Here is a 57,671-nt window from a genome sequence, read left to right as displayed (position 1 = left end):
AAGCAATCTATCTTGCAAGCGATTGGTGATGAGATGATCGCGCGCTGTGACGAATTAGGCACGCTGCTATCGCTAGAAGAAGGTAAGCCGTTTGCGGAAGGTCGCGGCGAGATTTATCGCGCTGGTCAATTTTTTCATTATTACGCGGCCGAAGTCTTACGTCAAATGGGCGATTTAGCAGACTCAGTACGTCCAGGGGTAAAAGTCGAAGTCACCCGTGAAGCGGTCGGCGTCGTCGCTATTATCTCCCCTTGGAACTTCCCAACGGCTACGGCGGTATGGAAAATTGCGCCGGCTCTAGCTTTTGGTAATAGCGTGATTTGGAAGCCTGCGAACTTAACCCCAGCCAGCGCCGTTGCTATGGCGGAGATTATCCACCGTCAAGGTCTACCAGAAGGCACCTTTAACTTGCTATTAGGCGGTGGCTCCTCTGTGGGCAACGCGCTGATTAACTCGACCGACATCGATGCGGTGAGCTTTACTGGCTCCGTACCGACCGGCCGAAAAGTCGCTGCCGCTACCGCGCCTAACTTCGTGCGTTGCCAGTTAGAGATGGGCAGCAAGAACGCCTTGGTCATCGCTGATGATGCCGATATGCAAATCGCGGTTGATGCGGCGATTGGCGGCGCGTTTGGCGGCTCAGGACAGAAATGTACTGCTTCCTCACGCCTCATCGTGATGGATAGTGTCCATGACGCCTTTGTCGAAGCTATGGTCGAACGCATGAAAACTCTAAAAGTTGGTCACGCATTAGATGACGGTATCTTCATGGGACCCGTTGTCGATGACAAGCAGCTGGCATCGAACATGGAGTGGGTTGAAAAAGCCAAACAAGCAGGCGCCAATCTAGCTTATGGTGGCGAGCGTTTAGAGATGCAGCATGACGGTTATTATATGGCGCCAACCTTGTTTACTGAGACCGAAAATAGCTGGGATATCAACCAAGAAGAAGTGTTTGCGCCCTTAGCTTGTGTGATACGCGCTAAGAACTTGGAAGAAGCCATTGCCATGACCAACGATACGCGCTTTGGATTGACCGGCGGCATTATCACTCAAAGCCTACGCAGTAGCGCCATGTTCAAAGAGCAAGTGCAAGCGGGCTGCGTTATGGTCAATCTGGCGACAGCGGGTACTGATTATCATGTACCGTTTGGTGGCCGTAAACAGTCAAGCTTTGGCCCGCGTGAGCAAGGTCAATACGCCAAAGAGTTTTATACCATCGTCAAGACCGCTTACCAAAAGGCGTATTAATTTTTTATAAAAATAAAATCGTAGTTGATATAGAAAAAGTGTGACTGGGATGCATTTTTTGCAGCCTCTGTAAGCGAGACGAGCAGCAAGCCAAAAAATTTATACCAGTTACAAATTAAAATCTATGACATTACGTCATTTAAAATCGTAAATTTTTCCAAAGCATAAAGGAAACGGATATGTACCAAGATCATATCGTCATCGATGGCTTACAGTATAGCCACTGGGATCGCGACTATTTCAAGATGCTACAGGCCAGCGGTATCAACGCGGTACACGCCACTTTGGTCTATCACGAAGACGCGCGTCAAACGATGACCCGCTTCAGCGAGTGGCACACGCGCTTTGAGCAAAATAGCGACTTAATCTTGCCCGTCTACAGCGTAGACGATATCAAAACAGCAAAGGAACAAGGCAAAGTCGGTATTTTCTTTGGTGCGCAAAACTGCTCACCTATCGATGATGAAATTGGCCTAATCAGCGTCATGCGCCGCTTAGGTCTCTTGATAATGCAGCTGACTTACAATAATCAAAGCCTGCTAGCAACCGGCTGCTATGAGTCAAAAGACAGCGGGGTCACGCGTTTCGGTCAGCAAGCGATAGCGGAAATGAACCGCGTCGGCATGATTATCGATATGTCGCACAGTGCTGAGCAGTCTACCCTTGAGGCGATAGAGCACTCTACGCGCCCGATTTGTATCAGCCATGCCAATCCGACTACCGCCCATGATGCGCTGCGTAATAAATCCGATACCGTTATTAGTGCCTTAACCAAAGCAGGCGGCTTGTTAGGGTTTAGCTTATATCCGTTTCATCTGCCCAATGGGAGCGACTGCAGCCTTGATGACTTTTGCACTATGATTGCTAATTGCGCGGATAAGTACGGTGTCGAGCATTTAGCCATCGGTAGTGATTTATGTCTTAATCAGCCAAAATCTGTGCTCGAATGGATGCGTAATGGGCGCTGGTCAAAGGCTATGGATTATGGCGAAGGCAGTGCTAGTAATTCAGGCTGGCCCGATACTCTACCTTGGTTTGCAGGTAAAGACGGTATGGAAAACATCTATAACGGTCTTTTACAGCACGGTTTTAATGACACTGATGCAGGTAAGATTATCGGTCAGAACTGGTTTAACTTCCTAGAGCAAGGTATTCAGCCTTTGGCTTAAAAATTTTGATCGACGTCTTTGATGTTCAGATTTGAATTTAGCAACGTGACGATTTAATCCGCTATAAAACATCAGCTGTTTTCGGCGTTAACCCCTATTTGACATCATATATTTGACTGTCTTATTCGAAGTTTTACGGTTGATCTGATGCAAGCTAATTAACGCATGACGACGTCATGACAACTATAGGAAGCCAAACCATGACTGATTTAAAGGGACTTAAGCAAGACGAGCTCGGACGCTCTCCTCGACCTACTTTAATCGAAGAAAATACTGATACTTTAGGACTAAAAAACCCCGCTTTTTGGTACAGCGGTGGTTTCATCACCCTTTTTGTGATGATGGCCATTTTTGCTGAAGAGCAACTAGCGGTAGTCGTCAATACTGCTTTTACTTGGTCAGCTGATATCTTTGGGCCTTTTTGGCAAATACTACTTCTTGCCACTTTTGTGATTGCTCTAGCCGTTGGCGCCGGTCGTACAGGACGGGTAATTTTGGGTAATCTGCCCAAGCCTGAGATGGATAATTTTAAGTGGATGGCGATTCTCTTTTGTACCCTGCTCGCTGGTGGCGGCGTGTTTTGGGCGGCGGCTGAGCCTATCGCTCATTTTGTCACCGCGCCGCCTGTCTATGGCGAGTCCGCTGATCTACAGCAGCGCGCTTTTAATGCCTTATCGCAATCTTTCATGCATTGGGGGTTTTTGGCGTGGTCGATCGTTGGTAGCTTGACGGCTATCGTCGTGATGCATTTGCATTACGATAAGGGCCTACCGCTCAAACCGCGCACCCTACTCTATCCGGTGTTTGGTGAGCGCGTACTCACTGGTCAGACCGGCGCTATTATTGATGCTTGCTGTATCGTTGCCGTTGCTGCAGGTACGATCGGTCCGATTGGTTTTTTGGGACTGCAGACCAGTTACGCGCTAAACGAATTATTTGGCATTCCTGATACCTTTGTCACTCAGCTGATTATCATTGTGGGCGCTATCGCACTGTATACCATTTCGGCGATTAGTGGTCTGGCGCGCGGTATGCAGTTACTGAGCCGCTTTAACGTTATATTAGCGGTTGCGCTGATGCTATTTATTTTGATCCTTGGGCCGAGTAACTTTATCGTTAACGGCTACATCCAAGGCGTCGGTACGATGGTACAAAACTTCATTCCGATGGCGACGTTTCGCGGTGATGAAGGCTGGCTTGGTGGCTGGACGGTGTTCTTTTGGGGCTGGTTTTTAGGCTACGGTCCGATGATGGCGATCTTTATCGCGCGTATCTCGCGAGGCCGCACCATTCGTCAATTAATCACTACGGTTTGTATCATTGCGCCGCTAGTGACTTGCTTTTGGTTTACCGTAGTTGGTGGCTCAGGCCTTGCGTTTGAAATCGCTAATCCGGGTGTGGTTAGTAGCGCCTTTGAAGGCTTTAATCTGCCAGGTGCCCTGCTAGCCGTTACGCAGTCATTACCTTTCCCTTTGACCATCTCAATACTGTTTCTTATTTTGACTACGGTGTTTATCGTTACTACAGGCGACTCGATGACTTATACTATTAGTGTGGTAATCAGCGGCGAGCGTGAGCCTAACGCTATGATTCGTACCTTTTGGGGGGTGATGATGGGTATCACTGCTATCGTTTTAATCTCTTTAGGATCAGGCGGCGTCAGCGCCTTGCAGTCTTTTATCGTGATTACCGCGGTGCCCGTCTCTTTTATCTTGCTACCGTCACTTTGGAATGGGCCGCAAATCGCGCAGCAGATGGCACGCGATCAAGACCTTTATCGTCCTAATCGCGTGGAGACTGACTATCTCATTCAAGAGGAGAAGTTAGAAAAACAAACGGTTGTTAAAAAACCTGATTAACCTCAAAACCTTAAGCGACAAAGCTCAACATAATCGGTCATTTCGTCAGACAATACTATACTAAATGACCGGCTCGATACACGACTCACTATGGAGGCATTATGAATTTCAATCATGCAAATGATAATAGTATGACAGGCATTGAGCTGGCAAAACGTTCTTTACGTGCCCCTAATGTGGTCATGGACGCACAAAGACTTGGCGCTATGCATCAGACGCGCATTAGCTTTGTGCGTACCTTGCTGCGTAAAATCGATAGAGAGCAATGGACACTGACGACCTATCTTTGGGATTTAGATGATAACGGTTATGGCCAAGCGATCTACCGTTTGCAGACCGCTGAACATATTTATCATCTAGTGGTGTTCTGCAATGAGCTGGCAGATGATGAGCGTAACGATAGAGTTATTGCACAAAAATGGGATGTGACATTCGGCTTAGTTTATGGTGAGATTGGGCAAGAACTGCTAGATAAGCTTAAGGCTAACGTACCGCTGCAAGAAGCAGGCCGCAACTCCAACATGGTGATGGTGCTGGCGCGCGCTAACAAGAGCATGCGCGTGTTTGAGCACACAGTCTCACGCTTAGCAGAGGGACAGCAGCCGGATCTCGATATCTTAGCGCAAGTCGGTTATATCCTGCGCACCACTGCCGTTTATGGTAATGGTAAATTTGGTATTTATGACTTTGAGCCACTGGATCATAGCGAAGACTTCAATCAATCCTTTCGCGCGCAGATGTGCGCCGTGTATTTGCTACGTGAATTTAGTCTCGATTGGGTCGACTATTTGGCACATATTCGCGGCGGTGACAAGGCCACCACGCTACACCCTGATATCAAGCGCTATTTAGGTATTGGTAATGCCACAGGTCTAGGGATGGCGCCGTATTTGATTAATCATCCTTGCATCGTCGATCAATGGCTGACCACGCGAGAAGATGCGCTACAAGCGACGCTAGTCAATGAGATCAATTCAAAAAAAGCCGCTTATTTTTCTAGTTTGCTTAGCCGCGCTATTCAGCATTTTACCGAAATCGTCACTATTAATGAGACACAAGCTTCGTTAAACCATAGCGCAGTAAAAGAGTTGACGCTATTACGAAATAATTTATTGACGAGTATAAAGACATATCAGACTTGGGGCGACTTTTTGCACGCGCATAAGGACTTAAGTTATGAAGCCCAAGAGGTCATTATCTCCTGCTTGATGGAGCTGTATCCTGAGCAAGTAGACGCCTTTCAAGAAAAGGTCAACGCCGATGAGACCTTATCGCTACCGAAAGGTAAAATGGTTGCAGACTTGCTAGAAGTGTTACAGAGGCGTTATCAGTGGGCGATCAACATCGACTTTAATGAGCCGGATAACAGCTATTGGTTTTGGTATCGCTCAGTCGATAAAGAAGAGCCGCGTATGGGCGTGCGCGGAGAGGAGCCTGGTGATGATCGCGAGCTGTCTTTAGATATTGCACGGCAAGTGAACCGCTTATATGTAGCGCTCAAACAAGTCGATCCTGAGCAGCTACTCTCGGAGTTTGTATTAAAACAGCCCAAGTATCGCTCTACCGCGCGCCGAGTTTGGACGATGGGTCATAAAGCGATGGGCGATATTCAGATGAACGTGCTACAAAAAGACACTTTGCCGATTCATCTGCTACGCTGCAAGCTATCGATGTTTGGCGCGACCAAATTCGATCCGCGCTCCGATCGCTGGGTACGAGTCACTTTATTTCAGGGTGCGCCGCTGTTCGATGAAGTCCATAGCGATGAGTGGCTGTTTCCGCTCCTGCCAAGCTTACCCTTAAGTAAGATGTCTATAGCGGAGCAGACAACGCTGCTAGCTACCGATGCACCTAATGGACCGCTGCCAACTATGCAAATAGAGCTATGAAGGAGATAGAGCTATGATCGTCTCACGTAATGAAATTATAAGCACCGTGTATAAAGCCTTTACGGGTATGCACCGCGAAGTCGGCGAAGCGGATCTAGTCGCCACTATGGTCGCCGAATTGCAAATGGCAGGGCTTGATGGCGTTGAGCAATTCAATAATGCCACGCCCTATATTTTGACTGAGCAAGATACGCCTATCGATATCATCTCCCAAAGCGCTAATGAGATTCGTTTTAATTTGCATAGCAGCAGCTTAGCCTGTCATTTGCCTGTCATAATGGACTACGCGCTAGAAAAAATGGGCGATCTTGATCATTACAAAATCTATATCGAGAACTGTCATAACCGGTGGCTGGCTTATAGCGAACTGGTCAACCTATCGGCCAAAGGTATCGCTTGTCTTGCCAAATGGGATAACGGTAGCGCTCCGAAGCACACTTTATTTACCCTAAATCAAGGCTTTACTTATCCTGATATTTACTTCTTTAATGAGATTCAAGCTAATTACAACACCGATGATATGGTGATTGAGCTCGCTACTACCAACTTCGATATTGATAACGAAAGCCGAGATTTCGATCATAAAATATCAACCGATGAGCTGTATGAGACGCATAAGCGTGCTTGGAAAGAAGGAATTTATGTCGATGATGAGCAATGGAGTACGCTCAAAAAAACCGCAGCGGCTATCTTAGTCGAGAACAGCGAAGCTTCTAGTAAAGGTGCAGGCGGCGTATAAAGCAGCTATTAAAACCTTAATCTTAAAAATTAAAACAATATAACTTTTATGGCCCTCAAAGCTAACCACTTTGAGGTTTTTTTTGTCGTTAAGATAGCGGTCAAAAATAAATATGTAAAAAAATGAATATAATGATAAACGCCAAGGTTTTTTTTGCTATGATGATATTTACTAGATATAAGTTCAATCGTATTTGTCTTTAATTCTATCTAACATCGTAGGCTTGAGTTTGATTATGCCAGCATGTCAGATATCAGCGCGTTTTGGCGTCATGAGGTCGCATATGCTCCGAGTCAGCTATTCTATCAAATGTTGGTTATTGAGCTTTAGCTTTTATATGATGTTTTACTTCATAATATTTGCTAAAGGTTACGCTTCTATCGAGCTCCTTTATTTATTGGGGGTTAGCACCTTATTGTTCCCTGTATCGAAGCGCATTACGGATATTTTATGCGACACCTTTATACCCAATACCTCTATCTTTGATGGTCTGCTACTCCCCCTAATTATCAATAGCATCATATGGCTGCTAACCCCTTTTATCCTCTCATTAACGCTGATTGTTTATCTATTCTGCGCTGTTAGTCATTCTATAAGTACAATGGGTAGCCATAAACCTGAACGTCTGCATCAAAAAATCAATCGCCGTAGCAAACGTAGATAAAAGCATTAATCAGCACATAAGGTTTTGTAAGGCACAACCGATAATGCCATGCCTGTTACTTTTATAATCTAAGTGATCCAATGATTCAGTTGCAAAAGTAAACAGTATCCCAAAGGATCCTATCCTCACCTATCGATAAAACCTATCGTACTTTTATTGAGTTATCACTAAGCTCTGTGCTTAGCGCTAAGCCCTTACCTCGCCGCTCATCTCTACTTTTATTCACTCCTGTAGAGTAACATTTACTACACAGACTCACTGGCCGGCTGCCTCTACTATTTTATGACGACTTATTAATTATTCTCATTTTAGCTATTACCCTCTGCCAGCGAGAAGCCAGCATGTCTACTTTGACTTTGAATATCAATAACCAAGATTATTCTTTCGATGATCTCGATTCGCGTACGACTCTACTCGATGTCTGCCGTCAGCATCTACAAATTACCGGTCCCAAAAAAGGCTGTGACCACGGTCAGTGTGGTGCTTGTACGATGCTCATCAATGGTGAGCGCATCAATTCCTGTTTGACCTTAGCCGTGATGCACGACGGTGATAAAATCACGACAATCGAAGGCATCGGTATGCCCGAATCGTTATCAGCCTTACAACAAGCCTTTAAAGATCACGATGCTTTTCAGTGTGGGTATTGCACCCCAGGGCAAATTTGTTCAGCCACTGCTTTAATAGAAGAAGTGAAACAAAACTGGCCAAGCTATGTGACAGCAGATCTCAAAAACCCTAATGGGTTATTAGTCCAAGAAATCGCTGAGCGCATGAGTGGCAATATTTGTCGCTGTTCTGCTTATCCCAATATCGTTGATGCCATCTCACAAGTGCTTGAGAGCGAAGTGTCAGCTAAGCGTACTTCTTCTAATGAAGAGTCGACTACAAGTTCGCTGCAAGACTCGGCAGTAACAGGTATTTGGTCGCCGCCCCCTAGTCAGTCGCAGCTTGGTAACCCATCAGTAAACCATAATAAAACTGCCAGTAGCACAGTAGGAGGCCGCTCATGAAACGCTTTGAATATATTCGTGCCCTCGAACCGCAGCAAGCGGTAATGTTTGCTACTCCTAAAGAAGCCTCATTTATTGCAGGCGGTACCAATTTGCTCGATCTGATGAAGTTTGAGATTGAAACGCCAACCAAACTGGTTGATGTGACACGCTTAGAGCTTGAGCAAGTAGAGACCACCGAAGATGGCGGTTTACGTATCGGAACCTTAGTGAGCAATAGCGATTTGGCCGCGCATCCTAGCGTGATTGCCAATTATCCGGTATTGTCGCGCGCGATTTTGGCAGGCGCGACTGGTCAGCTGCGTAACAAAGCGACGACTGGCGGCAACTTCTTGCAGCGTACGCGCTGCTACTACTTTTATCATACCGATAGCCCTTGTAATAAGCGTGAACCTGGCAGTGGCTGCCCTGCAATTGATGGTGAGAACCGTCCCCTTGCAATTTTAGGCACCAGCGAGTCATGTATTGCTCAGCACCCATCCGATATGGCGGTCGCTATGCGTTTGCTTGATGCTACGATTGAGACTGCCAAAACCGATGGCTCGACTCGGCAGATTCCGGTAAAAGACTTTTATTGTCTGCCAAAAGACACGCCGCATATCGAAAACGTTTTAGAGTCGGGCGAGCTTATCACGCATGTCGTGCTGCCAGCGCCTATTAAAGGTATGCACACTTATGACAAAGTGCGCGACCGAGCCTCTTACGCGTTTGCGCTGGTATCGTGTGCGGCGGTGATAGACGCTGATGATAATGGTAATTTGGCAACAGTACGCTTAGCATTTGGCGGAATTGGTACTCAGCCATGGCGCAATGAGGATGTGGAATCATTATTGACTGATACCGATGGTAATGATGAGATTGTTACGCAGGCAGCAGATTTGTTGCTAAAAGATGCCAAAGGCAGTGGTCAAAACGATTTTAAAATACCATTAACACGCCGTTTGCTAAAACAAGTCATCACGCGTGCACTAGCTGGCGAGGGAGCATAATCATGTCATTATTAGATTCAGTATTACCGTCAGAGCCTACCAATAAAGAAAAAATGAATGAACCTGTTGAAACATTATTCGACAAAACAGCGAGTAACTTGGTGGGTAAGCCTATTAATCGCGTCGAAGGCTCCCTAAAAGTTAGCGGCCAAGCCCATTACTCGGCAGAGATTCAATTAGACAATAAAGTATATGGCGTCTTGGTTAGCTCAACCATCGCAAAAGGGCAAGTGGAAAAGATCGATAACGACTCGGTTGTGCATATTCCAGGTATTATCAAAGTCGTCACCGACCCTAAGCGCTTCTTACGTAACTCACAGCAAGGCGGTGAAACCGAAGCACCGACTCAGGGTGTGAGCGAGGTTTTTTATCATGGCGAGCCCATCGCTGTTGTCGTCGCTGAAACTTTCGAAGCAGCGACAGAAGGTGCCAAGGCGCTTAAAGTCACTTATAAAGATGAGACTGATCAAGCGGCTTTAGACTTTACTCAAGAGCTGCCTAATGCTCATGATGTTGATGAGAAAAAAGGCTCGGATAAGAATGCCAAGCACGGTGATCCAGAACAAGGCCTTGCTGATTCGGCTGTGACCCTTGATAGGGTGTACCATACCCCGAGTCAGAGCAACTCACCGATGGAACCGCACGTTACTTTGGCACATTGGGAAGATGATAAGCTCGTTTTGTATACTTCAAACCAGATGATCGCCTCTTGTAAGCAGCAAGTGATGGATGCATTAGACTTGAATAAAGATCAAGTCGAGCTGATCTCATACTATGTGGGCGGCGGTTTTGGCAGTAAGCTAGGTATTGCACCAGAATCTATTGCTGCCGCTATTGCTTCTAAAGAAGTCGGTCGTCCGGTGCTGATTACTATGACGCGTCCGCAAGTGATGGAGGCGACGATAAGACGCTCAAACACTCGCCAGCGCATTGCTATCGGTTGTGACAAAGAAGGCATTATCAATACCTTTATTCACGATACCACGACCAGCAATTTGCCGGGTGAGGCTTTCTTTGAACCAACAGCGTTATCCACTCACTTCTTGTATCGTGGAGAGAATCGCCGCGTCAGCTATCAGATGGTGGATATGAATCACGTATTATCAGGCTCTATGCGTGCCCCTGGTGAAGCGGTGGGTATGATCGCTGTTGAATGTGCGATGGATGAGCTGGCGAACAAGCTTGAGATGGATCCTATTGAGCTGCGCCGCCGTAACGAACCGGAAGAAGACCCTAGCGAAGAGATTCCATTCTCCACCCGTCAGCTGGTCGCTTGTATGGAAAAAGGCGCTGAACAGTTTGGTTGGGATCAGCATAATCCCAAGCCTGCCAGTCGACTAGAAGGCGACTGGTGGATAGGGACCGGTATGTCTGGCACCTCTCGCGGTAACACGTTACAACCTTCTGAAGCGCGGGCAATACTACAAGTAGATGGCTCAAAAGAGCTTGGCGTCAAAGCCATTATCGAAACTGATATGACTGATATTGGGACAGGCTCTTACACCGTATTTACTCAAGTTGCAGCTGATCTACTGGGTCTACCTATCGATCATATCGAGATGAAACTTGGCGACAGTGATCTGCCACCCGCCTCAGGTTCCGGCGGTAGTTTTGGTGCAGCCAGCGCCGGTAGTGGTGTCTATTTGGCTTGCGAGCAGCTACGCGCCATATTAGCCAAAAAAGTAGGTCTATATGCCGATACCATTCGTATAGATAACGGTCAAATTAAAAAATCAGGTGAGCACGAGCCTAGTAAAGTAGAAGTAGCCATTGATGCAGGTAAAGAAAAAGTCACAGAACTGGTTGATGAAAAATTGGCTAATAAAGCCTCAGGCTTGATCGATAAAGCCGTAGATTTAGCAGAAAAAGCGTCCGAGACAACGGGTATACCACTGCCAGAATCGGCATCAAAGCTGACATCAGCAACCGAGCAATATGACTTCAGTAGTGATCAGTCTTATGCGTTAGCCGATATCATCGCTAAGTTTGACGAGCAAGAAATCAGCGCCAAAGGTCAGATCAAACCAGGCAAAAACGGCAAAAACCTTCGCCAAGCTTCGTTTGGTGCCAACTTCGCTGAAGTCGCGGTACATAAAGTTACCGGTGAGATTCGCGTCAAACGTATGACTGGCGCGTATGCTGCAGGACGTATTCTCAACCATAAGTTGGCAACTTCACAGTGTTATGGCGGTATGGTATTTGGTATAGGTTCTGCTTTGATGGAAGAGGTCATTCATGACAAGCGTGATGGCCGCTTATGTAACCATGACCTTGCCGAGTACCATGTGCCGGTCAACGCTGACGTACCGCAGTTGGAGGTGATTTTGTTAGAAGAAGATGACCCCTATACCAACCCGATGCATATTAAAGGGATTGGGGAAACCTCCATTTCAGGATCGGCGGCCGCTATTGCTAACGCGATCTATAATGCGGTCGGTGTACGTGTTTATGATTTTCCAATCACGCTTGATAAGCTGCTTGCTGAGATGCCAGAGTAATCTTAAATACGAGTACCGTTTTTAATAGAAACTGCTTTATTAAAGAAACCCGCTTAAGTAGCGGGTTTTTATACCCTAATTATCTTTGATATGAGCATTCCTTAATTTAGCAAGTATTGTATATAAGTAATAAAAAAGAGGCGTTATGAATCAAATCGCTGACATTCTTAAACTAGCAAACGACGCTCAAAAGCAGGCCATTGATGCTGTACTGGCAACGGTCGTCCGTACCGAAGGCTCAGCTTATCGCAAACCTGGCGCGATGATGCTTATTTGCGAAGATGGACGTTCAGTCGGCATGATTAGTGGCGGCTGCCTTGAGCCACATATTATCAAGCGCGCTTTTTGGCTGACTCGCAGCGGCGCTAGCGTGCAAGTGTATCAGACCGGTGATGAGCACAATAACGAACAGGTTGATGCACTAAATACTCATGGTGCTGTTGATACTGATACAGACTTAGAAGACGAGCTAAATTTTGGTTTAGGCTGTAACGGTAAAGTACATGTCTTATTTGAACGCCTGACTACTGCTGCCTCTTATCTAGATTTGATTCACAAAGTTCGTCAAAGTGGGCAATCTGCTACTGTGGCTACCCTAATTCGCACTAATAGTGCTGAGATGACCGTTGGCACTAGGGTTAATTTAAGCGCTAGTTTTTCAGGTGAAAGCGCGGATTCACAAGCAATATCGCAGCCGATAGTTGATGAGTTGGCCACTTATGAAATTAGTAAAAAAAATGCTGACTATCTCGTTCTAAAAAACACAATGGCAAATAAGGATAGCGCAAGCGTGCAAACCGAATGGTTAGTGCAGCGCGTGCAACCACAAATTCGGCTATTGGTTTGCGGGGCAGGCAATGATGTCATGCCGCTAGTGACGATGGCAAAATTGCAAGATTGGCACGTCACAGTCATCGATAGCAGGCCACAATATGCGACTCGCTTACGTTTCCCGCAAGCGGATGCTACTTTATGCTTATCTTTGGACGATAGCGAAACTTTGCTTGAGCTTAGCCAAAATGCATCGGTAGCTCTAATGTCGCATAGCCTGAGCCAAGATCGCGCGCGCTTAGCTATCTTGCTAGAGCATCCTAAGCAATATCATTATATCGGGCAATTAGGCCCGCGCTACCGTACTGAGCGATTGATTCAAGAGATAAGCTCAAACTGCGAAAACCCTGCAGTATTAGCAGACGGTATTAATCAGTTGCACTACCCTATCGGCCATAGATTAGGCGGTGATGGCCCTGAAGCGTTAGCACTTAGTATCATCGCCCAAATCAGTGCTGTCGTTCATGAGCAAGTCGCGGTTAATAGGGAACTAGCACAGCCAAAATCGTCATCGAACTCAAATAAGTTAGTCGATGCAGCCAGTTATGAGTGATAGCTCTTTAGACACTCAAAATGCACCCCAAAATCATGCGGTCATTATCTTAGCTAGCGGTCTCAGTCACAGACTAGGCCAGCCCAAACAACTCCTAGAAAAACAGAGTAAGCCGTTAATTGCTTATATGACGACGCTTGCTTTGGCCACTCAGCCACAAACTATCATCGTTGTCGTTCCTCAGCAAAACTTAGCTATCTGTTCTGCTATCGATACTATTATCGATGGACCAACCCTGCAAAAGACAAACATAGAGATAGTGCATAATGCAGCGCCGGAGACAGGCATGGCACAAAGTTTATCTTTAGCCATTGATGCATTAAGAAATAGTCAGTATTTAGGTATTGACCGCGTATTGATTATGGGTGTGGATCAAGTGTTATTAGAGTCAGAGCATTTAAACCAACTTCTAACACAAGATAACTTAGTCGTCGCCAGTCGCTATCCTTATTTAGATAATAGCTTTACTGTTGATAAAAATAAGAGTGATATCGTTGGTCTACCAATAGTTCTCGATTATGAGTTATTAAACACATGGCAGTCTTCGCTGAGCGGTGATAAAGGCTTACGCCACTTTATTAGAGCGTTACCTGCCGAGTTAATAGCTGACGTTAGCAATGCCCAGCTTAGCTTTGATATTGATACTCCTAACCAATTAGCTTATGCTAAAGAGCAAGGCTGGCTTGATTAAGCCGGCTTAATGAGCAAAACGATTTATTATTTTTAGCTGAGTCTTTTTTGTATGTTATGCAAACTCGTAGCGCCACTTTCATCAAAGTCTGAGCATGCCCTAATACCATCTCCTATATTTGCTATAATTTTAATTAAGGCAATAAATACATAACGTTGACGGTAACACCAGCCTTAATCGCTTATACTTTTCTATGACCCCATTATTGGGAGTACCTTTTTGTATTCACCTGTTTCAAAGCCTGATATTTTTGACCCTCAAGCACAGAATAACTCGGTGTTATCCTCTGTAGATTCTACTCGTGCCGATAATTTTATAGCAAATCGCTCAGTGGTTGATAATAAACCACTAACCGATGGCTTTTCGCGGCGACTGACTTACTTGCGCTTATCTATTACAGACTTTTGCAACTTTCGCTGTGAGTATTGTCTGCCAAATGGCTACCAAGGCAAACGACCCTCTGACGAGCTCAGCTTGGCTGAGATTAAAACCTTGATTCAGGGCTTTGCGCAAGTTGGTACGCAAAAGGTACGTATCACCGGTGGCGAGCCGTCTATTAGACGCGATGTGGTCGATATTATCGATACTATTAAAAACACTGCCGGTATCGAGATGGTAGCGATGACTAGCAATGGCTATAAGCTCGGCAAGCATCTAGCCAACTGGCAAGCAGCAGGACTTAATCAGCTCAATATCAGTATGGATAGTTTCGATGCCGATACCTTTCATCAGATGACCGGTTTTAATACTCAGCCGCAGCTGATGCGCGATATGGATACGCTATTAGCGACTACTGATATCAAGCTAAAGATTAATAGTATTTTAATGGCAGAAACTGCTTTTCAAAACCTCATTGATGCGATGGACTACGTCAAAGATCGTCCTGTGACTTACCGATTTATTGAGTTTATGCAGACGAGCGACAACAGCGATCTGTTTTTTGCTCAGCACGCCCAGTCTGATATGATTACTGATTATCTTCTTGATCGCGGTTGGCAGTCGCATGCTCGCGGTAGCGCCGACGGCCCAGCGATAGAATACAGCCACCCTGATTATCTCGGGCGCATCGGTATGATTGCTCCTTATGCTGCGCACTTTTGTGATAACTGTAACCGCTTGCGCGTCAGTAGCCAAGGCAAAGTGCATCTGTGCTTATTTGACGAGGGTAATTACGATATTAGAGCCTATCTGCAGAACAACGATGTACAAGGCCTAGTCAATACTTTGCATAGCTTTATGCCAATCAAGCCTGAGCATCATCACTTGCACGATTCCAATAGCGGCATGATGCATAACTTATCGATTATCGGTGGTTGACGGCCGCTTACAACTACTCATAAAGGCTTATATCTCTATCCTATTATAAGGAATACTATGTCCAAACCGTCCAAACCCGCTGCAGAATTTACCCCGCTTAACATTGCTGTGCTTTGTGTCTCTGACAGTCGCACGCTTGAGGAGGACAGCTCGGGACAGTATTTAGCCGATAGCTTAGTTGAGGCCGGTCACCACTTGGCCGATCGTCAGTTGATTACTGATGATGTCTATCAGATTCGCGCGGTCATTAGCGGCTGGATTGCCGACCCTAACGTGCATGCGGTGATGACCACAGGCGGTACTGGGTTTTTTATCCGTGATAGTATGCCAGAAGCGGTCAGCGTGTTATTCGATAAGTCGATTGACGGCTTCGGTGAGATGTTTCGTTTGCTCTCCAAAGACGAGATCGGTATGTCAACCATTCAGTCACGCGCTATCGCTGGTATGGCCAATAACACAGGTATATTCTGTCTGCCGGGTTCGACTGGCGCTTGCCGGACCGGTTGGAATGATATCTTAAAAGAGCAGTTCGATAACCGCACTCGTCCTTGTAACTTTGTCGCACACTTTATGCGCGCCAATCCAAGCCACGACTAGCGTTTTAAAACTTAAAAAATAGAAGTAAAATTTAACGAATTAAGAAAAATATATGCCTATAAGTTCTGATTATAAAAATGTCGCGGCTAATACTGCAAGCAGTCCGCACGCTACTTTATCGCATCTAGACAGCGAGGGTGATATTCATATGGTCGATGTGGGTAATAAGACCGCTACCACTAGAGAAGCCAATGCTGTCGGTCAAGTGCGTTTTCCAGCGGCTATTTATAGTCAGATTAAAGCCGCTGATGGTATGACCAAAAAAGGAAGCATTACCCAAACCGCGCATATCGCAGGAATTATGGCAGCCAAGCGCACCCACGATTTGATTCCGCTTTGTCATCCACTGCCGTTAGATAAGATTGGTTTAAGCTTCGTTTATGATGATGCTTCAAATAGCATAACGGCCAATGCAGTGGTAAAAGTCACGCACAAAACGGGCGTAGAGATGGAAGCGCTGACGGCGGTGAGCGTGGCTTGTTTAACAATCTACGACATGACCAAGGCACTATCGCATGACATTGTGATTGATGGTGTTAAACTCATTACTAAGACAGGTGGCAAGTCAGATTATAATCATCAGGAAAAATAATCTAAACTTGATGTTTTTATCAAAAATAATTTTAGCGAACAAACCACTTCAACTAATGCCGCATATAGGAGTAGTGATATGACTGATGTTACAAATGCTCATGATTTGATAAATATTAACGTGCTCTATTTTGCTAGTCTCGCGGACGAGGCCAACCGTCAAGAAGAAAAACTCGCGGTTACCCCTTCAACTTCCTTAGCGCAGCTTTATGCGCAGCTTAGCGAAAAACATCGTTTTAGTCGTCCGCAAGCCGATCTACGTGTGGCGGTAAACGATTATTTTGCTAAATGGGATGATCCGATCAATGATGGCGATAGCGTCGTCTTTATTACGCCAGTGGCAGGCGGTTAAAAGTCTTTAACTAATATGAGAATTTATGTCGGTTATAGCTTATCAAATGTTATTTTACAGCTCATTTGGCTTTTGCGTATAAATTCTCACACTAAAGCTAAGCTGACGTCGGTTGTAGCTTTAGCCGAGCGAGTCGTAAAATATTCTAGAATGACCTCGTTAAACTAAATTATATCAAAAACTTGAGTTTATAAATGACCAACAACAATCAAAGCCATGATACAAAAATTGGCGACCAAGAAAATGTGCATAGCCAATCAATGCAGATTAAACGCAGCAGTGATGAAGCTTATGCTATCGCTGAGCGTGATGGTTTTGCTTTACTAGATGAAGCCATTGATGAGACGCGCCTTAGAGCCATGCTCGATGAAGATAGCTGCGGCGCGTTTGCTTGTTTTGAAGGTCGCGTACGTAATCATAATAACGCCAGCTCTGTCGAGCGTTTAACTTACTACGGTTATGAGGATTTGGCGATTAACCAAGGTCGACAAATTATCGCTGATGCCAAAGAAAAATTTGCGATTACGCACGCTGTCGCTATTCACCGTATTGGCGCGTTAGAGATTGGCGATATTGCCGTTTGGATCGGTGTGGTCTCCGCCCATCGCTATCCTGCTTTTGACGCCTGCCGCTGGATACTTGATACCATCAAGGCTGATATTCCCGTCTGGAAACAAGAATATTATGATAATGAGTCGCCCAAATGGCTAAGCAACAATGGTTAAGCGATAGTGGCTAAACAATAGTATCTCCTTAGTACCGTTACTCCCCTTTCGATGTGATAGTAGTAGAGCTATGGCTGACCCTTCCGTCTTATCAGAGATGCTAATGCCATTTTGGGTAAGCCTTAAGCTTGCAGGCGTCACTACTTTATGTCTCTTACTGTTCGCGACCCCGCTCGCTTATTGGCTCGCGCGTCCTAGTCGTCATCGCCTTGTCAGTCGTCTCAAAGTCGTTTTGCTAGGCGTTATAGCGATGCCTTTAGTGCTACCGCCGACAGTTATTGGCTTTTATTTATTGCTGCTGATGAGCCCGAACTCGCTCGTTGGTCATTGGCTTAGTGAGCATAACATTCGCACCTTAGTCTTTACCTTTGAGGGCTTAGTCATAGGTTCCATCATTTATTCTTTACCCTTTTATGTCCAGCCTGTCTACGCGCAGTTTTTGCGTATTCCCAAAAGTGTCACCGAAATGGCTCAGCTGCTAGAAGCTAGTCGCCTCAGACGATTTGTCACTATAGCGCTACCGCAAGCACGTATCGGTATTATTTTAGGCAGCTTGATAAGCTTTGCTCATACCATTGGTGAGTTCGGCGTGGTATTGATGATAGGCGGTAGCATCTCAGGCGAGACTAAGGTCATCTCCATCGCTATTTATGAGCAAGTCGAGGCGCTCAACTATGAGACGGCGCATCTGATGGCGGCGGTGCTGGTGATCACGGGGATGCTGATGGTGACTTTGATAGCGAGCGTCAGTAAGTCCATGCAGCGCTAATAATAGCAAGCTTCGGGTCTGTTACTTTTTCTCTAACAAACCTCTGTATCAAGCCCACAAGATAATTACTGAATAATTCTTTGTTCTATGACAGTATAAATTATCACTCATCGATAGTAAGGATCACTTATGTCATTGACTCATAACACTCATTTAAGCCATTTATCCATTCGTAGCAAAACTTGTAGCTGCTCAAAATGCGGCTGTACTAGCGAAGCCACTTGCAGTAAGTGTGATATGTGCGCTAAATGCTGTAGCTGCGGCTCATGATTATCATATGATGATAAGCAAAAAGCGCTTTAGAGTATTTCTCTAGAGCGCTTTTTTGTGCCCTGTTCACGCGATCTTATAATTTGTTATAGTACAAATCACCGAACAGCAACACCAAAAGCCCATAGCTTCTATATTGAGGAGACTTTATGTCTAGCGAACAGCACATTTTAGCTTGTATTGATGGCTCTACCGTCACTCAGTCCGTTTGTAGTTATGCCGCATGGTACGCCGATCGGCTTAATCTAGCGGTAGCGCTACTCAATGTCGTCGATATTCCGGTTTCCTCTAGACGCGACTTATCAGGAACGATAGGAATCGATAGCCGCCAGATATTACTAGAAGAGTTGACGCAGCTAGATGAGCAAAGAGCTAAGGTAGTCAACAGCTATAGCAATGCGCTTATCGAAGATGCAAAAAGCCATATTAATAGCCACTTTGATGTTGAGATAAAAGCTTATAGACGCCGCGGCAAGCTGCTGCCCGCCATTGAACATTTCAACAGTGAAAACCGCGCGATCGTGCTAGGGCGACGCGGAGAGGACCATCAAAATAACCGCGTCAATATCGGTAGTCAAATTGAAACGGTGACCCGCGCTTCCAATAAACCTATCCTCATCTGCTCAGAATCATTCAAGACGCCAAGCTCGTATTTGATTGCTTTTGATGGTAGTAAAACCGCGATAAAAGCGGCGCAGATGGTCGCGGGTAGCAAGCTGTTAAAAGGGCTGAAAGGTTATATTGTGATGGTCGGTAATGATAATGACACGGCAAAAAACAGCTTAGCGGCCGTGACTGAGCAACTAAGCTCATCAGGCTTTACCGTTACTGCTCATCATCTGCCTTACGACGATGTCGTTGAGGGACTGGTTGAATTTCAAACCAATAATGCTATCGATATAATCGTCATCGGCGCTTATGGGCATACGAAGTTTCAACAGCTCTTTATCGGTAGCACAACCACCAAAATGATCACTAAAACCTTGTCGCCTATTCTCTTATTGCGTTAATAGCGACTATAACAGTTGACTAACGCTGCGCTTGAGCGCTTTGAGTACTTGTTGGTATTCTTGACTTTGAGCTTCGGCAACGCTTAAGCGTCCGTAGCGCAGCTGCCGGTAGTGTTTCTTGATCTCCGCTATCTGCTGTTTGCTTAGCTTATTATGGCTCATCTGGCTATTTTGCAAGCGCTCAAGCCAAGCCAAAGCGCCTTCATTATCATGACGCGCTAAAGCTTTATTAGTTTTAGCTACTTTGCTAGAGAGCCTTATTAGCGGTCTATCTGCTGGATGCCATTGTTTACGCCGGCGATACCAGATCATAAAGACTAGTAGGCTTATCACTGCGATAGCGCTTGCTGCTAGCCAAGCGATTTGCTCAGAGATAGAACGAATATTGAACCACTTGAGCAGTGATCCGGCTTGTTTATCTTGATCATAACCGACGACATCTTTTTGCCAATAGTAGCTGGCTTGATCGGATAGCCGTCTTAATGCTTGTAGCATCTGATATTGCTGGTAGCTGACTTGAGCGGCGGCGCCCTCACCGAACAGGCTAGCGCCTCGCGACTGAGTCAGCCCGTCCATCCCCTGCTCGACCCGCTCAGGGGCAACAAATGCTGTCGGGTCGACGCGTACCCAGCCTTGACCCTCAAGCCATACCTCGCTCCAAGCATGCGCGTCCATTTGCCGCACCTCCCAGACGTTACCGCCGCGGCTCATCTCGCCGCCCTGATAGCCTGCGACCACGCGCGCTGGAATGCCTGCAGCGCGCATCATAAAGGTAAAGCTCGAGGAGTAATGCTCACAAAACCCAGCTTTGGTCTCGAATAAGAAGCTATCAATACGGTTCTCATCCAGTGGCGGCGGCGATAAAGTATAGCGAAACTCGGTCTGATTGATCCAATTTTGAATCGCTTGTATATAACGCTGAGGGTCTGATCCTGATTGAGCAAATAGCTGCTTGGCAAGCTTTTGCGTTTGTAGGTTGCCTGCTGCAGGTAGCGTTAGATTAGCCGCACGGCTGACATCATCAAGGATAGGATCAATCTGCATAGGCGCATAGCGTAGCACCTCATAACGCAGCTGCTCACTAACCGGCTCCTCTTTGATTAAGGTAAAATCTGAGGTTAAGCTAATATTTGGGTTTTGAGTAAAGGGATAATCGAGGCCAAACAGCCATTGCTGCTGAGTGGGCTCTAAGGTAATCTCATAGTACTTAGGATCGAGCTTGACCGCATCGCTAGCCGTCGCTAATGATTGCTCAAACCACTTAGGCGGCTTGCGCTTAGGCTGCCATTGCCATTGCTGCTGTATGCGCCGATTGGGACGCCAAGTGACGCCATCAAAATCGCTAAAGACTAAGCCGCGCCAGTACAGCTCACTTTGTACAGGACGAGCTTGCTTAAAATCAACGCGAAAAGCCAGCTCTGTCGATTGACTTAAATTGGCAAAATCGCCTGGTGACATACTGTCAGAGACGCCGGTAGTCGCTTGACTAGAGGACAGCTGCACTGACCATAAAGGCGGCAAGCGTGGGAAAAACAAAAATAGCACGACTAACAAAGGCAGCGCTGATACACCTAATACGCCAAGGGTGCGCATGCGGCCATCACCGCTAGTGTTACTGTCATCATTGAGCGTTATAAAAGCTAACAACACGATAGTAGTAGCTGCGATAGCCTGCAAAGTGGTGACCAGACCCTGATCTAATAAAAACAGGCCTGCGATAACAAATAGCGATAAATTCAGTACCACATACGCGTCACGGCGTTTATAAAGCTCCCATAGTTTACTGACTAAACACAATACTAAAAACCCAACGCCCATGTCTAAGCCAAAAGCCGTACCATAAGTGAGCGATAAGCCAGCTAAGCCCAATAAAAACCCTAGCATCTGCATGACTTGATAAAGACGCTTTAAGCGAGTGAGTTTGAACTTAGATTTGATGCTTGGCAGTTGGGCAATGATAGTGATAAAGGCAAAGCCTATTAACCATAAGGGTAAATAGGCGGCATGAGGGAGGATGACAAACAGCTGCGCGATGAGCACCCAATAATAAGCGGGCAATGACAATAGACGCTGATACCTGTTGCTTATGCTAGCGGACTTATCATTAAGCGGACCATCAGACAAGCTAGTAGACGCTAATTGACCATAAGCCAGTTTCTCAAAGCTTGCGTAGCTATCCTCAATAGCTGTCATCGAAGTACGCGGCACATCTAACTGTGTGCTTGCCTCTGCTTTAGCTGAGTTTGATAGCTTTGCGTTACGCTTAAATAAACTCATGATGCTTGCGCCAACCTTAGTAAGCAAGCTTGCCCGAAGGCTTCACCTTGGCCTATCTCTGCTGTGCTAGGCGCAGCATTTGGCAGTTGTAGCTGAAACGGTACCTCAAGCTCGCTTAAGGCCAGTACGCCATAAGCCAATTGCGCCAGTTTTTGTTCATGAGTTATCGCTGGCATATCCTCATAAGCCAAGCGCTGCTCGTAGCCGATAGGATCAGCAAAGTGCTTAGTAAACATACCTTGCCCGCGCGCCACATGCGCCCAAGAGACTCGCGCTAAGGACTCGCCGGCGACATAGTTATCGAGGCGCTCAAAATCTTCCTGACCTTGGGTAAACTGTCCTCCTGTAGGCAGATCTGCGCTATTTGCACTCAGATATCGCGCTTGCCACTCAAAAGCTTCCGGCTGCGGATATACCCATGCTGAGCGGGCAAAGTAGATATAAGACCAAGCGCGCATAATCCCTAAAGGGTAGACCGTCTTGATGTGTAAACGCGGTAATTCAAGCTTACCGCGGCGGTGAGTTGCAACGGGCAGTCGTATAATTTGCTCATCTTTGAGACGCGGCAGTAGTACTGAGGTTTGCGCGGAGTCTAACGTGCGGTTTGCCGAGCCGTGTTTGGCAAACCCTTTGTCTTGCCAATCAAAACCGATAGACACTTGCCGCCTAGGTTGACGGCTATTACTCAGCAGCTGCAGGGTTACCCAAACCGGCTCGCCTGCCTCTGCCATCGTCACCTCAAGCAAACGCACTTGCAGTCCTGACACATGAGCAAAAGTGACGTGGAAGCTGATGAGCCAGACGCTAATCAAATAAAAGCACAGCCCTAGTACCAAGTTATTGCCGTAATTGACACCAGCAATAAAAGTGATCATAAGTAGCAGTACAAACAGCAACCCTTCGCGGCTAAAGAAGATATAAACATTACGCAAGTTGAGGGTAGCGTTGTCATTTTTAGGGGCGCGTTTAGCAAACCAGCGACTGAACATCGCGGTCAATGGTTGCTTTATGGCCTGAGGTAAGATGGTCATAGTCGCCCTATCACTTGGTCAGGGGTAGTCAAGCTATCAAACAATTACTGCCACTTCGGCCATAATACGCTGAGCGATAGTCGGCGGCGTTTGGCCACTGACTGCATTGGCAGGCACAAAACGCTGCCCTAGCCGGTGATCAGTGACCGCGGCAAACACCGCTTGGATATCTTCTGGCGTCACTTCTTGCTGACCTGAGACATAAGCATAAGCTTGCGCAGCACTTTGCAGTGATAGCACGCCACGCGGCGATAGCCCGTGATAGTCCTGACTGATACGAGTCTTAGCAACCAAACGCTGTAGATAGTCTAAGGAGGCGTCTGCCACATAGACTTGCTGTACGCCTCGGCGCGCCAGTAACACCTCCTCAGTATCAAGTATAGCCGCTAACTGGCTCAACAACTCACGGCGATCTTGCCCACGTAATAGTGCTCGCTCCGCCTCAAGGGAGGGATAACCAAGCGACAAGCACATTAAAAACCGGTCCAATTGCGACTCAGGCAACGGATAGACCCCTGCTTGCTGCAGAGGATTTTGGGTAGCAATGACGAAGAACGGCTTTGGCAAAGGGTATGACTGCCCGTCTTGGGTGACTTGCCGCTCCTCCATGGCTTCGAGTAGCGCGCTTTGGGTCTTAGGACTTGAGCGGTTGATCTCGTCAGCTAATAATAACTGAGTAAATATCGGCCCGGGTCTAAATTCAAAAGCCATTTTTCCTTGATCATAGAGCGTCATACCTAAGATATCGGCAGGTAGCATATCATTAGTGAATTGCACGCGACTAAAGCTCAAGCCTAACAACTGCGCCAATCCTTGTGCTAGGGTAGTCTTACCCATACCAGGCAGATCTTGTAGCAGCAAATGCCCACCAGCCAGTACGCAGCTAAGTGCTAGTTTGAGTACTTGTGGTTTATCCAGGACCACCTTGTTCAACTGCACGAGCAAATGAGCGATTTGTTGCTGATTGCGCTCATAGTTATCAGCTGTTGCATTTACGGACAAAGGGGCTACTTTTACAGTCATAGGCTTAGCATCATAAGTTTGTATTATAAAAGGCTACTATCTAAAGGTGTCAGTTGGCTAAGAGTAACCGCTAGGCTTAGGGTTGAAAGTCAGCGGCAGGCTGATCCTCGTCTATTATATCAATAGGCTCATTACTCATTTGGTCAGTCTGATTGTCTGTTATGTTTGTATCCGCATCCGTTGATGCTGCAGGAGCGCGTAGCGTCGATAAATAGGCGATAACATCAGCACGTTCGCTGGCATCAGGCATCGGGTCCGCAAGCATTTTTGATTCAGGCATGGCTGTTTCGACATCTGCAATATAAGGATCGAGCGTCTCAGCATCCCATACCCAGCCCGAGGTTTTAAGACCTTCGCTATAATCATAATCAGCTAGCTGGGCTGCCTCAGCTCCGTAAATATTCATGAGCTGTGGGCCTTTTTTATTCAGCCCTGGAGTGAGCTGATGGCATTGCCCACAAGCGTCTTGGTAGATCAGAGCGCCGTTATCTGCATCTCCTTGCTCGTATATCGGCAGAGTCACCGCAGCACGGCTATCGGGCGGGATACGCTCACCACACGCACTGAGTAAAATGACAGCAGTAAAGATAAAACCTATTTGACGCATAACCATAGACATGTTGACAAAAACTTCTTTTAATAAAAAACGACATTATTGGCCCTCTATGCTAACAAAACCACTGTTAGTAAACGGCCTTAGAAAACAATTACACCGCGTTTAGACCACATTTATACTGCGGCTTGGCTCTTCTAAGTAGTAGCCTTGCAGATACCGTGCTCCGACGCTCCAAGACACCGACATAGTAGCGGCATCTTCGATGTAAGGCATTAACACATCGACATTGATCTTATTCACTTCGGTGATTAACGATTTTATGGCGTCCAAGTTATTATCAGTATGAATATCGGTGACGTAGCTTTGCGCGATACGTATCATGTGCGGTTGTACGAATTCAGCGGTATCGAGAGACTTCGTAGTACTACCAAAGTTATTAATACACAGTCGGCAGTTGACTTGGTTTAGTGCCGCAAACTGAGATTTTGCTATCGTTAGATGGTTGCGAATATCTTGCTCATTGAACTGTATGGTTAACGCACCTGCTGGACCCCCTACGGCTTTGATAATTTGGCTGGCTACGCTTGCAAGTTTTTTATCGACCAATGACGCACTGGTTAATTGCACTAAGAGCCGCGCTTCTGGATGCGACTTACGCACCTCGCTTAGCTGTTTAAAGGCATTGATCAGTACCCAGCGGTCTATCCTCTCAAGTAGATTATGTGATTTGGCTACTGATAAAAACTGATTTGGGGTGAGCACGGTATTTTCAGCATCCCCCAGTGGCAAGCGCAAATAAACCTCAAAAAAATCGCTGCGATCAAAAGTGATATCATAGATGGGCTGAAACATCAGCTCAAAGCGATTATTAGTAATCGCATTGACTAGATATTCAGCTAAAGCATTATCATCTTCGCTCACATGTTTACTTAGATCATAGAAATGATAAGCATCGCCCTGATTACTAGTCTCTATACCAATATGATTGATAGCTTCCAGCGCGCGCTCTAGTAACACCTTAGGTGCAGGAGCGTTTTGATCGATTTTTACCACCCCAATACTCGCAGTAGTGCTCATCGTCCGTTTACCTACGTTGATGAGCATCTCACTAATTTTTAAACGTATATGCTCAGCTAGGTCTTTAAGCGCTTGGGTTGAGATATCATTAGCAAGTATAGTAAACGAGGTGTCACTAAAGCGGCTAACCGGATAATCGGTAACGGTTTCATCGAGCAGCGCGGCGACTTGCTTGACGGTAGCATCCACTCCCTCTAACCCCAAACTACTGCTAATCCTACCGGTGTTATCTAGCTGAATATATAACAGCCCCGCGTGGCCCTTGTTATTTAGGACTTGCTGATGCAAGCTCTCAAGCCGCTCCTCAAAACCGCGGCGGTTACTTAATCCAGTCAAGCTATCTAACCGCTCTGCCGCCGCCAACTGTTTATCGATCTCAGCGCTACTTGGGCCACTTTGCTGAATAATAATCTGCGTCACAGGCTCGCCCTCGAAGGTTGCGGTAGCCAGTTGCAGTTTGACTTCAAAGACGTCGCCGTCTTTCGTTTTACTGTTGGAGTTGAATTCGACTTGTTCGCGATTGCCTTTATCAAACTGGCGCAAAAACTGTTTGAAGTCTTTGACATTGTCAGACCCAGCTATCAAGTCGATAACAGGCAAGCCGATAATATCGTTCATCGACTCAAAGTTGAACATCTTGAGATAGGAATCGTTAGCGAAAATATGGATCCCTTGATCGATATAAGCGACCGCGCTTTTGGAGTTCTTTATCAGCAGATTAGCGCGTTGCTCCGACTCAGTCAGCACTTGTTGTAAAGTACCAACCTGTCGGCGGGTACGCAAATTGGCGTGCAACAAGCGAATCGCCATGACCACTTGCGTCTCGCGATCGGCTACTAATGCCTTAATCATGGTACCATCGATAATCACCGGCAACCCATCTTGATTGCGACCATTGTCTGCAAGCTCATCACTCATTAGACCAATGATAGGCAGATCAATATTATGCTCTTGAATAATAGCCACGACATCAGTGAAGCTTAGATCATAAGCGCTACCAAACACTAGCACATCCCAGCTATAGCGTAATGACTTGAGCAGCTCCTCTTTATCATCCAAAAACCCTAAATTTACCTCAGCATAGTAGGATTTTAATAAATTTATCAAACCCTCAGCATATAGCTGATCATCGTCTATGACTAATAAATTCAGAGTAGTATTGGTTCGCATAAAAATCCTCATAAATCTTACAATGGCAATCGAGGTACTTGGTTCTGTGTGACTAGATAAGATCTGACTAGTCGCCATTTATGGCATCAGATGCTAATACTAGCATAACTAAATATGAATAAGCATAAAATCATATTAGCTAAAGCGTTCAAACATATAGCCTTTATCAGGGTTTATAGAGGTCAATCGGCACCTTAAACGCTCTATTGGGCAACTCGCGTACCAGCTTGGGGACTAAATAACCAGGAAGCCGCTCTAATAGTTGCCAATAAAGCGCGATAGCGGCATCTTTATCACTATCGAAATGAGCGCCTCCGGCCACTTTGTCCAATAAATGTAGATAATAAGGCAGCACCCCCGCGGCAAAGAGGCGCTGACTCAGTGCCACTTGCGTGTCTACATCATCGTTGATATCTCGCAGCAGTACGGTCTGATTGAGTAAGGTAATACCCGCTGCGCGCGCCCGTTGTAAGTGCTGTGCGGTGGTTTCATCTATCTCATTGGCATGATTGCAATGGATAACCATGACGATCTGACAACGGCTCTTCGCCAATCTATCTAGCAGATCGGTGTCTAAGCGCTCAGGAATAACTAGCGGTAGACGCGTATGTAGCCTTATCGTCGTTAGCTGCGGTAGCGCCTCTAAAAGATCCAACCAATGAAAGAGTCGACGGTTTGAAACGCTTAATGGATCACCACCACTCAAGATCACCTCATTGATCTCAGGATGCTCATGGATATAGCGGATAATAGCATCTTGCGCCGACGCTTTTGGTAGGTTACTTTGATAATCAAAATGCTGACGAAAACAATAACGACAATGAATAGCGCAGGCTCCGGTCACCGTCAGTAAGACTCGAGACTGGTACTTATGTAGCAGGCCGGTCAGCGGATTTTGTGAATTTTCAGCTAAAGGGTCTGCGACATAGCCCGTCACGGCTATTTGCTCTCTTTGATCCGGTAGTATTTGTCTAAGCAGAGGATCGTTGGCGTCGCCTACGTGCATCTTTGCTACAAAAGCGCGAGGCACTCGTAGCTCAAAATGAGTTGGCACATAAATCTGAGAGCTTAGCGATTCAAGTTTTAATATCGCTAATAACTCATCAATAGAGGTTATGGCCTCGGATAATTGAGTTTGCCAGTTTTTTTGTAGGATTAAATGGTTTATCATAACACCCTAATACTTTATGCCCAAAAGTCGCCATTATACGCTTATCACTGTGGCGCGCTAGTAACCTAGCAAAATATAGCGATCATAATTACTGTATATGGTTACTTATCTATTTGTGCCTATATTATTATCCCTTATCTATTTGCGCCTATATTATCTATTCGTGCCTATATATTGTTACTATAGCCCAATCACTTAAACAAGACAGTGCTACTAGGAGTTTGTTGTTATGGCAAGTTTTTCTACTAATGAATTTAAAGCCGGTCTAAAGGTCATGCTCGATGGCAACCCTTGTGCCATTATGGAAAATGAATTCGTCAAACCCGGTAAAGGACAGGCGTTCAACCGCGTCAAGCTACGTAACCTACGTAGTGGTAAGGTACTTGAGCAAACGTTTAAATCAGGAGATAGCTTAGAAGCCGCTGACGTTATCGATACGGAGATGGATTATCTGTATACTGATGGTGAATTTTGGCACTTTATGGACTCTGAGAGCTTTGAGCAGATCCAAGCGGATAAAGCTGCGATGGGCGACACCCCGCAGTGGTTAAAAGAAAATAGCAACGCCACTTGTGTGATCACGCTGTTCAATGGCGTGCCATTATCTATCACGCCGCCGAACTTTGTAGAACTACAGATCACTGAAACCGATCCGGGCGTTCGTGGCGACACTTCTGGCGGCGGCGGCAAACCTGCAACTTTAGAGACTGGCGCTGTCGTACGCGTACCCTTATTTGTGCAACAAGGTGAAGTGGTACGGGTTGATACTCGTACTGGTGACTATCAGACTCGCGTTAGTTAATTTACTATCGTCTTGATGAGAGTAAAAATAAAAAGTCTTAATCGCCATTTCGATTAAGACTTTTTGGTTTTAGGTTTGCATTTAACTTTATGCATTAACGGACTGTCTGTACATTAGCCAATACTGAACCAAAGCATTTAGCTGCTCTTTTTTGAAAGGCTTACTACAGTAGTCTTGCATACCCACTTGTAGATATTTTTCGCGCTCGCCGTCCATAGCATTGGCAGTTAGGGCAATAATAGGCGGCAAGTCGTCGCTATCGAACATCTCTTGCAGCTTGATCGTCGCCTGCATTCCATCCATGATAGGCATATGATGATCCATCAAAATCACATCGTAACGTTTGGGGTTTGCGATAAACTCGTCAATAGCTTTTTGGCCATCAGTGACGTGCGTGACCTCATGGCCGCTACTGCGCAAAGCTTTTAGAGCTATCATCGCATTGACATTATCATCCTCAACCAACAATACATGTCCATTGTAATGCCATTCAGGCTCGATATCGATATGATTGGCTTGTTGCCAAGCAGCATACTGCGGCTTATCAATCACCTTTAAGGGAAGCAATAACTTAAAGGTGGTACCTTCACCGACGATACTATCTGCCCAAATATGACCGCCCATTAGCGCCACTAGTGATTTACAGACTGACAACCCAAGTCCGGTACCACCATATAACCGATGCGTTGATTTGTCCGCCTGATTGTAGGCGTCAAAGATCGCATTCAGCGACTCCGCTTTTATCCCCACTCCAGTATCTGAGACGGTAATACAAAAATTCATATCGTCATAGTCAATAGGGTTATCAATAGCATCCAATACTTCTCTTTGAGCGTTAAACGCCTCAAAATCGCAATCTTTGGATTGTCTAACATCAAAGACAATGTGCCCGCCCTCGCGAGTGAACTTAATAGCATTACTGATCAGATTAGAAAAAATCTGTTTAAGGCGTACTGGATCGCCTTCTACATAAGAGTTTAGATCATCATCGTAGTGGTATTCTAAAGTCAATCCGCGCTGAGTGGCTTTGGTATTAAATAAAGCTACTACTTCATTGCAGATAGTGGCTAAGCTCATCGGTACCGTATCAATGACCATTTTACCGGCCTCAACTTTCGATAAGTCCAAAATACCGTTGATAATGACCAGTAGGTGATCTGCCGATACTTTTATATTATCGACATAGTTTTTTTGCTCAGGACTCAAAGCTGTCTCATCAAGCATATCGACCATACCGATGATGCCGTTCATAGGGGTGCGGATCTCATGGCTCATATTCGCCAAAAAATCTGACTTCATATCGTTGGCATATTTGGCAAGGCGTTGTTTTTTTTGTAGCTGCAGCGCATCGGCTGCCATCTGAGCAAACTGCGTTAAGTGCTTGGCTTGCTCTTCGCTAAAGTCATAATGTGGCTTGGTATCCATAAGGCACAAGGAGCCTAAACGATAGATATGGTTATCTTCGTGCAAGATAATAGGCGCGCCCGCATAAAAGCGTAAATTGGGATCGGTAGTGACTAAGCTATTATCAATAAAACGCTCATCTACCGATAAATCGGCAACAACAAACACTTCATCAGAGAGCACGGTATAATTACAAACCGCCACGCCACGAGTGGTAGCGCAAGTATCGCCAATCCCGCGAGCTGACTTTAAATACTGGGTGTCTTCATCCATAAAAGTAATGGCGACTATAGGCATGTCAAAGAAGGTCTTAACCAAGTCAGAGAGGCGCTCAAAAGTCGGTTCAACGTTAGTGTTGAGGACTTGATACTCCTGTAGCTTAGCGATGCGTGCTTTTTCATCTTTTGCTCGTGGATAAGTGGACACTGCCTTCTCCAAAACGATTATAAAGTAGCCGCTGTCGCAGCCGCTTGTTTGCTTAGTATAAGCAGAGTCTCACTTACCATAACCATAGCAAGCACCGAGGTCACCGCCACTGCCGAACCGTAACCGCCACAGTTCAAACCAGCGGACTGACTCATCTTTTCGACGCGCGGCGGCTCAGTTGAATAGACACATTTAATACCGAATTTTTCTTTCATTTGGCTGTTGATGCCTTTTTCATGACGTAGCTTGTTACGTAGTCTCGCCAGTAAAGGATCTTGATAGCTGTCTTTTAAGTCGCTAACCGTAATTTGGCGCGGATCTATTTTGCCGCCTGCCCCGCCTGCACAGATAAGCTTCAACTTATTAAAGCGGCAATGCAAAGCGATAGCGAGCTTAGCACTCATATCATCGACGCAATCTAAAATAATAATCGGCCGATTCTGCACCAAAGCTTGCTTAGCTGCGGCGCGGTCAGGTAATAACTGCGCGACATTATCAGGCGTCAAAAAGTCATCAACTAAATGCAGCTCTATGTTTGGATTAATCTCACGCATACGCGCGCCCATAGTCTCAATCTTACTCTGACCAAAGCTGCTGTCAAGCGCTGGCAGTTGCCGATTGACATTGGAGGCGACCAATACGTCTAAATCGACTAACGTAACACAGCCGACAGCGGTTCGTGCTAAAGCCTCGGCCACCCAAGAGCCGACTCCGCCAACACCAATCACATAGACGTGTGCGGCTGCAAAGCTAGCAAAAGCATCGCCGCCATATAGCTTTTGAGTACCCTGAAAACGGCGCTGATATTGACTATCATCAGTCGTAGTTGCCGTTATCTCAGATAGCTCGCTATCGGCGACTGTGCTATCCGTTACGGTTATAGTGGATTGATCTTTCATTCATTAACACTCTATTTATTAAGGCTATTTATTGACGCTATAGTTACTAAGACTCTGTTTACTGACCTTGCTGATAGCGATAATAAAGGGTCTGTACTGTTTGTAGTGCCAATTCATTGCGCCGTAGTAGGCTCCCCAGTACTAGAAACAGCACTAGAATCAGGGCTAGGATAAGACCAAGACTGACCTAAACTATCGATGCTATTTTGCCACAGTTGCTGAGCAAGTTTTGCCTTGTCTACTGCCAGTAGTTCGCTTAAGCTCGCTAGCACAAGGGGTAAATTAGCGGGCACATTGCGATTATGACTGTCACTGCCCTTATCACCCTCCCAAACATCGTCTGGGCTTTGACCTTGGTTCTTACCTAAAGCTGAGGCGTTATCGTTAGAGGTCTGACAGCTAATTGGTGTCATATCTGGGCAGTCGGTCTCTATCACTAAGCAGTCGATACCATACTCAGCAACAGCGACTTGTAGCGCGCGGCGGAGCTTTTTGGCATTGGGGTTGGTCACTTGTCCGGTCACGCCAAGCTTGAAACCGAGCTTCACAAAAGCCTTAGCTTCTTGCTCACCGCCGCTGAAACTATGGGCAATACCGCCTAAGGTTTTTGCATCATAAGCGTGCTCCTTTAATATTGCTAAAGCCTCAGCATGAGCCTTACGAATATGTAGCATCACGGGTAACTGATGCGCCACCGCCATATCAAGCTGAGCGCTAAAAAAGCGCTGCTGCTTAGCAAAGACCTCAGGCTCTTTCATCTGAGCAGTAAAAGTATCAAGCCCAATCTCGCCAATGGCGAGAGGACGCTGCTTGTCTAGCATGTCTGCCATTGAGTCTAGGTGTGCTTCGGTATGCTGCTCTATATAGAAAGGATGTAGTCCTAGCGCAATATGAGCTGCCGGTATAGAGCTGGCATCGATGTTTGCTAAATCAGCTTCGTTGCTTGCAAATTTACGCTTATCAAAAAACTGCTGAACGTCATAAAGCCGGTCAAAGTGCCGATATAGATAGCCCACTAGCACTAAATGCTCGACTCCACTCTGATGAGCGCGCTGTGCTTGTCGCGCTCTATCTTTATCGAACACAGGAGCATCAAAATGGGTATGCGTATCAATTAAAGGGTAACGAACAATGTCTTTATTATTCGTGAGCGACTGACTGCTATCAGCCATAAAAAGCCTCCTTACACTAGCTTATTACTATCACTAATCTGCGATTATTTAGCAAGGCGAGTTTGTATTAATATCACTATTATTTTTAGTATATGTTGTAGGGGTATAATCATTAGTAGATTGGACTGGCCTGCTATCTTTTAGTTAATGCTTAAGATGACGTCATACTCGTTGAAAGTGTCACCATATAACTGGGCTTCACGATACCTTTTAGCTGAGTGAACGGAACCACGAAATCCACCGCCTGCAGCTGAGTATTGAGCAGCTCTCCAGATTGATAGACTAAATGTAGCCCCTGCTGATCGATATACCACTGCTCAGATAAGCGTAGCGGCCACTCTTCTAGGTACTGCTGCTCAATACCTTGCTTAGCGAGCCATTGTTTTTTGACGGTATTAAAAGCCGATAGTAGCTTTTGGGTATCGGCGTCTGGTAATAAGATATCCTCTACGGTCAATTGCAGCTTTTTTTGCATATCTAGCATGACGTAGTCGCGATGCCCTTGCTGATGATCCTCGCTGCGCTGCTGAGTCGATTTGACTACCAGATAACCCGTCATCACCTCCCTATTCATCTTGCTAGAGCTCGCTGCAACATTATCAGCATTTAAGCCTTGATTAAGGACTAAGTCGGTATCGAGACGTTGATATTTGGGCTGCGAGCTGACTCCTTCGCTGCGAAACTCTATTTGTTTTAACAGTGCTGATACTGAGTCTCTCGCCACTTGTTGTTGACTGGTAAAAGGCGTGTCTGGTGATAAGGTTCTGGCAACCGTCTGCCACATGATATTGGCAAGCCAAGGCTGAGGCGGCGTAAACGCTAATGTATTGAGTTCCAAATACTGACAGCTCGTTTGCTGGGCATCGCAGTCAGGTTGGCGCGCGATGGCTTGTTGTTTACTGATATTAACGGGGGGCGCTTGTTTATGGCTTGTCTTGTCTAGAGCGTTAGTGGTGCTAGCAGTGCTAGACTGGGAGGATTTATCATTCTCTATTGTGCTACGCGTACCGATTTCATTAGCTGCTTCCTCTTCCGCTTGCTGCTCGAACATCGACTCAGGTTGCGGCGCGCAGCCCAATAAAACATTGCTCCCCAATACAACCACTGTCGCCATCAATATTGTTTCCATCACGACAAATCCCCTAGAAAAGAACATCAAGGAGATGGCGGAAGCGTTTACATGTATGGATGCGTCGTTATGGCGTCTCATGAAGTCAGCTATAGTAAAGAACTGGTTAAAATAATAACACAGTGCCTATCTAGATTACGTAGTGATAATTTTAACGCTGATCAGCTTGTATGTAATAACGGCTCAGGACAGTGCTTCGCATGATGCCAAGTTAATGCGCATCGTTTTCATTGAGCGTCGTTTGTTTGCTCTGCGTGTCATTAGCATTTTTATCAGAGGCGCGATTATGATCATTGAAGTGACGGTTCGCGATCGGTCGCGTCTGCCGACTGCTACGCCGAGGTATCAAGAGTAAAGCGCTACCGACAAGGCTTAAGGTCAGCCATTTTTTCTTATTCATAACACTCCTTTGTGACGGTCACTAAGGTTATAACTTATAACCACTCTTAAAACTACTGGCTAATGGGATAAGTAGTGATACCACTACTTGGACTATCAACTCTAGTAAAACCTGATGGCGGCGTCACTTGCTTTGGCGTCTGATCGCGCTTGGGGATTAGCGGGTTGAGCGGCATGAGCTCAAAGTCTTTACTGACGTCACCATTCCAGCCCTCGGTACCGCTAAGGGGCAGCTGCTTAATCGTACCATTCTTGTCGATAACCAGTTGTAATACGCGCATCTGATTGAATTTGCGCTCAGTGACGCTTGCCACCGCGCCGCCATCACGCAAGATCGTCGGCTGCAGAAATATAATCAGATTGCTCTTTTGCGTGCTGTCGTTATCTGAGCGAAATAAGCGACCAATCACTGGCACGTTACCGAGACCGGGTACTTTTTGTTGGCGGGTAGTCGAGTTATCACGCATCAGACCACCAAGGGCGATCGTCTGCTGATCGTCTGCCAAAATAGTGGTGTTGATCAGGCTTTTATTAGTAATAATTCCACTTGAGTTGCCGACACTTCCTGGCACTACTGATGAGACCTCTTGCGAGACCTCCAAGCGTACTGTGCCGTTTTCGCCGATATGCGGGATGACGTTGAGATTAATACCAATATCTTGGCGCTCGATAGTCTGGAAGGGATTATTCGAGTCATTACCGCTAGTGGTAAAAGACCCAGTAACAAAAGGCACGTTTTGCCCGACTAAAATACTCGCTTTTTCATTATCTAAGGTCAAAATAGAAGGCATAGACAGTAGATTGGCACTGGTCGAGGAATCTAGCGCTTGCAAGATGGCACCATAAAATTCGGTGTTGCCTTGACTGTCTTTGCGGCTATCACCAATCCCTATCAAAGCGCCAACGATTGAGTTAGCCGCAGCGCTGAGCCCAGCAGCTCCAGCTGCGCCGCCGCCCGCCAATGCCGCTGCCGCCAAGGACGTCGCGCTAGCACCAACGTTCGTGAAGTTCACGACTCCTAAGCCGCTATTGGCATTACCAAGTGCCCACTGTACGCCCAACTGGGTAGCATCATCGCCCGATACTTCCACGATAGCCGCCTGAATGAGCACCTGCGCGCGGCGATTGTCCAATTGATTAACCGCCTCCTCAATCTCAAACATCAACTCAGGCGCGGCATTGACGATGACGGCATTTTGCGTCTCGTCGGCAATAATACTAAAAGGCCGGCCGGTGGTACTATCGGTCGCGCCGTCAGTCGTACCACTAGTCGCAGAAGGTGTGCTGGTATTATTATTAGTGTTATTGAGCAGCTCATTGGCAGCACCGTTAAGCGTAGCACCTGTGCTACTAGCTCCGGTCAAGGAGGCCGACTCTAGAGTGGAGGTTGCCCCTGAGCTATTAAGAGACTGATTGGCCAATAAGCCGCGTAGCATATCAGCGATATGAGCGGCGCTGGCATACTTCAAGCGAAACACACGCAAACCGCTGAGCCGACGTGATGGCGTGGTATCGAGCTGATTGACCATCGCTTGTACCTTAGCAATCATCTCCGGACTACCTTTGACCAGCAATCTATCGCTTGCGCTATCGGCAATGACTTTGAGCTGATCGCCGCCGGCGGCCTGACCACCGCCAGTACTGACCAAAGCGCTGATCAGATCCATCATGCGCTCAGAGTCGACATGGCGTAGCGGTATCACTTGCAGACTATCATTGATATTGCTATCTAAGTCGCGAATCAACGCGGTAAGCTGGTTTAGGCTATCAGCGCGATCAGATAACACGAGCGCATTGACGCCCGGTACGGCAGCAGCATGGGCGGACTGCGGCATCAGGGGCCGAATAACGCCTAAGATCTCAGCGGCTTGAGTGTTAGTCAGATAAATCACCCGGGTGGCCAACGACTCGCCAACGCTATCACCGCGCAAATCTACCGCCACGCCCGATTGCTTAGCGACATTATCCGGAACTAGCTTGACTGTGGTACCCGAATCTATCGCCGCTATACCATTGACTTGCATCACACTCAAAAACAGCTGATAAATCTCATCTCGCGATAAGGCACGGTTGGATATGACAGTGACATTGCCATTGATACGCGGATCTAGAACAAAGTTTTGATCGGTAATCGTGGCCACTTCGTTGATAAAAGCTTTTATATCGGCATCTTGCAAATTGACTTTCCAGCTCTCAGCGCTTGCTAGACCACAAGATGCTGCCCATAATGGCAGCGCCAAACATAAAGGCCGGCACATACGCAGCAACCGCTGTATAGAAAGACGTAAAGATGTCATTGAAAACTTATCCAAACTTACCATGGTCATGATTACCCATTATGATGTCACTTGTGAGGTACAAGATGCTACAGGCTAACATACTGCTAACTGACAGTTATAAATTAACGCGGTAAAACTTGTGTACGATAAACTGATAAAACTAAATTATGATAAAAATATCTTCGCGCTTCCCTAAAACTGCTGACGAATAGTAATCACTTGCTCGCCTCGTTGCACTTCAATCTGCGCCTCGCCCGATTGCTGCGCTTGTTGCAAAACCGTCGCATCTTGCGCTGGACTGCTACCAACCGTTTGCCCGTTGACAGTCAGTACTTTGTCTCCAGCCTCAAGCCCTAAACGATTACGCAACCCTGAGGGCATAGCTGCGGTGACCTGATAGCCTTCACCTGATGCCATGACGCCCATACGGCTCAGATAACTGGCCGGATTTTCTTTTAGCGCGGTTACCGCGTCATCGATAGCGGAGCTCGTGTCGGCAGGTTTAGCCTCTTCTGCTAGCGGATCATCAGTGGCTATCGGCGCGCTTTGGGTTGGCAAAGGCAGCGTATTGCTTGAATTATTAGTATTAGGAAGGCGCTGATTGCCAATAGCGTTATCATCTAGCCCTCGCTGATCAAGTGGTAACGCCTCTGGCATCTCGATGACGGTTTGCTGATCGGCAGTGTCAGCAATAACCACCGCGTTCCAATCTACACTGATAAGCGTAAAGCCGGTATCCTCTAAGCTATCACCGATACGATAGTTTTTGACATTACCATTGACGTCTAGTAGCGCTGACGACAAGCTATCAGGTATGGCGAGCAGCACTCCTTTTAGCTCCACATTCGGCGGTGGCTGGACGGCTGCCGTAACAGGTTCAGGATCTGCAAAAATGGCAAACAAGTTACTATTATCAACGGAACTATTTGCGTTGTTTTGAATCGCTTGTAGCGGTAACGCTGGCGCTAGCGGCGGCGCTAATATCAGCCATAATAGCCGTGCTGCTACCCAACACAACCAAATAATAGCCAATAACAATAGCCAAGCTGAGAAGCGATTGAGAGTATCCATCACCGGCTTTAATCGCGCGCTCATACTCATTATCAGTTTGCCCCTAAGCCGGTTAATAACGGCTGACGCACACTAATGACTGGGGTATCTTGCGGCGCTTGGCCTTGATATTCTGGCATGTTCTCGAGTAGGCGCTGGGTCAGACTGACATCTAGCATATTGTCACCATCCAGATACAAGTCGCCTAAGCGTTTGTCTTGATTATTTAATAAATTGACATGCAGTAGGTGGTTATCGTTTTTTTGTTCCGTACTGAGCTGTGCTCGCATGGTCGGCATCGTAATGTAGAGCAGCTTGCCCGCATTAGGATAACCAACCTCACCGCCAACCCAAGTTAGCTGACCGTCCGCTTCATGGAACCCTGCGCTCTTCTCTCCCGCCGCTGACTGACGCTGTAAAGAGACATTGTTGAGCTGAATCGGCGTATTGGGTAGCTGCCAATCGACGACACTCGTCAAAGTTTCAGCAGCAATGTTGCCGCTCATACCATCCACTTGCCACGTGCCGCGCCCTACTTTGACTTGTCCCTCTAAGCGCGTTTGCCCGGTAGTAATCTCAACGTCAGCGCCAAGCTTACCCAAAAACAACTGCCACGGCTGCCAAGTCCAATTGGCCGAGCCGGTCAGCGCCGTACTCGTTTGTGGTAATTGCCAAATAAGCGCGCCTTGCCAGACATTCCCTGATACTTGCTGTACATAAGGCGACTGGGGAGCATACTTTTCAACTATCCATGCTGCTGGCATTTGCAGTACTGCAAATAGCGCAAACATCACCATGCCCACCAGCCACCAGAGCTTACGCGGACGCTTATTGGACGATGTAGACAGTTTTGGCACGAATAAAAGACTCTTTTATAGGGGTTAAAAGCTCATTATCATAGCAAATAATCCGCTATAGGTGACATAAAAAAACCAGTATTCTTAAATAAAAATACTGGTTTCTGGCTCAAGCTTAGCGCCGAGTATCGTGCTGATTTTATAGCTTTATTAAATAGCAAACTCGTTTAGTTCACGGCCAGCCGCTAATGCTTCCACAAGCCAAGTCGGCTTGCGGCCACGGCCCGTCCAAGTCTCTTCATTGTTGTCGGTGTTGCGATACTTGATACTACGCTTCTTCTCCAGTTTCTCACCGGCTTTTAGAATCTCGTCAATGCTGCTATCTGCGTCTTCAGCGATTTTTTCAAATTGCATATAAGCATCATACAGACGCTGATGCTGCTTTTGATCAATAAGCTGCTGGGCATTTTCAGTAATTGCACGCAGTTGATCGACGTCCAAGTTTTGTAAATCAATAGGGTTGTTATTCTTCATAATAGCCTCGGTATAAAAGTGTTCATTATAGGAAATATACTTAATAGCCTAAAAATTTATAATCCATTGGTCGTCATCTTCTTTAATAGCTTATTCTCTAATAAAAGATGCGATTATTCGATCATAAATATAAAGTGATTAATTTAATCTAAATACAGACTGCATTAACTGACCATATTATACCAAACTCTATTAACTATAATACTATATTTATAATTCACTATAGATAGCGTTACTTTTTAGAAAAAGAACATAAGTTCTTTTTTCTTCTATGAACTATTGAATATAAAAACATACAGTGCTAATAGAATATTAAACACTACAAAAGCATATCTCTATATTTTATGTTCACCTTTTATAGTTAAGTCATAAAACTAAAAATACTTTTTTATCTATAGTCGATTCACTTTAAAAATTATACAGTGCTACTGGGGCAAATTTCGCGCAGCCTCTGGAGTGCAAAGCGTACAACAAGCAAGGAAAATTTGTACCAGTAGCACGACGATATTAACGTATCGATTTGATTTCGTATTGGCTATATCAAGCTAGTTATAGCCCAATAAAAAAAGGGTCTATTTATATAGACCCCATCTGATTTAATCAACACTATTAGATTATGTATCCTAAAACGGAATATCATCATCGACCGGACCGTCTGGCATTGCGTTGGGCTTAGACTGCGGTGCCTGTGCTGGTTGGTTAAATTGGTTATTGGTCTGAGCAGGGGCACCTTGGTTGCCATAGCTACCCTGCTGACTACCTTGTGCTGCCGCTGCTATGCCACCAGCTTGACCCTGCTGACTACCAAATCCTTGTCCACCGCCTTGGTTACTATAGTCACCTTGCGGACCACCTTGACCACCGCTAGCACCATCTAGCATCTGCATTTGATCGGCGCGAATTTCGGTAGCATAGCGATCACTACCGTCAGGAGCTTGGTATTTACGCGTGCGTAAGCTACCTTCGATATAGACCTTGCTGCCTTTTCGTAGGTACTGAGCGGCAATTTCGCCTAAACGATTAAACAGTGAGACACGATGCCATTCAGTGGCTTCTCTTTTTTCACCGCTTTGCTTATCGGTCCATTGCTCAGAGGTGGCTACTGAGATATTAGTAACACTACCGCCATTATTGAATTGACGTGATTCAGGGTCCGCACCAAGATTGCCGATGATGATGACTTTATTAACTCCGCGCATAATGTCTTCCTTTTTTATAGATGATTTTGTTGATAAGCGCTAAGCTCTTATACAAAAGCCTAAACCGCTTACTTTAATCTATTTTTATAAGGTCAATAATTATTAACCCTAATTTTCAATTAATATTATAGGCTCACTTTATACGTTTTTTACGTAAATATCTAGCTGCACTTATTCATAGACGACAGTTCGTGTCGTCTATGAATATACATTTGTATACCATTTAGTACTATTAGTTTTTATTACCGTTTATGGTGTATGCTCATCATGGTGCATACTTAAAGTCACACTGCCAAGCTCTACGCCAAACTTACTCATCACGGCGCGGTTCAACATGACATTATCATTAATTAAATACATCCAATCATCAAAATTGACTTGGTAAGTCTTATCATTGACAGGTAAATCCAGCACGTACTGCCAGTGAAAGGCGTTGCCTACCACTTCTCCAGTAGCTTCGCCGATCACGTCGCCAGCGGTTCCTGTCCATGTGCCGTCAGCTTGCTTAGTGAGTCGCCAAATGCGCTGTGACTTACTGCCATCAGCCCAAGCAAACTTTTCATCTAAGACGATAACGTTGTCACCTTCATGGCTGGCATCGATATCGACGGTGAAGCGTTTTTTGACTTCGCCGCTGCGACCTTGAAACATACCGTAACCGTCGATCTGACCCGAGAAAAACTCATGCATATCCAGCGCCGGTTTGGCGTTTTGATAAGTTTGAATATTTTGGGTGGCACAGCCTGACGTTAATGCCGCCACTGATATAGCAAATCCTACCCCTAGCGTCATCGCAACAGTAGGCGCTGATTTTAGAGTAAGGTTAATGTTGAATGCGCTCATCTCAATTCCTTTTGAATAGCTCAATTAAATATTTAACGGGCTTTGTGCTAACTTGGCAAGTTCTTGCTTTGCTTCATCTGTTAGCTGGGTTTTATCTAGTTTTAGATAAGCCACTTGCTCCTTTGCCATGACGACTAGCTCATCGACGCCATTGATTGCCATCATTTGTTGCGACCAATCCTGAACATCAATGTTACTCGGAATCGTCACTGTGGTACTAGATAAATACGGCGGCTGCGAAATTGGCAGAATAATTAATAGTGCCACAGCCATTATCACTGCCAAAATACCCCATGCGAGCATATCAGGCTGGCTCAATAGCAGACCACCCATCGCGCCACCGACGAAGGCACCGAAGAACTGACTCGATGAATTCAGTCCCATAGCCGTAGCTTTGTTAGCGACTGGGGCGCGCTTAGAGATCCAAGAAGGAATAGTGGCCTCAAGCAAGTTAAAGCCCATAAAATACAGCAGTAATCCTAAGATAATACCGACACCGACTTGGCTACCTAAGGCTAATAATGCTAATGCTGCGGTCATCAAACCAATCGCAGCCAAAAAGACTTGGCGCATCTTACGCTTCTTTTCAGCGATGATAATAAAAGGAATAGCAACAGCAAAGCCGATAAACAACAGCGGCAAATACACTAAGCCTTGCTGGCGCACCGACAAGCCCATGACTTCTGTGAGCTGATGCGGCAAGATGACAAATATAGCGGTAAGCGTCAGATGCAGCGCAAATATACCAAAATGCAGCCGGTTGAGATCACCGATTTTGAGCACAGTAGCCAGCTGCTGACCAATCGATTTATTATCTAAGTTATGCTTGAGCACCCGTAGCGGCGTCGGTACGACGAATAATAGCAGCATAGCCAGTACCGCAAAGCCGGCAGTCAACCAAAACAGCCCTGACATGCCAAGCGAGCCGACTAATAACGGCCCAAAAGCAAAGGCGAGCATAATAGAGGTGGCAATGGTCAAACCCATAGTGGCCATGGCTTTGGTGCGCATCTCCTCGCGCGTGACGTCAGCTAAGAGCGCCATCAGTACCGCCGATACGGCCCCACTACCCGCGAGTGCGCGACCGATAATAACCTCGTAAATATCTGTGGCGTTGGCCGCGATGATACCGCCGATGGCAAACAGTATCAGGCCAAACATGATAATAGGCTTACGCGGAAACTTATCGGCAGCAAGGCTCATCGGTATCTGAAAAACCGCTTGACCCAAACCATAAATACCAACGGCTAAACCAATCAAAAAAGGCGTCGCATGCGCATAAGTGCTGCCATAAACAGAAAACACCGGCACTATCATAAACAGGCCAACCATCCGCAGAGCAAAAATACCACCTACCCCTAAGATTGCCCGTTTCTCTACGCTATTCATACTTGCCTCACTGGTTCATCTTATAACATCTGATAGCTACAGCTTGCAGACCACTTAATGGATTGATCACCAAGCCCGATCCTACAAAGGTTGATCGAAGCCGGCTTAAAGACCTCAGGTATCGCATGACGTTACTATATCTGCGCTAGCTTCAGCTCCAAATCAAGCTCCCTAGTATAAGACATTCGCCATTTTCTTGCCGAGACTTTTATCACAAAGCACTCTTTACTGACTGTATCTCTATAGTTTTGTTACCAACCTTCTTTAATACGTATCCCTGACTTGAATAATCGCTTAATCGTGACTATAAAGTAAAGCGTTGATAGCATTGTTCTTTTACTCATTGTTCTGCTACTAATACTGCTCATTAGCTAATAACTGCAGCAGTGGAAAACTGACTCAATAGCTATCGTAAAGATATAAATATCGGTTAACTATTTAACCCCAACTCCTATAAGCAGACTTTTGTTAATTTATAAAAATAAATAGGGTTTAAAAAATAGTTAAGTGTTTTACCACCTTTTCTTTTTATTTATCTATTTTATTATTATTTAAGCTCATCTACTCTTTTTAATTTACAAATGTTGGTTATCTTTATTAATCGCTAACCCACTTTAAAAAATAGGAAACCCCTTACCGATGGCCCATGACCATATCGCAATACGCGGCGCTCGTACTCATAATCTCAAAAATATTGACTTAGATATTCCACGCGATAAGTTCGTCGTGATTACCGGCTTATCCGGTTCTGGCAAGTCGTCCTTGGCTTTTGATACCCTTTATGCTGAAGGGCAGCGTCGTTACGTTGAGAGCTTATCCGCTTATGCGCGTCAGTTTTTATCGCAGATGGAAAAGCCTGAAATCGATAGTATCGAAGGCTTGTCACCAGCGATTGCCATTGAGCAAAAATCTACCAACCATAACCCGCGCTCAACCGTTGGCACGATCACTGAGATTTATGATTATCTGCGTCTGCTCTATGCGCGTATCGGCACGCCCTATTGCCCTGAGCACGGCGAGCCGATGGTGGCGCAGTCTGTGACGGAGATGGTTGATCAAGTCATGGCGCTCCCCGATGAGACCAAACTTATGATCTTGGCTCCTGTGGTTCGTGAGCGCAAAGGTGAGCATACGGTTTTGCTTGAGCAATTAATCGGACAAGGCTTTGTGCGCGTACGCGTCGACGGTCATGTCTATGATACTGACGAATTGCCAACACTCGATAAGAAGAAAAAACACACGATTGAGGTCGTCGTGGATCGCTTTAAAGTGCGTGATGATCTAGGCAACCGCGTGGCGGAGAGTTTAGAGACTGCGCTACGTCTGGGTCAAGGGTTAGTTACGCTACATTTTATGGATGGTAATCCGAAAGAAGATGGTAGCGACAATCAAGTGATGTCGGCTAAGCATTCCTGCCCTGTTTGTGATCGCGCCGTATCTGAGCTGGAACCGCGGATGTTTAGTTTTAACAATCCGTATGGTGCCTGCCCGACTTGTGATGGTCTGGGTAAGCGTCAATACTTCGCCGCTGAAAAGCTGATTACTCATGTTGATAAAACGCTCAATCAAGGCGCAATTAATGGCTGGGATAAGCGCCATTCTTATTACTTTGGTTTGCTCACCACCGTTTGTAACCACTTTAATATCGATATGGATATGCCGTGGACGGATCTACCCAAAGCTCAACAAGACCTAATTATGCAAGGCTCTGGTAAAGAAAAGCTGACCTTCAACTTTACCGATGAGCGTGGCCGTAAAACCAATAAAACGGTACCGTTTGAAGGCGTGCTTCCTTATCTTGAGCGCCGCTATGCCAAGACTCAAAGTAACCTCGTGCGTGATGAGCTAGCCAAATACCTTGCTGATACCACGTGTAATGTCTGTGATGGCGCGCGCTTGAATGAAATCTCCCGTAACGTGCGCGTTGATGAGCAAACCATCGCGGAGATCGTTAAGCTCTCTATTGGTGATGCTGCTGATTACTATAAAACGCTTAAAATAAGTGGTCATAAAGGTGAAGTCGCAGAAAAAATATTTAAAGAGATTAACGAGCGCCTCAACTTCCTCGTTAGTGTTGGTCTTGATTATCTAACGCTGGCGCGCTCGGCCGAAACGCTATCCGGAGGTGAAGCGCAGCGTATCAGGCTTGCCAGTCAAATCGGCGCGGGTCTCATGGGGGTGATGTATGTGCTTGATGAGCCGTCTATTGGTCTGCATCAGCGCGATAACGACCGTTTGCTAAAAACCCTAACGCGCCTGCGTGATTTGGGCAACACTGTCCTTGTCGTCGAGCATGACGAAGATGCCATTCGTCAAGCCGACCACGTCATCGATATCGGTGTCGGTGCAGGCGTACATGGTGGTCATATTATCGCCCAAGGCACGGTCGATGAAATTATGGCGACTAAAGATTCGCTGACTGGACAATACATGTCGGGCAAAAAACGTATCGAAATTCCAACGGTACGTCACAAAGCCAAAACCATAGAAGTCGAGGGTAAAGGCAAAGCCAAATCAAAAAAAGTACCCATGACCATTGAGCTAAAGGGCGCGTCAGGTAACAACTTAAAAGACGTCGATCTGAGCTTGCCAGTTGGGGTAATGACGTGTGTTACGGGCGTGTCAGGCTCTGGTAAATCGACACTGATTAATCGTACGCTTATGCCTATCGCGGCGACTCAGCTCAATAATGCCTCAACACTAATCGCCGATAAGCATGACAGCATCAGCGGTCTGGAGCATTTGGACAAAATGGTCGATATCGATCAAAGCCCAATTGGCCGTACGCCACGCTCTAATCCTGCGACTTATACCGGTGTGTTTACGCCCGTACGTGAGATGTTTGCACAGACGCCTGAAGCGCGTGCGCGTGGTTATAAAGCGGGTCGCTTTAGCTTCAACGTCAAAGGCGGTCGCTGTGAGATATGCCAAGGCGACGGTCTGATCAAAGTCGAGATGCATTTCTTACCCGATATGTACGTGCCTTGTGATACCTGCGAAGGTAAGCGCTATAACCGCGAAACCCTTGAGATTCATTATAAAGGTAAAACCATCGCTGACGTGCTGGATATGACCGTTGAAGATGCCACTGAATTCTTCTCCGCCATTCCAGCCATTTATCGCCGCTTGCAAGCGCTGATGGATGTGGGTCTGAGCTACATTCGCCTCGGACAATCCGCGCCTACCCTATCGGGCGGTGAAGCCCAGCGAGTGAAACTAGCACGCGAACTTGCCAAGCGTGATACCGGACAAACGCTATATATCTTGGATGAGCCAACGACTGGTTTGCATTTCCACGATATCAATAAACTGCTCAACATCCTGCATGCGCTACGTGATAAAGGCAATACTATCGTCGTGATTGAGCATAACTTGGATGTGATCAAAACTGCCGATTGGGTCATCGATCTTGGCCCTGAAGGCGGTAAAGGTGGCGGTATGATTATCGCGGAAGGTACGCCGGAGGAAGTGGCGGAAGTGAAAGGCTCGCATACCGGTGAATTTTTAAAGCCGGTTTTGGAACAGGCGATGTCTGAGGCGAGTTAGTAGGTTGATTGTTTGGTTTTGATTTAAAGGCTACTCTTTTGGGGTGGCCTTTTTTTATATTTGATTATTATTTGTATACAAAAACCTTAAGCACAGATTTACTTAAGGCTTAGTTTTCGTTCGATTGATCATAGAGACTACATAGTGTATCTACTTAACTAAAATTATCTAGTTGTTTAAAAGTAAATCATAGTTTTCTGAAAAGTCAGGGTGTATTCTATCCACAGTTTCAAAAAATTCTTCTTTGGTTTTTGATAGTTTCATAATAGTTGTCACGGAAGATACTAATTGCATTAACTCTGGATGTCCTTTATCTGGAGTTAAAACTTGATGCAACCTGGTTCCTTTGTTACCTAATTTTCTAGCTCTATTCTTAAGCTCTGGTAAAATTTCGGGAGCTAGCTTTTTGTATATAACCTTGTTAGTAACATGTCCAAAAAAACCTGGACGTTTTACTTTTCCGTTTTCAGGAGGGTAAGGCATATCATACAATCTAAATAGTTCTTTATAATAGTCGTCAGGAAAAGTTTTAATCCAAGCTTGCAACTCATTATCTACAAACTTTTCGAATAGCTTAGCAAGTGCATCTTTTTTACGAGCTTCTTGATAGCCTGTAACTTCATCAACTAAACTAGTCATCCCTACTTGCGATAAAGCTCTTACTAATATTTCTGCTTTCTTAGCAGTACCTACTTGGGAAGGGTGTAATTTCTCCTCTTCTCTAGCCTTCAGATATAGATCAGCAACTAGTGGCAGAATATTCGCATCATAACCACTTTGAATATTACCTTTTAGATCTACATACTCAATTTTTTTAATTACCTTTTTTAGGTCATCAGATACAAAAGGTTGGAGGTTCTTAGCATCCATAAAAGTAGGAATATTGGCTAACCTTGCATTCCCTCTTCCAGGTCTATCAAGTGCATCAAAAACTGCATTCTGTCTAATAACTCGTACATCACCCTCAATTACTGCTACATCTAAACTACTATCTCCAATTTTTATTTCACCCTCGTAGCCTGCTTTAGGTAAGTTAGCTTTATACTTTCTCGCGTTTACTCCCTTCATAGAACGAGCCTTACGCTCTGCTACTGTCATTTTTGAGGCTGTCGCTTTACCACTATTTTCACGTCCCATGTCATAGACCTATCTATCAGATTAAACCTTATTATAATTACAAGTAAATAACTTGTAAACTACTTTTATTAGTAATTAACTTGTAATTATAACGCTACAAGAAAAATATTATCTTACTCAAATCACAATCAATTAATAAGATACATTCCATAAACCATACCTACTAAATTTCGATAGCAAATAGTGTGTAGAGCGTACCCTACAAGGGCTTATTGATGCCTTGGAAGAAACATTTTTAAGAAAATTGCTACAACTTTCAATTTTCGTTATTTCAAAACCTACCCAATTGCAGCCACTTTTCCAATCACAACACTTTCATTACAATCAGCCCCATCACGACAGCTAAAATAGAACACATCCAAAATTCAATCAATAACTCAAACTATAAGGATGACTCATGACGAAGACTATTTTAATTACCGGCAGCACGGACGGCATTGGTAAACTTGCCGCTCTAAATTTAGCAAAAGCGGGGCATAAAGTGTATTTGCATGGCAGAGATGCTGACAAGCTTAATAACGTTATTGATGAAGTTAAAGCAGTAGCGACAGGCGCGGCAGCAGATGATATCAATGGGTTCGTGGCTGATTTGTCAGATTTTCGTGCAGTACGCGACATGGCAGCAGAAGTTAACGCCAAGCTATCGCAGCTTGACGTGCTGATTAACAACGCCGGGATTTATACCACTGCATCGCCCGTGACCAAAGACGGATTGGATGTCCGTTTCGTGGTCAACTATTTAGCGCCTTACGTATTAACCAACGCCTTATTGCCCCTGCTTAAAAATGCTAGCAAAGCGCGCATTGTCAATCTAAGCTCAGCAGCACAAGCGCCAATATCCTATCCCGCATTTGCAGGAAACGAGCGTCTCGATGACAAAGATGCCTATGCGCAAAGCAAGCTCGCGCTTACCATGTGGAGTATGGGATTAGCCGATGCCGTTGCAGATGACAATATCAATGTCATCGCAGTCAATCCAGGCTCGCTACTCAATACCAAAATGGTCGATGAAGCGTATGGCAAATACTGGTCATCAGCGGATAAAGGCGCGAACATCCTAACGCAGCTTGCCACCTCAGATGAGTTCGCTGATGATACGGGTAAATACTTTGACAATGATATCAAAGACGGCGCGCATGGTGAGGCTAGAGGCGAGTTCGGACAACCGCATGCCGATGCCTTAAATAAAGACGCTATTGACGAGCTTAAACGCCACACTCAAGATCTATTACAATCACTATAATTTTATCACTTATGAGGTGTGGGAAAATAAGGAGCTTATGGAGTAGCATGGCCAAAGCGCGCATTTTCAAAAATTTGTCAAGGTAACGAAAGATATGCTTGATAACTATGAGCTGACGCAAATGACTCGTATTGCGTAAGATTTGTAGACATAAAATTAAGGCTTAACCGTTTATTATCATTGCTCAAGATAAGGATGTCTTTAATGAAAATCACAAACAACCCAAAGCTAAAAAAACTCGCCTTCAAAGTACAAAAAGCTATCGTTAAAAGAATAGTGTACTTGCCCAAACCTATTTTACGAAAAATCGCAGGCGAGCCTATCGTCATAGACGGTCAAACTTTGGATGTCTCAGTGCAAGTCATTCTAAAGCTATTTGACGCGCCGCCTAACCATTTAGCCAGCGTTGCCAGTACGCGTAGGCAGATCGATGCTCAAGGGCCTTTGCTCGCGCAGTCTCATCATAAAGATATTATCAGCGATGACTTTGAGCTTGACGTCTCAGACGGTGATAGCATCACGCTACGCCGTTATCGTCATAAAGATGTCAAGGATAATAATCAGCCCGCCTTAGTGTTTTACCACGGCGGCGGTTATGTCGCAGGCTCGCTTGAGTCACACGATTTGGTTTGTCAGCACTTAGCCGCTAGTGGTCATTGTACCGTCATCGCAGTCGACTATCGCTTAGCGCCTGAACACCCCTTCCCTACTCCTATCAACGATGGATTAGCCGCTTTTCGTTATATTGCCAGTCATGCCGATAAGTTTGGCGTTGATGCGAGTCGTCTAGCGGTTGGTGGTGATAGCGCAGGCGGTAACTTAGCGGCTGTTGTGGCGCAGCAAACTAAAAACGACACTCATCCACCAAAGTTGCAAGTATTATGGGTGCCTTGGGTCGATATGAGCCGTGAGTATGAGTCGTATGAGTTATTTGCAACGGGTTTCTTTTTGGAGCGTGTAAAGATGCGCTGGTTCAAGGAGAAGTATATAAATGATGACACCGATACCAAAGATCCACTGGCGTCACCGATATTTGGTGACTTAACGGGCGTTGCTCCTGCTGTCCTTATGGTAGGCGGATTTGACCCGCTACGTGATGAAGGCGTAGCTTATGCTGAGAAGCTTAAAGACGCCGGTGTAGAGACTGAGCTTACGGTGTATGAAACTATGCCGCATTTGTTCTTAATGTTTGCAGGCGAGATTAAGGACGCCAAAGTGGCTTTTAATGATGCGAGTCGGTCGCTTAGAGCGTTGTAATGGATTATTAGGTTTCGTACCTTGAAACAAACCTACCTTATATCAATCGCATTGAGCTACGAATTTGGCGTAGGTTGGTGTGGAGTTTGCGACACCCAACAAAACCATAAGTTATTTTTAATAATCAATACTAGCAACTAGACGTTTTTTAGCCCTGAGCGAGGCAATAACAAAGCAATGCTTTGTCCGAGTGCAAGAGAATTTGCATTCTTGCAAATTCTAGTAGCAGTTATCCTTGGTTGACCACTAAATTGCAGGATGGTCTCGCGTTATCAAGGCAACGGGAACGCTACTGGCTATTGACCACTACTCTAGTAGGTAAGCAAGATAGTAGCGAGACAGAAGATTCCCTTTAAGGGATTTTCACTTGCGAAGCTAAAAATGCAGTGTAATTTTTTAACGCTTCTCAGGATTAGCTACTTATCAAAACGTCCTCAACCTAAATAAACTCCCGCTCAACATTCATCATTCGTGCGTCCACCGTCCGCTCTATTTTCTCCTCAATTTGACTGCATTGCGACTCAACTTCACGTTTAGATAGTCCGACGATGACAAACGTCCATTCGCTAGCATCATGCCGATCGCGCTCACCGCTCTCGCAGACTGGCACGCTTGGTGTATTGCCAAAGCGCGCATGCAAGCCGCCCATACGTTGGCGCTTTTCTTTTAATGAGCCGCAGCCGGGTAGCGCAAAGGTTAGAGTCAAGATAGCAATATGCATAAGTTCTCCTTATTAAAGTTATTCACGCTTCATGGTATCATCAACCATACTTCGCGCGAGGTCAGATCCTTGTAACTTTATAATTATGACTATCCGTGACAAACAGCCCAAATAATAACTAAACGAAGAGACCTTATATGAGTAAACATTATGATTATATCTCCATCGGTGGTGGCAGCGGCGGTATTGCCTCCATCAACCGCGCGGCAAGCTATGGCAAAAAGTGCGCGATTATCGAGGCTGAGCAACTAGGCGGCACTTGTGTCAACTGGGGCTGCGTACCCAAAAAGGTTATGTGGTATGGCGCGCAAGTCGCTGAAGCTATCGAGAAGTACGCGCCAGACTATGGCTTTGATGTCGAATTAAAGAACTTCGACTTTCAAAAGTTGGTGCAAAGCCGCCAGCAGTATATCGAAAATATCCATCGCTCTTACGATAATAACTTAGCCAAAAATGGCGTTGAGGTGATAAAAGGCTTTGCTAAATTTGTCGATACCAATACCGTTGAAGTCAACGGCGAACACATTACCGCTGACCATATCTTGATCGCCACGGGCGGTCATCCTATTAAGCCTGATATTAAAGGCGCAGAGCACGGTATCGACTCAGATGGCTTCTTTGAATTAACACACTTGCCAAAACGGGTGGCTATCGCTGGCGCTGGCTATATCGCTGTTGAAATCGCGGGCGTACTCAACAGCTTGGGCGCTGAGGTGCACCTATATGTTCGTCAGCACTCGCCGCTGCGCTCGTTTGACCACACTATCGTCGAAACTCTGCTGATAGAGATGGAGCAAGACGGTGTTCAATTGCATACCAACACCACGCTCACTGAAGTCAATAAAAATGAAGACGGCAGCTTAGAGTTATTTACCAAAGATGGTACGCTTGATACGGTAGATTGCCTGATTTGGGCGATTGGTCGCGCGCCTTCCACTGATAACATTAACTTGCAAGTGACTGGCGTAGAAACTACCGAGTTTGGCAAAATTAAAGTCGATAAATTCCAGAATACTAATGTCAAAGGCATTTATTCAGTCGGTGATATCATCGAAAACAGTATTGATCTAACGCCAGTCGCTATCGCCGCAGGTCGGAGGCTTTCAGAGCGCTTATTTAATGAAAAAACCGATGAGCATCTGGTTTATGATTTGATACCGACCGTTATCTTTACCCACCCTGCTATCGGTACTATTGGGTTATCCGAGATTGACGCCGTTGAGCAGTATGGCAAAGACAATATCAAGTGCTATAAATCAACCTTTACCTCGATGTATAGCGCGGTTACTCAGCATCGGCAAAAGTGCGTCATGAAACTGGTCTGCTTAGGCGACGAGGAAAAAGTCATTGGTTTGCATGGCATTGGCTACGGCGTCGATGAGATGCTGCAAGGCTTTGCGGTAGCAATTAAGATGGGCGCGACTAAGGCGGACTTTGATAATACCGTTGCCATTCATCCAACGGGTGCAGAAGAGTTCGTGACGATGCGTTAATATTGCTTTAATATTGCGTTAATATATGCCTTAGTTTGATAGAGTGTGTCAATAAAGAGGCTATTCTTGAGAGAGTAGCCTTTTTTGCTAGGTTTGAGGACTATCTGTGACTTTAACGAATTACTTCAATATTCTTTATTTCACTCTGACATTCTTAAACTGAGCGACCCCATCTAAACTGCCAAACACGCTTTTAGGTTGCGCCTTTAACTGAACCGTCTTATTAGGTAGTTTTACGGTAATGCCTTGATTATTGATTTTATAGAGCACAGGTCTGTTGGTGAAGCTCAGTGTTTTCTTTGTTTTATCATAGTCAAACTGTCCTTCATAAAGCAGCTCAATTCGGCCTTCCTCATCTGCAAAAGCATAATATAATTGCTCGCTGCCATCTTTATACTGACTATCGAGCACCATTTTTTTATTATTATCTACTATCAGCATGTAGATATAGGGCAATGGATTTTCTGCTTGTTCGGCATAAGGTGGTAGCATTTCATAATTCTCGACCTTCATTTTGCCATTGATTTTTTTGCTTTCAGTAATAGATAGCAGACTTCTGTTATTCCACTCTTCCTCAATGATACGGACAACGACTGGTTCATCATTGATGACCTTAAACTCTTTAAACTGATGCCATGCCGCGCCACTTTTGCTCATAGTGCTCAAAATTTCACTGTCTTTATCAATGTCAAAAAAACCACAGTATCCTTGTGCCAGCTCCGTAAATCCATCACTATGCACGAAAGTATTATCTTCTTTTAAATAGACTTGGTAAGAAGGTCCACCATAACAGCCGTTGCGCCCATCTCTTAGTGCTAAGTCTTTTTGATCATCAAAATTAAAATCATCGTATATCAGCACGCTATGCTCGCCATAATGCCTATTGGCAATATTAGCGCTAATTTTTTCACCTAGCTGACGCGCTTTACTGTTGTCTAACTCATATTCAATATCGAGACTGGCGGGCTGACTGATAAGGGTTTGCCCAGTTTTTGCATTGATAACGTTAATGATACTGTTTGACTCGCTGTCTTCATCCTCTATTGCTGTAATGCTGGCAGAATAATCATCAGAGAATTCTTGAACCTGATAATGTTGATTTGAGGCTTGAGCCAAAGCTGGCAATATTGACGCAAAAACAAGCAAGCCACTTGCTATTGTCGTTGCTCTGACTGCTCTTTTAAACAAGACCTTAGATAGAATATTGCTAGACATTGGGTACTCCTTATTTGCTTATTTTTTATTATCATAAACTTTATAAAACCATATAAACCACTCATTAGCTATTGTTAGGCACAAAAAAAGGCGCTATTTAAGCGCCCTGTTTATATCATTAACTTTGATGGCTTTGTAAACCATTATTGAGTCAATACCCATTCACCATTCACATCGTTCACCTTAAAAGCGCCACTATCGGTACGACTTTTACCACCAATGGTTTGCGTCACGTCAGCAGTGCACAGATAAGTATTGTCACCTTCGGTAGTATCGCAGCTGACGTTATCCACGCTCTCTAAGGTAGGCATCATGCCCTGCATCATACCACTCATAGCCTGTGCTGTCTCATTACTGCCAGCTTGTGACATTGCATCATCCATCATGCTATGAGCTTGGTCATATTGAGATTGGATAAGCTCTTCTACATCGCTTTCAGAAGGGCCACTAGAGCAAGCGGCAAAGAGTGGAGTCAATACAGCGATAATCGCTAATTTTTTTATACTTCTCATAATGCTCTCATTTCAATTAGGTAGTGCTCAAAGTATACCTAAACACAATATAAAACCCAACATAATTTCTTTTCTAATAGTACAACCTTTCATGATTAGCCGTTTAATTTTGCCAGTAAACTTACCTTGATAATTTAATACAAGCTTATAACTCCAAGCTAATTGCAGACAGTCCAATCTCCTTACTGCTATCATGCCCGTATTCTAATAAATAATGAGAGGGTTGCAAAATGGTGACATGGCAAGTTTACCTTTATATTCTACCCGTCGGCTTAGGGATAATGACGTTGGCAGCAAGTTTACTGTTCTTATTTGCTTATCTGATGTCTAATGATAATGCCACGCGCTTACCTGCTTTTAATTGGTTTAAACGCTTGATCATCGTGGCGTTTATATTGCTCAGCGTTGGCTTATTTATGACTTTTGGGTATTTTTGGGGCTCATAAAACCAGCTTTTATGCGTTAATGATTTTTTCAAGCTCTAATAATGCTAAATCCTGACGCTTAGGCTCACCATTATTGCCGTCATCTGGAAACGGCATACTATTGCCATTTAACTGATAACCTCGGCGCTGATAATAAGCTAATAACTCAGGTCGATGACTCAAAATAGACATAGTTAGACGAGTGGGTTGGTCGTTACTTTTTAAATGTCTTTCAGCAAAAGTCTCAGCGGCTTGTAGTATTACATTACCTATACCCAATCCTTGCAGCTTCGGATGTACCGCAAACATACCAATATAAGCTTTGTTATTATGAGCCTTTTTATTTAAATCTGCCTCGACTTTTATATCGACGGCGATACAGGCCAATAGCTCGCCAGTTTCTTCACCATCACGTTCGCCAGTATCGGTTTTTGGATAGACAAAGACATAATGCTTGGGATTGGCAATAACGCTAGTTAATTCTGCTTGCGTAGTACGAATACCACCGACAAGATTGGCCTCGTTGGTCCAGCCTTGGTCTTGCCGATAGCAGAGGTTTAATAGTTGCTCTAGAGCGCCGGTATCGTTAGCAGTCGCTTGGCGTAAAAATACTTTGTCTCTATTGATAGCGTCTGTGTTTTTAGCGTCATTAGTCATCATGCAATTCTCTAGTCTTAACACTTATTTAACATAAAAAAGGCTGACCTAAATCGTTAGGACAGCCTTTATCATAATCAATAAACCAATATTTATCTACGCTGATTTAGCGCGATAACGCATGGGCTTGATCGATAATATCGAAGCCTGCGTTGATTTGGGCACGCGTTGGCGCATGACCACGACGTAATAATTCGCTGAAGGCAATTAACTCTTTATCACGGCCTAAGGAGCTGGCGGCACTAGCACGAGTGTTTTCGCCTTCATCGTCAAAATAGTACTCGATGTAATCTAAGTTATCAGGTGAACCGAAGAGTACACCTTTATCTGGAGTCGCCGCGTGACCGCTATAGCGCAGACTTTTACCATATTGCGCCGTCCAAAAGAAAGGAATACGCTCCTCTAAGCTGCTGACATGATCATCATTTAAGATAGCGCCTGCAGTCACAATACCGTGCTGCAAGGCCACGCGCCAATGCTCAATACGCATCCGTCCCATCTGATTGCTGGCTTTGGCAATATCGCCTAGCGCATAAACGCCATCGCGCAGCTGTAACTCATTATCTACTTGTACGCCATCAGGATCATTAACTTGCTCAAGCAAATCGGTTCGCGGTGCAACCCCTGTACCCAAAATAACCACGTCAGCTTTTATCTCAGTGCCATCAGATAAAGTAACGCCGGTGACTTTATTACTCTTACTATCACCATTAATATCGTCAACATTCGCGCCAAAGGCAAATCTCACGCCATGCTCCTCATGCATCTTTATTAGCACATTGCTGACGCTTTGGGAGACGATATTACTCATCACCCGAGCACTGCGACCCACAACCGTAATAGAGGCGGCCTCGCCTGCTTGCGATAGCGCCGCTGCGGCTTCCATACCGATAAAGCCCGTACCGACGATGACCACATGCTTATCTTGACTCGCTTGTTTGATGTTTTTGGCATCGCTCATGCTGCGTAGCGTAAACACGCCCTCAAGATCCGCACCTTTGAACGGCGGTATTTTAGGTTCTGCGCCGGTAGCGACCACCAAGAAGTCTGCGCTTTGTTTTTCATCATCACCATTATTATCTTTGATAATAATAGCGTTCTCATTGGGCAATACTTCGCTGACTTTTTGATTCAGACGCAATTCAATATTGTTTCTATCGGTCCAGTTTGAGCCGCCTAAGATCAGCTTACTTTCGTCCATTTGTCCGGCTAGAAAGGCTTTTGATAATAAAGGACGGTTATAAGGGGCGGTGTCATCGGCGCTGATTAAGGTTATTTTACCGCCGTAGCCTGTGTGGCGCAGCTGATTGGCGGTCATAAACCCAGCACCCCCCCCACCTACAATAATAGTATGCGTTTCGCTAAGCTGATCATTGTTAGCTCGGTTATTGATATTATTTGAAGTATCAACGATCAGATTATCACCTTCGATCGTAACACTATAGCGAGTCAAACCTTTCATAGCGACCGGCTCTATCAGCGAGCCATCAGTACTATCAAAGGTGCCGTGATGCCAAGGACAAATCACGCGATTACCGCAGCGTAGCCCTTCGCCCAAGTCAGCGCCTGCATGGGTGCATTTACCATCAAAGGCGTTAAACGCATCGCCATCGCGGGTGATTAAAATGATACTATCGTCGTCTTGCTTAAACGACTTCATACCACCATCTGCAATGTCGGCAGTGCTAATAGTTATCTTTTTATTGTCAGTCATAGGTTATCCTTAACGTTTGCTAGTTCATTATTATGTGTTAATAGTAGTTGAGTCTATCTAGCTGATTGTGAAGCTATACTTTTATAATGCTATAGATAAATAAGTACCATTAAAAATAGCGCTACCCTTAATAGTAGCAAGACCACTTAGCTTGCGATGTTTTTTTGTATATCTAGCGCGTTGCAAATCGTAACTTTTCAGCGGTTATCTCAAAACCTAATGGCTTAAAAGTTAATAATTTATGCTACCTTACTTATTTATTAAATCAAAACGCCCTATCCTCTTCTTTATCACTTATCAAACGACTATTTTATGACTGCTATAGATAACCAAAACCTTGACCCTACCACTATCGACTTTGCGGTGGTAACGAATACCGAAAATTTGCCACAGCCAACACTACCGCCTATCAAACAGGCTACTTATAAAGCGAAAACTGAAGATTTTGTAGTGAATGAAATACTCGAACTAGACTTCACTGATGAAGGCGAGCATTTATGGCTACATATAGAAAAATCAGGCATTAATACTGCTTACTTAGCGAAACTGTTATCAGAGTGGGCGGATATTCCCCTGCGCGATGTTGGCTATTCGGGACTCAAAGATCGGCAAGCGCTAACGACGCAGTGGTTTAGTCTGCGGCTGCCTAAAAAACATAAACCCGCTAGCGACTTTGCGCCTGTAGATATAAAAGAGCATGAGACGGTCAAAATCATCGCTGAACACTGGCACAATAAAAAACTGAACCGCGGCACCCATAACGCCAATCAATTTATCATTACTTTACGACATTTAGAGTTTGAGTTTGAGTTTGAAAGTCATGATAAATCATCTATCGAGCAGCATTTGCAGGCCATAGGCAAGACCGGCGTGCCTAATTATTTTGGTCCACAGCGCTTTGGATTCGGCGGCAATAACATACGTGAGGCGCTGAATCTATTTGCTAGACCATTAACCAATACTGCATCTACAAAGAAGAAAAATAAGCGTAAAGGCGCGACGCGCGAGCAAAACTCGATGGAGCTATCGGCAGCGCGAAGCCTGATATTTAATGAGATATTAGCGGCGAGAGTGCGAGATAGTAGTTGGAATACAGGATTAAATGGTGAAGTGTTTAATCTAAATGGCTCAGGCTCGATATTTGCCAGCGAGCACATAGATGAGACTCTGCAAGCGCGAGTGGCAAGCGGTGATATTCATCCAACGGCGGTGATGTGGGGCGTGGGCAATGATAAAGTAACAGGCACTGCCGCTGATATGGAAAATACTGTCGTGCAACAAAATGCTTTATTAGCTGAATTGGCAACAGGACTTGAGCAGCGCGAGGTAAAAGCGCAAAGACGAGCG

The 57,671-nt window shown here is 45.4% G+C and carries 49 protein-coding genes (2 of these 49 running past the window's edge); 25 read left to right on the top strand and 24 right to left on the bottom strand.

Annotated features, from left to right (window positions below):
- The 18 genes from ACS8FD_RS02830 to ACS8FD_RS02745 form a co-directional block, all read left to right on the top strand.
- Window positions 1-1,251, top strand: partial view of an aldehyde dehydrogenase family protein gene (locus tag ACS8FD_RS02830; RefSeq protein WP_439274360.1) — the 3' portion only. The gene continues 225 nt to the left of window position 1, outside the view; only the last 1,251 of its 1,476 coding nucleotides appear in the window; its start codon lies beyond the left edge, outside the window; the stop codon is at window positions 1,249-1,251.
- Window positions 1,252-1,430: 179 nt separating this feature from the next.
- The gene (locus ACS8FD_RS02825; RefSeq protein WP_439274359.1) at window positions 1,431-2,420 is read left to right on the top strand and encodes a membrane dipeptidase; all 990 of its coding nucleotides are present in this window, start codon (window positions 1,431-1,433) and stop codon (window positions 2,418-2,420) included.
- Between the two features lie 200 nt (window positions 2,421-2,620).
- The gene (locus ACS8FD_RS02820) at window positions 2,621-4,279 is read left to right on the top strand and encodes a BCCT family transporter (protein WP_439274358.1); all 1,659 of its coding nucleotides are present in this window, start codon (window positions 2,621-2,623) and stop codon (window positions 4,277-4,279) included.
- Window positions 4,280-4,380: 101 nt separating this feature from the next.
- Window positions 4,381-6,168, top strand: coding sequence for a hypothetical protein (locus ACS8FD_RS02815; protein ID WP_439274357.1), 1,788 nt, complete (start codon window positions 4,381-4,383; stop codon window positions 6,166-6,168).
- Between the two features lie 13 nt (window positions 6,169-6,181).
- On the top strand, window positions 6,182-6,907 hold the full coding sequence (locus tag ACS8FD_RS02810; protein WP_439274356.1) for a DUF3726 domain-containing protein: 726 nt from the start codon (window positions 6,182-6,184) through the stop codon (window positions 6,905-6,907).
- A gap of 337 nt (window positions 6,908-7,244) precedes the next feature.
- Window positions 7,245-7,571, top strand: a complete 327-nt coding sequence (locus tag ACS8FD_RS02805) for a hypothetical protein (RefSeq protein ID WP_439274355.1) — start codon at window positions 7,245-7,247, stop codon at window positions 7,569-7,571.
- A 341-nt stretch (window positions 7,572-7,912) separates the two neighbouring features.
- A complete protein-coding gene (locus ACS8FD_RS02800) occupies window positions 7,913-8,584 on the top strand; it encodes a 2Fe-2S iron-sulfur cluster-binding protein (protein WP_439274354.1) in 672 nt (223 codons plus the stop codon).
- Window positions 8,581-9,573: an FAD binding domain-containing protein gene (locus tag ACS8FD_RS02795; protein WP_439274353.1), complete on the top strand. Its 993-nt coding sequence runs from the start codon at window positions 8,581-8,583 to the stop codon at window positions 9,571-9,573. The genes ACS8FD_RS02800 and ACS8FD_RS02795 overlap by 4 nt, the downstream gene beginning before the upstream one ends.
- Window positions 9,574-9,575: 2 nt before the next feature.
- Window positions 9,576-12,071, top strand: a complete 2,496-nt coding sequence (locus ACS8FD_RS02790) for a molybdopterin cofactor-binding domain-containing protein (RefSeq protein WP_439274352.1) — start codon at window positions 9,576-9,578, stop codon at window positions 12,069-12,071.
- 145 nt (window positions 12,072-12,216) lie between these two features.
- Complete coding sequence (locus tag ACS8FD_RS02785; RefSeq protein WP_439274351.1) at window positions 12,217-13,455, top strand: XdhC family protein; 1,239 nt, start codon at window positions 12,217-12,219, stop codon at window positions 13,453-13,455.
- Entirely contained in the window at window positions 13,448-14,146 is a 699-nt protein-coding gene (locus ACS8FD_RS02780; protein WP_439274350.1) for a nucleotidyltransferase family protein, read from the top strand. Before ACS8FD_RS02785 ends, ACS8FD_RS02780 begins: the two co-directional genes overlap by 8 nt.
- 219 nt (window positions 14,147-14,365) lie before the next feature.
- Entirely contained in the window at window positions 14,366-15,463 is a 1,098-nt protein-coding gene (gene moaA / locus ACS8FD_RS02775) for a GTP 3',8-cyclase MoaA (RefSeq protein WP_439274349.1), read from the top strand.
- A 57-nt stretch (window positions 15,464-15,520) separates the two neighbouring features.
- Window positions 15,521-16,060 carry a molybdenum cofactor biosynthesis protein B gene (gene moaB, locus ACS8FD_RS02770; RefSeq protein WP_439274348.1) on the top strand — a complete coding sequence of 180 codons (540 nt, stop codon included), beginning with the start codon at window positions 15,521-15,523 and terminating at the stop codon, window positions 16,058-16,060.
- Window positions 16,061-16,112: 52 nt separating this feature from the next.
- On the top strand, window positions 16,113-16,652 hold the full coding sequence (gene moaC / locus ACS8FD_RS02765) for a cyclic pyranopterin monophosphate synthase MoaC (protein ID WP_439274347.1): 540 nt from the start codon (window positions 16,113-16,115) through the stop codon (window positions 16,650-16,652).
- A 78-nt stretch (window positions 16,653-16,730) separates the two neighbouring features.
- Window positions 16,731-17,003 carry a MoaD/ThiS family protein gene (locus tag ACS8FD_RS02760; protein WP_439274346.1) on the top strand — a complete coding sequence of 91 codons (273 nt, stop codon included), beginning with the start codon at window positions 16,731-16,733 and terminating at the stop codon, window positions 17,001-17,003.
- A 194-nt stretch (window positions 17,004-17,197) separates the two neighbouring features.
- Window positions 17,198-17,728, top strand: a complete 531-nt coding sequence (locus tag ACS8FD_RS02755; RefSeq protein ID WP_439274345.1) for a molybdenum cofactor biosynthesis protein MoaE — start codon at window positions 17,198-17,200, stop codon at window positions 17,726-17,728.
- A gap of 70 nt (window positions 17,729-17,798) precedes the next feature.
- Window positions 17,799-18,497 carry a molybdate ABC transporter permease subunit gene (gene modB / locus ACS8FD_RS02750; protein WP_439274344.1) on the top strand — a complete coding sequence of 233 codons (699 nt, stop codon included), beginning with the start codon at window positions 17,799-17,801 and terminating at the stop codon, window positions 18,495-18,497.
- Window positions 18,498-18,916: 419 nt separating this feature from the next.
- Window positions 18,917-19,777, top strand: coding sequence for a universal stress protein (locus tag ACS8FD_RS02745; RefSeq protein WP_439274343.1), 861 nt, complete (start codon window positions 18,917-18,919; stop codon window positions 19,775-19,777).
- Window positions 19,778-19,783: 6 nt separating this feature from the next.
- Here the strand turns inward: ACS8FD_RS02745 and ACS8FD_RS02740 are convergent, their stop codons facing one another.
- From ACS8FD_RS02740 to epmB, 6 genes are all read right to left on the bottom strand, one after another.
- The gene (locus ACS8FD_RS02740) at window positions 19,784-22,054 is read right to left on the bottom strand and encodes a transglutaminase family protein (RefSeq protein WP_439274342.1); all 2,271 of its coding nucleotides are present in this window, start codon (window positions 22,052-22,054) and stop codon (window positions 19,784-19,786) included.
- Window positions 22,051-23,085 (bottom strand): DUF58 domain-containing protein, encoded by a 1,035-nt coding sequence (locus ACS8FD_RS02735; protein WP_439274341.1) that lies wholly within the window; start codon window positions 23,083-23,085, stop codon window positions 22,051-22,053. Before ACS8FD_RS02735 ends, ACS8FD_RS02740 begins: the two co-directional genes overlap by 4 nt.
- 36 nt (window positions 23,086-23,121) lie before the next feature.
- Complete coding sequence (locus ACS8FD_RS02730; RefSeq protein ID WP_439274340.1) at window positions 23,122-24,108, bottom strand: AAA family ATPase; 987 nt, start codon at window positions 24,106-24,108, stop codon at window positions 23,122-23,124.
- A 76-nt stretch (window positions 24,109-24,184) separates the two neighbouring features.
- On the bottom strand, window positions 24,185-24,727 hold the full coding sequence (locus ACS8FD_RS02725) for a c-type cytochrome (protein WP_439274339.1): 543 nt from the start codon (window positions 24,725-24,727) through the stop codon (window positions 24,185-24,187).
- Window positions 24,728-24,826: 99 nt separating this feature from the next.
- Window positions 24,827-26,911 (bottom strand): EAL domain-containing protein, encoded by a 2,085-nt coding sequence (locus tag ACS8FD_RS02720; RefSeq protein ID WP_439274338.1) that lies wholly within the window; start codon window positions 26,909-26,911, stop codon window positions 24,827-24,829.
- A gap of 166 nt (window positions 26,912-27,077) precedes the next feature.
- Window positions 27,078-28,082, bottom strand: coding sequence for an EF-P beta-lysylation protein EpmB (gene epmB, locus ACS8FD_RS02715; RefSeq protein ID WP_439274337.1), 1,005 nt, complete (start codon window positions 28,080-28,082; stop codon window positions 27,078-27,080).
- Window positions 28,083-28,311: 229 nt separating this feature from the next.
- Here epmB and efp point away from each other — a divergent pair, with 229 nt between their 5' ends.
- The gene (gene efp, locus ACS8FD_RS02710; protein WP_439274336.1) at window positions 28,312-28,884 is read left to right on the top strand and encodes an elongation factor P; all 573 of its coding nucleotides are present in this window, start codon (window positions 28,312-28,314) and stop codon (window positions 28,882-28,884) included.
- Window positions 28,885-28,971: 87 nt separating this feature from the next.
- On the opposite strand, the gene ACS8FD_RS02705 is transcribed toward efp, so the two are convergent.
- From ACS8FD_RS02705 to ACS8FD_RS02650, 12 genes are all read right to left on the bottom strand, one after another.
- The gene (locus tag ACS8FD_RS02705) at window positions 28,972-30,714 is read right to left on the bottom strand and encodes a GAF domain-containing hybrid sensor histidine kinase/response regulator (protein ID WP_439274335.1); all 1,743 of its coding nucleotides are present in this window, start codon (window positions 30,712-30,714) and stop codon (window positions 28,972-28,974) included.
- 17 nt (window positions 30,715-30,731) lie between these two features.
- A complete protein-coding gene (locus ACS8FD_RS02700; protein ID WP_439274334.1) occupies window positions 30,732-31,613 on the bottom strand; it encodes a tRNA threonylcarbamoyladenosine dehydratase in 882 nt (293 codons plus the stop codon).
- A 113-nt stretch (window positions 31,614-31,726) separates the two neighbouring features.
- Window positions 31,727-32,785, bottom strand: a complete 1,059-nt coding sequence (locus tag ACS8FD_RS02695) for a TatD family hydrolase (RefSeq protein WP_439274333.1) — start codon at window positions 32,783-32,785, stop codon at window positions 31,727-31,729.
- Between the two features lie 151 nt (window positions 32,786-32,936).
- Window positions 32,937-33,995: a hypothetical protein gene (locus ACS8FD_RS02690; RefSeq protein ID WP_439274332.1), complete on the bottom strand. Its 1,059-nt coding sequence runs from the start codon at window positions 33,993-33,995 to the stop codon at window positions 32,937-32,939.
- A gap of 130 nt (window positions 33,996-34,125) precedes the next feature.
- Entirely contained in the window at window positions 34,126-34,314 is a 189-nt protein-coding gene (locus ACS8FD_RS02685) for a hypothetical protein (RefSeq protein WP_439274331.1), read from the bottom strand.
- 52 nt (window positions 34,315-34,366) lie between these two features.
- Window positions 34,367-36,634 carry a type II secretion system secretin GspD gene (gene gspD, locus ACS8FD_RS02680; protein WP_439274376.1) on the bottom strand — a complete coding sequence of 756 codons (2,268 nt, stop codon included), beginning with the start codon at window positions 36,632-36,634 and terminating at the stop codon, window positions 34,367-34,369.
- A gap of 150 nt (window positions 36,635-36,784) precedes the next feature.
- Complete coding sequence (locus ACS8FD_RS02675) at window positions 36,785-37,687, bottom strand: type II secretion system protein N (RefSeq protein ID WP_439274330.1); 903 nt, start codon at window positions 37,685-37,687, stop codon at window positions 36,785-36,787.
- An 8-nt stretch (window positions 37,688-37,695) separates the two neighbouring features.
- The gene (gspN, locus tag ACS8FD_RS02670; RefSeq protein WP_439274329.1) at window positions 37,696-38,499 is read right to left on the bottom strand and encodes a type II secretion system protein N; all 804 of its coding nucleotides are present in this window, start codon (window positions 38,497-38,499) and stop codon (window positions 37,696-37,698) included.
- A 150-nt stretch (window positions 38,500-38,649) separates the two neighbouring features.
- Window positions 38,650-38,973, bottom strand: a complete 324-nt coding sequence (locus ACS8FD_RS02665; protein ID WP_439274328.1) for an H-NS histone family protein — start codon at window positions 38,971-38,973, stop codon at window positions 38,650-38,652.
- Window positions 38,974-39,596: 623 nt separating this feature from the next.
- The gene (gene ssb, locus ACS8FD_RS02660; protein WP_439274327.1) at window positions 39,597-40,172 is read right to left on the bottom strand and encodes a single-stranded DNA-binding protein; all 576 of its coding nucleotides are present in this window, start codon (window positions 40,170-40,172) and stop codon (window positions 39,597-39,599) included.
- 249 nt (window positions 40,173-40,421) lie between these two features.
- On the bottom strand, window positions 40,422-41,015 hold the full coding sequence (locus ACS8FD_RS02655) for a DUF3833 domain-containing protein (protein ID WP_439274326.1): 594 nt from the start codon (window positions 41,013-41,015) through the stop codon (window positions 40,422-40,424).
- A gap of 24 nt (window positions 41,016-41,039) precedes the next feature.
- Window positions 41,040-42,404 carry an MFS transporter gene (locus ACS8FD_RS02650; protein ID WP_439274325.1) on the bottom strand — a complete coding sequence of 455 codons (1,365 nt, stop codon included), beginning with the start codon at window positions 42,402-42,404 and terminating at the stop codon, window positions 41,040-41,042.
- Window positions 42,405-43,043: 639 nt separating this feature from the next.
- Here ACS8FD_RS02650 and uvrA point away from each other — a divergent pair.
- Window positions 43,044-45,950, top strand: coding sequence for an excinuclease ABC subunit UvrA (uvrA, locus tag ACS8FD_RS02645; RefSeq protein ID WP_439274324.1), 2,907 nt, complete (start codon window positions 43,044-43,046; stop codon window positions 45,948-45,950).
- A 168-nt stretch (window positions 45,951-46,118) separates the two neighbouring features.
- On the opposite strand, the gene ACS8FD_RS02640 is transcribed toward uvrA, so the two are convergent.
- Complete coding sequence (locus ACS8FD_RS02640) at window positions 46,119-47,087, bottom strand: P63C domain-containing protein (protein WP_439274323.1); 969 nt, start codon at window positions 47,085-47,087, stop codon at window positions 46,119-46,121.
- Between the two features lie 397 nt (window positions 47,088-47,484).
- On the opposite strand from ACS8FD_RS02640, the gene ACS8FD_RS02635 reads away from it, so the two are divergent.
- Both ACS8FD_RS02635 and ACS8FD_RS02630 read left to right on the top strand, forming a co-directional pair.
- The gene (locus ACS8FD_RS02635; RefSeq protein ID WP_439274322.1) at window positions 47,485-48,330 is read left to right on the top strand and encodes an SDR family NAD(P)-dependent oxidoreductase; all 846 of its coding nucleotides are present in this window, start codon (window positions 47,485-47,487) and stop codon (window positions 48,328-48,330) included.
- Between the two features lie 204 nt (window positions 48,331-48,534).
- The gene (locus ACS8FD_RS02630; protein WP_439274321.1) at window positions 48,535-49,587 is read left to right on the top strand and encodes an alpha/beta hydrolase; all 1,053 of its coding nucleotides are present in this window, start codon (window positions 48,535-48,537) and stop codon (window positions 49,585-49,587) included.
- 439 nt (window positions 49,588-50,026) lie between these two features.
- Here ACS8FD_RS02630 and ACS8FD_RS02625 read toward each other — a convergent pair whose 3' ends face one another.
- A complete protein-coding gene (locus tag ACS8FD_RS02625; protein ID WP_439274320.1) occupies window positions 50,027-50,308 on the bottom strand; it encodes a DUF503 domain-containing protein in 282 nt (93 codons plus the stop codon).
- Between the two features lie 137 nt (window positions 50,309-50,445).
- Here ACS8FD_RS02625 and gorA point away from each other — a divergent pair, with 137 nt between their 5' ends.
- Entirely contained in the window at window positions 50,446-51,801 is a 1,356-nt protein-coding gene (gene gorA / locus ACS8FD_RS02620) for a glutathione-disulfide reductase (RefSeq protein WP_439274319.1), read from the top strand.
- Window positions 51,802-51,936: 135 nt separating this feature from the next.
- Here the strand turns inward: gorA and ACS8FD_RS02615 are convergent, their stop codons facing one another.
- Both ACS8FD_RS02615 and ACS8FD_RS02610 read right to left on the bottom strand, forming a co-directional pair.
- Window positions 51,937-53,016, bottom strand: coding sequence for an XAC2610-related protein (locus ACS8FD_RS02615; RefSeq protein ID WP_439274318.1), 1,080 nt, complete (start codon window positions 53,014-53,016; stop codon window positions 51,937-51,939).
- 143 nt (window positions 53,017-53,159) lie between these two features.
- Complete coding sequence (locus ACS8FD_RS02610) at window positions 53,160-53,528, bottom strand: hypothetical protein (protein ID WP_439274317.1); 369 nt, start codon at window positions 53,526-53,528, stop codon at window positions 53,160-53,162.
- Window positions 53,529-53,758: 230 nt separating this feature from the next.
- Here ACS8FD_RS02610 and ACS8FD_RS02605 point away from each other — a divergent pair, with 230 nt between their 5' ends.
- Complete coding sequence (locus ACS8FD_RS02605; protein WP_439274316.1) at window positions 53,759-53,974, top strand: hypothetical protein; 216 nt, start codon at window positions 53,759-53,761, stop codon at window positions 53,972-53,974.
- A gap of 9 nt (window positions 53,975-53,983) precedes the next feature.
- Here the strand turns inward: ACS8FD_RS02605 and ACS8FD_RS02600 are convergent, their stop codons facing one another.
- Window positions 53,984-54,613, bottom strand: a complete 630-nt coding sequence (locus ACS8FD_RS02600) for a GNAT family N-acetyltransferase (protein ID WP_439274315.1) — start codon at window positions 54,611-54,613, stop codon at window positions 53,984-53,986.
- Window positions 54,614-54,716: 103 nt separating this feature from the next.
- The gene (locus ACS8FD_RS02595) at window positions 54,717-56,324 is read right to left on the bottom strand and encodes an FAD-dependent oxidoreductase (protein ID WP_439274314.1); all 1,608 of its coding nucleotides are present in this window, start codon (window positions 56,322-56,324) and stop codon (window positions 54,717-54,719) included.
- A 312-nt stretch (window positions 56,325-56,636) separates the two neighbouring features.
- Between ACS8FD_RS02595 and truD the strand changes: the two genes are divergently transcribed.
- Window positions 56,637-57,671: the 5' portion of a tRNA pseudouridine(13) synthase TruD gene (gene truD, locus ACS8FD_RS02590; RefSeq protein WP_439274313.1), read on the top strand. It continues 135 nt past the right edge of the window; 1,035 of the gene's 1,170 nt are visible here — the first part of the coding sequence; it begins with the start codon at window positions 56,637-56,639; its stop codon lies beyond the right edge, outside the window.

The sequence above is a fragment of the Psychrobacter sp. 1U2 genome (genome assembly GCF_051847575.1).
The sequence above is the reverse complement of the archived record's forward strand: the minus strand, read 5'-3'. Positions and strand labels throughout refer to the sequence as shown.

Excerpts from the sequence above, each read along its gene's own strand:
- ACS8FD_RS02700 (WP_439274334.1), bottom strand. The coding sequence starts at position 31,613 with ATGAAAGATCAATCCACTATAACCGTAACGGATAGCACAGTCGCCGAT.
- ACS8FD_RS02665 (WP_439274328.1), bottom strand. The coding sequence starts at position 38,973 with ATGAAGAATAACAACCCTATTGATTTACAAAACTTGGACGTCGATCAA.
- ssb (WP_439274327.1), bottom strand. The coding sequence starts at position 40,172 with ATGCGCGGAGTTAATAAAGTCATCATCATCGGCAATCTTGGTGCGGAC.
- ACS8FD_RS02635 (WP_439274322.1), top strand. The coding sequence starts at position 47,485 with ATGACGAAGACTATTTTAATTACCGGCAGCACGGACGGCATTGGTAAA.
- ACS8FD_RS02810 (WP_439274356.1), top strand. The coding sequence starts at position 6,182 with ATGATCGTCTCACGTAATGAAATTATAAGCACCGTGTATAAAGCCTTT.
- uvrA (WP_439274324.1), top strand. The coding sequence starts at position 43,044 with ATGGCCCATGACCATATCGCAATACGCGGCGCTCGTACTCATAATCTC.
- ACS8FD_RS02605 (WP_439274316.1), top strand. The coding sequence starts at position 53,759 with ATGGTGACATGGCAAGTTTACCTTTATATTCTACCCGTCGGCTTAGGG.
- ACS8FD_RS02735 (WP_439274341.1), bottom strand. The coding sequence starts at position 23,085 with ATGACCATCTTACCTCAGGCCATAAAGCAACCATTGACCGCGATGTTC.
- epmB (WP_439274337.1), bottom strand. The coding sequence starts at position 28,082 with ATGATAAACCATTTAATCCTACAAAAAAACTGGCAAACTCAATTATCC.
- ACS8FD_RS02720 (WP_439274338.1), bottom strand. The coding sequence starts at position 26,911 with ATGCGAACCAATACTACTCTGAATTTATTAGTCATAGACGATGATCAG.
- ACS8FD_RS02730 (WP_439274340.1), bottom strand. The coding sequence starts at position 24,108 with ATGACTGTAAAAGTAGCCCCTTTGTCCGTAAATGCAACAGCTGATAAC.
- modB (WP_439274344.1), top strand. The coding sequence starts at position 17,799 with ATGGCTGACCCTTCCGTCTTATCAGAGATGCTAATGCCATTTTGGGTA.
- ACS8FD_RS02815 (WP_439274357.1), top strand. The coding sequence starts at position 4,381 with ATGAATTTCAATCATGCAAATGATAATAGTATGACAGGCATTGAGCTG.
- ACS8FD_RS02795 (WP_439274353.1), top strand. The coding sequence starts at position 8,581 with ATGAAACGCTTTGAATATATTCGTGCCCTCGAACCGCAGCAAGCGGTA.
- ACS8FD_RS02790 (WP_439274352.1), top strand. The coding sequence starts at position 9,576 with ATGTCATTATTAGATTCAGTATTACCGTCAGAGCCTACCAATAAAGAA.
- ACS8FD_RS02695 (WP_439274333.1), bottom strand. The coding sequence starts at position 32,785 with ATGGCTGATAGCAGTCAGTCGCTCACGAATAATAAAGACATTGTTCGT.
- moaC (WP_439274347.1), top strand. The coding sequence starts at position 16,113 with ATGCCTATAAGTTCTGATTATAAAAATGTCGCGGCTAATACTGCAAGC.
- ACS8FD_RS02780 (WP_439274350.1), top strand. The coding sequence starts at position 13,448 with ATGAGTGATAGCTCTTTAGACACTCAAAATGCACCCCAAAATCATGCG.
- efp (WP_439274336.1), top strand. The coding sequence starts at position 28,312 with ATGGCAAGTTTTTCTACTAATGAATTTAAAGCCGGTCTAAAGGTCATG.
- ACS8FD_RS02600 (WP_439274315.1), bottom strand. The coding sequence starts at position 54,613 with ATGATGACTAATGACGCTAAAAACACAGACGCTATCAATAGAGACAAA.
- ACS8FD_RS02805 (WP_439274355.1), top strand. The coding sequence starts at position 7,245 with ATGATGTTTTACTTCATAATATTTGCTAAAGGTTACGCTTCTATCGAG.
- ACS8FD_RS02625 (WP_439274320.1), bottom strand. The coding sequence starts at position 50,308 with ATGCATATTGCTATCTTGACTCTAACCTTTGCGCTACCCGGCTGCGGC.
- ACS8FD_RS02615 (WP_439274318.1), bottom strand. The coding sequence starts at position 53,016 with ATGTCTAGCAATATTCTATCTAAGGTCTTGTTTAAAAGAGCAGTCAGA.
- ACS8FD_RS02740 (WP_439274342.1), bottom strand. The coding sequence starts at position 22,054 with ATGAGTTTATTTAAGCGTAACGCAAAGCTATCAAACTCAGCTAAAGCA.
- ACS8FD_RS02610 (WP_439274317.1), bottom strand. The coding sequence starts at position 53,528 with ATGAGAAGTATAAAAAAATTAGCGATTATCGCTGTATTGACTCCACTC.
- gorA (WP_439274319.1), top strand. The coding sequence starts at position 50,446 with ATGAGTAAACATTATGATTATATCTCCATCGGTGGTGGCAGCGGCGGT.
- ACS8FD_RS02760 (WP_439274346.1), top strand. The coding sequence starts at position 16,731 with ATGACTGATGTTACAAATGCTCATGATTTGATAAATATTAACGTGCTC.
- ACS8FD_RS02650 (WP_439274325.1), bottom strand. The coding sequence starts at position 42,404 with ATGAATAGCGTAGAGAAACGGGCAATCTTAGGGGTAGGTGGTATTTTT.
- ACS8FD_RS02800 (WP_439274354.1), top strand. The coding sequence starts at position 7,913 with ATGTCTACTTTGACTTTGAATATCAATAACCAAGATTATTCTTTCGAT.
- ACS8FD_RS02685 (WP_439274331.1), bottom strand. The coding sequence starts at position 34,314 with ATGAATAAGAAAAAATGGCTGACCTTAAGCCTTGTCGGTAGCGCTTTA.
- ACS8FD_RS02755 (WP_439274345.1), top strand. The coding sequence starts at position 17,198 with ATGACCAACAACAATCAAAGCCATGATACAAAAATTGGCGACCAAGAA.
- ACS8FD_RS02595 (WP_439274314.1), bottom strand. The coding sequence starts at position 56,324 with ATGACTGACAATAAAAAGATAACTATTAGCACTGCCGACATTGCAGAT.
- ACS8FD_RS02820 (WP_439274358.1), top strand. The coding sequence starts at position 2,621 with ATGACTGATTTAAAGGGACTTAAGCAAGACGAGCTCGGACGCTCTCCT.
- ACS8FD_RS02745 (WP_439274343.1), top strand. The coding sequence starts at position 18,917 with ATGTCTAGCGAACAGCACATTTTAGCTTGTATTGATGGCTCTACCGTC.
- ACS8FD_RS02785 (WP_439274351.1), top strand. The coding sequence starts at position 12,217 with ATGAATCAAATCGCTGACATTCTTAAACTAGCAAACGACGCTCAAAAG.
- ACS8FD_RS02825 (WP_439274359.1), top strand. The coding sequence starts at position 1,431 with ATGTACCAAGATCATATCGTCATCGATGGCTTACAGTATAGCCACTGG.
- ACS8FD_RS02630 (WP_439274321.1), top strand. The coding sequence starts at position 48,535 with ATGAAAATCACAAACAACCCAAAGCTAAAAAAACTCGCCTTCAAAGTA.
- ACS8FD_RS02640 (WP_439274323.1), bottom strand. The coding sequence starts at position 47,087 with ATGGGACGTGAAAATAGTGGTAAAGCGACAGCCTCAAAAATGACAGTA.
- moaB (WP_439274348.1), top strand. The coding sequence starts at position 15,521 with ATGTCCAAACCGTCCAAACCCGCTGCAGAATTTACCCCGCTTAACATT.
- ACS8FD_RS02690 (WP_439274332.1), bottom strand. The coding sequence starts at position 33,995 with ATGAGACGCCATAACGACGCATCCATACATGTAAACGCTTCCGCCATC.
- ACS8FD_RS02725 (WP_439274339.1), bottom strand. The coding sequence starts at position 24,727 with ATGTCTATGGTTATGCGTCAAATAGGTTTTATCTTTACTGCTGTCATT.
- ACS8FD_RS02655 (WP_439274326.1), bottom strand. The coding sequence starts at position 41,015 with ATGAGCGCATTCAACATTAACCTTACTCTAAAATCAGCGCCTACTGTT.
- gspD (WP_439274376.1), bottom strand. The coding sequence starts at position 36,634 with ATGGTAAGTTTGGATAAGTTTTCAATGACATCTTTACGTCTTTCTATA.
- ACS8FD_RS02675 (WP_439274330.1), bottom strand. The coding sequence starts at position 37,687 with ATGAGCGCGCGATTAAAGCCGGTGATGGATACTCTCAATCGCTTCTCA.